Consider the following 56,441-nt stretch of genomic DNA (forward strand, 5'->3'; position numbering starts at 1 on the left):
CTACCGGCTCAACGGCTTCGTCGGCGGGGAGGCGATGACGGAGGGTCTGCGCGACTACCTCGAGCAGCGCTTCGACCGGGTCTACTCCGGCTACGGAGCCTCCGACCTGACGATCGGCATGGCCGGGGAGTCCGACCTCTCCGTCGTCATCCGCCGGGCGCTCGCTCATGATCTCGACTTCCGCGCCGAGGTGCTCGGACCCGACGAGTCCCGTGTGCCCATGGTCTTCCAGTACAACCCGCTCGAGACGTACCTCGAGACGACCGAGGACGGCGAGCTCGTCGCGACGATCAACTCGGCCGCGGTGATGAGCCCCCGGCTGCGCTACAACATCGGCGACGAGGCGAAGCTCATCGACTTCCCGACGATGGTCGGCCTCACCCGCCGGCATCCGGAGCTGGCCCGCGAGTGCTCCCGGGCGTTCGCCGGCAACGGGATGAAGCTGCCCTTCGTCCTCCTCTTCGGACGCGCCGATTCGACGATCTCGTACATGGGCGCGAACATCTACCCCCTCGACATCGAGAACGGCCTCTACCGGGACAACCCGCGCGCCCACCTCATCGAGTCCTTCCGGATCGAGCTGCGCGAACTCCCCGACCACGAGCACCGGCCGGCCCTGCACATCCAGCTGCGCGAGACCGCGCCGGCGCTCGACGACGCCGACCGGGCCGAGCTCGCCGAGACGATCCGGGCCGGGGTGCTCGGCCACCTCGCCTCGGTCTCGCGTGACTTCGCGCAGAGCATGAAGGAGGATCCGACGACCGCGGAACTCGAGATCGAAGTCCACGACTTCGGGACCGGGCCCTTCGCCGAGGCGTCGACGAAGATCAAGAACGTCTACCTCCAGACCAGACCCGCCGCACCGTCAGAGACCGCCGCACCGTCGGATCCCGCCGCATCGAAAGAGGAGACCCATGCGATCGAATGACTTCTCACTCGCCCCGCCGCAGGCTCAGGCCGGCGCGTACTTCCTCGGCGCCAACCGCTACCGGTCTCCCCTCCACATGCTCGGCCAGCTGCGCCGCTGGCCGCCGCTGGCCAAGGCGCTGCGCCGGGCACCCGGATACCTGTGGCATCGCAGCTACTTTGAGTTCCCCGACCGGATCGGCCTCTTCGTCGCCTTCGCCACCCGCGACGACCTCATGCGCTTCGCCCGCACCCCCGAACACGTGACGATCATGCGCTGGCTCATTGGTGACGGTGAGTCCTCCCCGGCCCGCGGCGGGTTCATCCGCATCCTCACCGCCGACGAGTGGGGATACACGAACGGCGAGTTCCGCGCCGAGGACGGCCGGCTGGGCATGATCGAGAACTTCACCCCGACGAGCGAGGAGTGAGCGGGCAGGAGGCGCGTCCCGAGGATCCGACCTCCCGGGCGCGCCTGAGGACTTACCGGGTCACGACGAAGCCCGAACTGCGTGACTTCATCCGCCTCACCGCCCGCATCGCAGACCTCCGCGGGGAGTCCGACCAGGTCGTTCCCCTCTTCGCCTCCGACATCGCCGACTGGTCCTCGGGGTCCGGCTGGTTCGCCGAGGAGGTCGAACTCTGGCTCCTCACCGACGACTCCGGTGCGGCCGTGGGCCGGGTGATGTGCCACCGTTCGCGTCTCCTCGCCGAGCGGCTGTGCGACGGTCCGGGAGCGCAGGCACCGCAGACTCTCTTCTTCGGTGCTCTCGAAGCCCTCGACGGCTCTGTGCTCGAGGAGATCATCGCCCTCATCCTCTCCCGGGCCCAAGCGCTCGGCGCCACCCGGGTCTTCGGTCCGGTCTCCCCTCTGCCCAATGTCACCGGCGGCCTCGTCACGGCGGGCTTCGAGCACCCCGGGTTCTTCGACACTGCGTGGAACCCGGCGTTCGTCGCCAGCGGCTTCGCCGACGCCGGCTTCTCACCGTGGGGTCCGGCGCAGACGTGGGAGGTGCGCGTCGACCGGATCCCCCACGCCCGCGCGACCGCGGTCAGCCCTGCCGAATGGGCCGAACGGGGTCTGCGCCGCCGTCCCGTGTCCCGGCTGCGCATGCGGGCCTTCGCCGCCCGTCTGCTGCCGACGCTCAACTCCTCCTTCGCCGCCCTGCCCTACTTCACGCAGATCTCCCCCGCGCAGCTGCACGCGCAGATGGCAGGACTCTCGGCACTGGCCGATCCGTCCCTCATCGTCGACGTCGTCGGCGCCGATGAGGACGACGACGCTCCCACCCGCTGCTTCGCCCTCGTCATCCCCGATCCCGTGCCGGTGCTGCGCCGTCACGGCGGCCGCCTCGGGCCTGCGGCGATCGGGGATCTCCTGCGCCACCGGTCACGGCTGCGCGACGCGGTGCTCATCATCCAGGGCACGGAGCCGCGCTTCCAAGGCCAGGGTCTGCTCTCGCTGGTCACCCGCGAGGTGTACTCGGCGCTCGCGGCGGGAGGCTACCGGCGGCTGCGGGTGACGTTCATCGCCGAGGACAACCCAGCCTCGGCTGCGGTCTTCTCAAAGGCCGGGGGCACACCGCTGCACGGATTGTGCTTCCTCGACCGCCGCCTCGGCGAGGACGAGCCCGCGCCCGCCCAGACGACGGCAGGTGCTCCGGTGGCGCGAACGACGGCAGGTGGTCCGGTGGCACAGGCCTCACCGGTGACCGTCGACACCGAGCGCCTCGCCTCCCTTTTCCGAACGGCTGGGCGGGCGCCCTCGGCCCACAACACTCAGCCGTGGGTGCCCACTGTCACCGTGATCGCCGAGGATGCCGCCCGCGCCGAGGTGGTCCTCACCGTCGACCCCGACCGCACCCTGCCCGTCGGCGACCCACGGTCCGAGGACCTCCACCTCTCGCTCGGCTGCTGGGTCGAGGCGCTCTCGATCGCCGCCGCCGAGGAGGGACTGACCGTCGAGGTCGCTGCCGTCGACGGCTGGGGGCCGGATCTCCGGGTCGGACTGCACGTGGGCCGACTGGAGGCGGGCCGAGGTTCACCCGGGCAGCCTCAGTTCACGGTCGCCGATCTCGAGCACCGGCAGGTCGACCGCGGGCCGCTGGCCCGAGACGAGACCGCGTTCGCCGACGCTCTGAAGACGGCGAACACGGCACTCGCGGCCTCCGGTGCCCGACTCGTCGAGATCCCCGACGGCAGGTGGACAGGGCTGCTCCGGGCGGCCGAGCACTGGTCGCTGTCGACCGCGCCGGTCTTCGCCGAGACTCTGGACTGGCTGCGCTTCGACCCGGCCGATCCTGCCTATCGGGAGGACGGCCTCAATGCCGAATGCCTGCGGATCCCTCCCGCGGCGGCTCGTGCTGCCGCCCTGCTCAACCGCAGACGTCTGCGACCCGGCATCGCCCGAGTGCTCTCGGCGGCACTGGCACCGGCAGGATGGCTGCACCGCATGCGACCGGGCCCCGACACTGCTGACGCGGACCTGCCCACCGGGGCGCCACACCATCTCGTCCTCGCCGTCACCGAGACCGGGGAGCCCGACGCCGCCCGTGAACTCGACCTCGGTCGCGCACTGCTGCGCACGTGGCTGCTGCTCGATCGGGCAGGTCTGCGTGTCGACGTCCATTCGGAGATCAAGGACTGCCCGGACACGCACGCGCTCCTCCGCGACCACCTCGGCGAGGGTGAGCATCGGCGTCCGCTTGCGACGTTCTCGGTGGGTCGGTCGACGACACGGGTGCCCCGCTCACCTCGGCGGAGGACCTGAGGCCGATCACCGGACCGAGGTCACCCGCTATACGGCACGATCGTGACTTCATTCCAGTGTTCTAACGGTTCTCCCAAGGTATTCACACCTTGCGCTTGCTTTACTGTAAAGTCTCCGGTGCTGATCAAAGGAGACGAAACATCATGTCGGAGACAACGTTCCGCACCATCGCCATCATCCTCTACTTCGCGGGGATGCTCGCGATCGGCTGGTTCGCGTACCGGAAGACCAAGGACAACCTCGACGATTACATGCTCGCGGGCCGCGGTCTGCGACCGAGCGTCGCAGCGCTGAGCGCCGGCGCCTCCGACATGTCGGGCTGGCTGCTCATGGGCCTGCCCGGCGCCATCTACCTCTCCGGCCTCGTCGAGGCGTGGATCGCGATCGGTCTGACCGTCGGGGCCTGGGTGAACTGGAAGTTCGTCGCCCCCCGGCTGCGCGCGTTCACGGAGACCGCGGGTGACTCGATCACCATCCCCAGCTTCTTCGAACAGCGTCTCCAGGACCGCACGCATCTGCTGCGCATCGTCTGCGGGCTCATCATCCTCGTGTTCTTCACCTTCTACGTCTCCTCCGGCATGGTCGCGGCCGGCAAGTTCTTCGAGTCGAGCTTCGGCCTCAACTACCTCGCGGGCATGCTCATCGTCGCAGCGATCACCATGGTCTACACGCTCTTCGGCGGCTTCCTCGGCGCGACCCTGACCGACGTCGCGCAGGGTCTGCTCATGTTCGCCGCCCTCATCGCTGTGCCCATCGTCGCCGTCATCAACGCCGGGGGCCCGGCCGAGGTCATCGCCAACGTCCGCGACATCGACCCGAGCCTGCTCAGCCTCTTCGGCTCCGGTCCGTTCTGGGCCGGCGGCACCTACCTCGCGGTCATCTCCTCGCTCGCGTGGGGGCTCGGCTACTTCGGTCAGCCCCACATCATCGTCCGCTTCATGGCGCTGCGCACCCCGGCCGACGCCACCGTCGCCAGGCGCATCGGCGTGGGCTGGATGGCGATCTCGGCGGCCGGCGCGATCGCCACGGCCATCGTCGGCATCTCGTACTTCTCCCAGCACAAGGATCAGGCGCCCACGGACCCGGAGACGGTCTTCCTCGACCTCGCGCAGATCCTCTTCCACCCCTTCATCGCCGGTCTCGTGCTCGCCGCGGTGCTCGCCGCGATCATGTCGACGATCTCCTCGCAGCTCGTCGTCACCTCCTCGGCGCTCGTCGAGGACCTCTTCAAGATCGTCGCGAAGCGGGCCGGGTCGACGCGGACGCTCGCGGACAAGACCTATGTGCTCCTCGGCCGCCTCGGCGTCCTCGTCGTCGCCGTCATCGCGGTGCTGCTCGCGGTCTCGCCGTCGAACAGCATCCTCGACCTCGTCGCCTTCGCGTGGGCGGGCTTCGGCGCCTCGTTCGGACCGATCGTCCTGCTCACCCTGTTCTGGAAGAAGCTGACGAACTGGGGCGCGCTCTTCGGGCTGATCTCCGGCGCCGTCGTCGCCTTCGTGTGGGGTCAGCTCAACACGCAGCTGACCGATTCGATCTACGAGATCATCCCCGGCTTCGCGATCAACCTCATCGTCGCGATCGTCGTCAGCCTCGCCACCTACAAGCCGAACCCGGAGATCGACGCCGAGTTCGACGAAGGCGTGGAGCTCTCGAAGGTCAGGTGATCACCTCGGCGCTCCCGAACTGATCGGCCCGCCTCCCCCTCACCGGGGTGGCGGGCCGCTTCTCTTCCCGACCCCGCGGAAACCGAGTACGGCGCGGTTCGGCGAACCCGCGGAAACCGGGCCACGCGTGGATCGAGTACGGTCTGGAGGAGCCCCTTTCGCTCGATCCACAGCTGCACGGAAATCCGCGTCCCGGGCGACGCGGAATTCAAGCCTCGCGTGGATCGAGTACAGCGCGGTTCGTCGAACCCGCGGAAACCCAGCCCCGCGTGGATCAAGCCCGGCCATGCGTGGAACGGACGACGTCTCGCCCTCCCCCTGCTCGATCCACAGTTGCGCGGAAATCCGCGTCGGGCGCGACGCGGAAATCGAGCCCCGCGTGGATCGAGTACGGCGCGGTTCGTCGAACCCGCGGAAACCCGGCCACGCGTGGATCGAGCACGGCCATGCGTGGAACGGACGAGGTCTCGCCCTCCCCCTGCTCGATCCACAGTTGCGCGGAGATCCGCGTCCCTGGCGACGCGGATTTCGTACCCCGCGTGGATCGAGAGAGGGCCGGTTCGTCGAACCCGCGGAAACCCAGCCAGGCGTGGATCGAGCACGGTCTGGCGGAGCCCCTTTCGCTCGATCCACACTTGCGCGGAAATCCGCGTCTTGGGCGACGCGGAAACCGAGCCACGCGTGGATCGAGCAGCCACGGGCGCGCAGCCCCGTGAATGCACCGCAGGCGGACACCCAGTGGGTGCCCGCCTGCGGTGTCGGAACAGTCCGACTCTAGATCAGAGTCACTTGTCCTTGCCGGCCTCGGGGTCGACGGTCTCGACGGTCTCGTCGACCTCGATGTTGCCTTCGGCGTCCTCGGTGACCTCGACCTCGTCGACGACGACGTCGCCGTCGGCATCCTCGGTGACGGTGACGTCATCGGAGACGACGGTCTCGTCGGCAGCGGCGGCGGTGGCCTGCTCGGCCTCCTTCACCGTGGCCTGCTTCGGCGAGTACGGCTCGAGGACGAGCTCGATGACGGCCATCGGCGCGTTGTCGCCGTTGCGGGGCCCGATCTTCGTGATGCGGGTGTAGCCGCCGGGACGCTCGGCCATGGTCTCGGCGATCGTCGTGAAGAGCTCGTGGACGATCGACTTGTCGTTGATCTGCGCGAGCACGCGACGACGGGCGGCGAGGTCGCCCTTCTTCGCAGCGGTGATGAGGCGCTCGGCCACCGGGCGGAGGCGCTTGGCCTTCGTCACGGTCGTCGTGATGCGCTTGTGCTCGAACAGCTGGGCTGCCAGGTTGTTGAGCATGAGACGCTCGTGGGTGGGCGATCCGCCGAGGCGGGGACCCTTCGTTGGGGTAGGCATAGTGGAAAACTCCTAGGTCTTGATCAGTACTGTTCGTCTTCGACGTAGGACTGGTCCTCTTCCGCGAGACCGGATTCGAACCCGGCAGGACTGTCCTTGAGGCTCAGACCCAGCTCGTTGAGCTTGGCCTTGACCTCGTCGATCGACTTCGAACCAAAGTTGCGGATATCCATGAGGTCGGCTTCGCTGCGGGCAACGAGCTCGCCGACGGTGTGGATGCCCTCACGCTTGAGGCAGTTGTAGGAGCGCACGGTCAGATCGAGGTCTTCGATCGCCAGAGCCAGATCGGCGGCGAGAGCGGCGTCGACCGGCGACGGGCCGATCTCGATGCCTTCGGCTTCGACGTTGAGCTCACGGGCGAGGCCGAAGAGCTCGACGAGCGTCTTGCCCGCGGACGCGATGGCGTCGCGCGGAGTCATCGACGGCTTGGTCTCGACATCGAGGACGAGACGATCGAAGTCGGTGCGCTGCTCGACACGAGTGGCCTCGACCTTGTAGGTGACCTTGAGAACGGGCGAGTAGATCGAGTCGACCGGGATCCGGCCGATCTCGGCATCGGCGTTCTTGTTCTGGGCGCTCGACACGTAGCCGCGTCCGCGTTCGATGGTGAGCTCCATGTCCAGACGGCCTTCGCCATTGAGCGTGGCGATGTGCAGGTCCGGGTTGTGGATCTCGACTCCGGCGGGAGCGGAGACATCGGCAGCGGTCACGGTGCCAGGGCCCTGCTTGCGCAGGTACGCAACGACAGGCTCGTCGAATTCAGACGACACGACCAGCGACTTGAGGTTGAGGATGAATTCGGTGACATCCTCCTTCACGCCGGGGACGGTGCTGAACTCGTGGAGGACGCCGTCGATCCGGATCGAGGTGACGGCGGCTCCCGGAATCGACGACAGCAGGGTGCGACGAAGCGAGTTGCCGAGGGTGTAGCCGAATCCGGGCTCGAGGGGCTCGATGGCGAACCTGGAGCGGTTGTCGGAGACGACTTCTTCCGTGAGTGTTGGGCGCTGTGCAATGAGCACGTGGGCTTCCTTTCAGCGAACATCCGCTATATGACGTTCGCACTGCACGTCATGGCCGCAGGCCATGAAGAACGGTTCGGTTTATGCGATGAATCCGTTCTGCCTCAGGCGGCGGGCACAAAACGGCCCGTCGCCTGCGGCAGTTCCACGGAAAGGGTCAGCCGCGGCGGCGCTTGGGCGGACGGCAGCCGTTGAACGGAACCGGGGTGACATCCTGGATGGTGCCCAGTTCCAGGCCGGCGGCCTGCAGGGAGCGGATCGCGGTCTCGCGGCCCGAGCCCGGTCCCTTGACGAAGACGTCGACCTTCTTCAGGCCGTGTTCCTGCGCGCGGCGGGCGGCGGATTCCGCAGCCATCTGAGCGGCGTAGGGCGTCGACTTGCGCGAGCCCTTGAAGCCGACCTCACCGGAGGAGGCCCAGGAGATGACAGCACCGGTCGGATCGGTGATCGACACGATGGTGTTGTTGAAGGTGGACTTGATGTGCGCCTGGCCGGCAACGATATTCTTCTTGATCTTGCGGCGAGGCTTGCGCGCTGAAGCGGCGCGTGACTTGGGAGGCATAGGTTTTACTCCTGATCGAGGTGGTTGACGCCGGTCAACCGGGTGAGCATGTTACTTCTTCTTACCGGCCACGGTGCGCTTCGGTCCCTTGCGGGTGCGCGCATTGGTCTTGGTCCGCTGTCCGCGAACCGGGAGACCGCGGCGGTGGCGCAGGCCTTCGTAGCTGCCGATCTCCACCTTGCGGCGGATGTCGGCGGCGACCTCACGGCGGAGGTCACCCTCGACCTGGAACGTGCCCTCGATGTAGTCACGCAGCTGAACGAGCTCGGCGTCGCTCAGGTCCTTCACACGGGTGTCGGGGTTGATCCCGGTTTCCGTCAGGGTCTGGCGCGCACGCGTGCGGCCCACACCATAGATGTATGTCAGGGCGACCTCCACGCGCTTTTCGCGCGGGATGTCGACTCCGGCAAGACGTGCCATAGGTTCTTACTCCTGTTGATGTTTCGGAGGTGCTGATGCAGACCTGTCCTCAGTGACCTGAGGTCCTCGGCCCCCGACCGAAGGTATCGTCCTGCTCATGCCGGTCCGGCATGCGCAGGGGGCGAGGTCTGCGTGGGTGTGGTGCTGCTGGCAGCCCCGTCTCGGGGCTCCCTCTGCTCGAAGAGCTGCTCAGCCCTGACGCTGCTTGTGGCGCGGGTTGGAGCAGATCACCATGACTCGACCGTGACGGCGGGTCACCTGGCACTTCTCGCAGATCTTCTTGACGCTGGGCTTAACCTTCATCGTTTTTCCTTCTCTCGGCCGGTCTCCCTTCCCAGGGAATCCGGCGCGAATGATCGAAGATCCTTACTTGTAGCGGTAAACGATTCGTCCACGCGAGAGATCGTAAGGAGACAGCTCCACGATGACTCGGTCCTCGGGCAGGATTCGGATGTAGTGCTGCCGCATCTTCCCTGAGATGTGCGCGAGCACCTTGTGCCCGTTGCTCAGCTCGACCCGGAACGATGCGTTCGGGAGAGCTTCGACAACGGTGCCCTCGATCTCAATGACCCCTTCTTTTTTGGCCATATCGTTCGCTAACCTCGTATTCCCGCGAAACCTTCGCGTTCGACGTAATCGTCGATCGTCGGTCGGCACCGACGATCCCCACAGACTGCTCCGGCCCTCCCCCACCACATGAAAGGCTGTGGATGGCGTGACGCCGCCCACAACCGTGAATGGATGAGTTGAGTGAGAACAGACCAATCATCTACTCTACACCACGATCCGAAGATCTTCCAGGCGGTCCTGGATTCCGCGCGTGACTTCCCCTACAATCCCGGCTCCCCTCGCCGAGGCGGCCCGCCGGATCGGCGTCACGTCCGTTCCTCACACCCCGTCACCCCGCCGAGGCGGTGCCCCGAAGCGATGCCCACGTCCGTTCCGCGCACCCCGCTCCCTCGCCGAGGCGGCGCTGCCCGACCATCGTCCGGCCCCGAGTCCCTCGCCGGGGCGGGGCACTCACCCGCGGGCGCGTGCCCCGTAGCCGGTGCGGATCCCCATGGCCACGGCGACGGCGAGGACGAGGAAGCCGAGCACGGTGACCCATGCGAAGCCGCCGAGTGAGAGCAGCGGACCGGCGAGTGCGGCGACCGCGGCCGCTCCGAGGTTCATCCCCGCATCCGAGAGTCCCTGCACGGGGATCCGATGCGCCGGGTCGATCTCCTGGGTGAGCAGGGTCGAGCCGGCGATGAGGCACGCCGACCACCCGAGTCCGAGGAGGAAGAGCGCGAGGGAGAGCCGGACGAAGGAGGACTCGCCTGCCGCGTCGATGAAGCCGAGGATGAGCGCGGCGGCGAAGAGCACCTGCCCGAGGAGGATGACGCGTCCGGGAGCGAACCGGTCGGTGAGGTAGCCGAAGACCGGAGAGAGTCCGTACATGCCGAAGATGTGCCCGGCGATCGTCACGCCGATGAGCCCGAGGCCGAACCCGTGATGGTCCATGTGGACCGGGGTCATCACCATCGTCACGACCATGATCATGTGCCCGCTGACGACGGAGAGGAGACCGAGGAGCGCACCCGGGGATCGGCGCACGGCCGCCCAGGTGCCGCCTCTGCGAGGGGCCGTCGGGGCGGCGACGATCCGGTCCGCCCCGACGCCGGGTCGATCGGAGCGCGGGGTCCGGAGGAAGAGGACGCAGACGAAGGAGAGGAGGTATCCGCCGACGGCGATGAGGAAGGGACCGGCGAAGGGGTCGATGCCGAGCGAGCGCCCGAGCCGGGAACCGGGTTCGGCGAGGTTGGGTCCGAGGACCGACCCGACGGTCGTCGCCCACACGACGATCGACATCGCTCGACCCTTGAGCTGCTCAGGCGCGGAGTCGGTGGCCGCGTACCGGCTCTGCAGGCCCGAGGCGGTCGCGGACCCGAAGAAGCCCATACCGACGAAGAAGAGCAGGGCGATGCCCGCGAGGATGGCCACGACGATGAGGAGCGCTCCGGTGAGGGCGAGTCCATAGCCGACGGCGAGCGCCCAGCGGCGATTGCGCACCTGCGCGAGACGCGCGAGCGGCAGAGCGAGCAGTCCTGCGCCGAGGATCGAGGCCGTCTGCGCGAACCCGGCGAGTTCGGTGCGACCGGTGAGCTGTTCGGCGAGGATGCCGCCGACGGCGAACCCGGTGGCCACGCCGATGCCGGCGAAGAGCTGCGCCAGACACAGCGCCCACTGATTGCGCACGAACGTGCTCGCCACGTTCCCCTCCTCATATCCTCGGTCCGCATCGATGCTAGCCGAGTACCGCAGACGCCGAGGCGGCCGGGAACGGTGGTGAGATCCGCTCCCGGCCGCCTGCAGTGCTCGACCGGTGGTGTCAGGCCCGACGGTCAGGGCCGCCGAGCCCGGCCCGAGCTCAGTGCTTCGCGCCCTTTCCGCGCGTCATCCGGTAGACGACTCCACCGGCGGTGAGCAGGGCGAGCGCTCCCGCGAGCAGGGGCCAGATGTCGGCACCGGTGCGCGGGAGGCTTCCGCCGGATCCGCTGCCGGATCCGCCGCTGCCCGCGCCGGGGGCGTCCCCGCCGCCCTTCGGGTTCTCGTCATCGCCGCCACCGGAGCCGTTGCCGCCGTCGGAGTCCTTGCCGCCGTCGGAGTCCTTGCCTCCGTCGGCGCCCTTGCCGCCCTTGCCGTCGTCGTCGCCGACGACGGTGAGCGTCGTGTTCGCCACGGTCTTGCCCTTCGCGTCGAGGAGCTGGACGACGTAGGTGCCCGGCTTCGCCTTCTTCGGGACGACGACCTTGCTCACGGCGTTGCCGCCGTTGTCGGTCGTCAGCGTGCCGAGCGTGCCTCCGGTCTCGAAGGCGACGGTGTAGTCGGCTTCCGAGGCCTGGTGCTTGACCGAGGCGATGACGCTCTCCCCTGCTGCGACCTTCTCCTTCTCGAGCGAGAAGTCATCGGCGCGGAACGTGTCCATCCGGCACCGGTTGGGCAGGGTGATCGTCTCCCCGCGGTCATCGACCGCGGTGTCCGGTGTCGGCAGCTTGGGTCCGAAGTCCCCGACCTTGGGCAATGTGCCTGCGGAGAGGAACTCGTTGACCGTCTGGTCCGTGCACGCCTTGTTCTCGTCCCGCGACATGTACGAGGTGTGCGAGGCACCGGAGACCGAGAGCAGGCTGCCGTCGATCGTGCGGGCGAGCTTGACGCCCGAGGCGTACGGGGTCGCCGAGTCGTGGGAGGTCGAGACGACGAGGATGTTCGGCACCGCGGTGAGCTTCTCCGGCTTGGGCAGGGTGCCCTTGAACTTCCAGAAATCGCAGTAGTCGTAGACGCCCGGCGAGACCGACGCCGCCTGGAACGGTCCGGCTTCGTCGTAGCGCTTGGCCAGGTCGCGCAGCTCCTCGATGTCCGGCTTGTTCCCGTAGCTGTTCTCATCCGTGCAGCGGATGTTCGTGAACGCCTGGAGCATCGGGTCGTAGTGGCCGGTCTCGTCGCGGGAGTTGTACGAATCGGCGAGCGTCATGAGCACCCCGGCGGTCTCTCCGGCCTTGAGTTCGGTGAGCCCGAGCGCGAGCTGCGCCCAGAGGTCCTCGGAGTAGAGGGCCTGGATGACGCCGGTGCGGGCATCGCCGAAGGTGACCTCGCGGTCATCGCCTTCGGATCCCGCCGGCAGCGGTTTGCCTTCGAGGGAGCGGAGGATCCCCTGCACGGCCGTGGTGAGTTCCGCCCTGTCGGTGATCCCGTCGCCGAGGGCGCAGGTGAACGGTGCGTTCTTGAGGTCGGCGAGCCGGTCAGGGTACTCGAGGTTCGGGTAGGTCTCGCCCCACGTCCTGCCCTCGGTGCCCTTGGCCGAGCAGTCGAGCGCGAACTGTTCGAAGGTGTCCTGGAAGCCGGCGATCTGCTTGACCGAGTCGTCGGCGTCCTCTTCGGCGTCGGCCTTGCTCACGAGCTTGCCGTCGGCGTCGAGGTAGGCCTGGGGGTCCTTGTTGATGTCCTTGAGAGCCTTGTACGCGGAGACGTTGCCGGGGTCGACGGCGCCGTCGAGGACGAGCCGGCCGACGCTGTCGCCGAACTTCTGCGCATAGACGTACCCGAGCCGGGTCCCGTAGGAGAAGCCGATGAAGTCGAGCTTGTCGTCGCCGCTCGTCGAACGGATGAGGTCGAGGTCGCCGACGGCGTCCCACGTCCCCAGGTGCTTCATGAGGTTCTCCTGGCCTCCCTCACCGAGGTCGAAGAGCTTGCCGGTGTTCTCGATGCAGTCACCGGCGAATCTCTCCGCCTGGTCGTTGAGGATGTCCTCGGCGTCCTCGCGGTCACCGGCCCACGCGTCCTCGGCGCGGTCGGCGTCGATCTGCTCATCGGTCGAGCACTGGGAGAAGGGCATCGAGCCGCCCGTGCCACGCGGGTCGAAGCCGACGAGGTCGAAGTTCGCTGCGAGGTCGGGTTCGAAGAGTGCACCGGCGACGCCGAGCGTCATGCCCGAACCGCCCGGTCCGCCCGGGTTCCAGGCGACGGTGCCCTGCGGGGTGGTCTTGACGAACTTCCCGTCGACCATCTTGCCGGAGGGGACCTTCATCATCGCGATGGCGACGTTGCCGGCGGCAGGATCCTTCGCGTCGATGGGAGCGATGAGGTAGCCGCAGACCGGGGTGCGTCCGATGCGCTCGGTGTAGTCGGGGTAGCCGAGCTTGCCGCAGTTCTCGGCGCTGAGGTCGACCTTCTGGTTGTAGTACTTCTTCAGGCCCGCGGGGATGTTGCCCGCGCCCTTGCCGCCGCCCTTCGGGTCGGGGATGCGGTAGGTGCCGTCGTCCTGGCGGAAGAGCTCCTTCGCCAGCTGCGGGTAGTACTCGTCGAGTTCACCGGCCTGATTCGCGTCCTCGCTGGGCTCTTCCGTCGGCTCGCCGCTCGGACTGGGCGACTCGGTCGGAGTCTGCGTCGGGTCGTCGGTCGGTGTCGGTGCTGCGGTCTCGTCAGCGACGACCGTGAAGTCCTCGCTCGTCTTCAGCCCGTCGTCCGACTTGACGATGTAGGTGCCGGGGGTCAGTCCCGATCCGTCGAGTTCGGTCTCGACGGTGCCGGATCCAGCGGGGACGACGGCGTCCGTGCCTGCGACGGCTTCGTTGTTCGCCGCGTGGACGATGCGCAGCGTCGTCGCTGCATCGGAGGCGCGGACGGTGACGGGGATGACGAGCGAGGTCGAGGCGGTCACCTCGGCGTCGGTGCCGAGGACGATCTCGAGCTCGTCGACGTCTGTCGCTTCGTCGGCTGCGGGCTTCTGGATGGACTCTGCGGGTGACTCCGCGGGACCGGCGGCCGCGGCGGGCAGAGCCCCCGCGAACAGCAGAGAAGCGCCGATGATCGACGCTCCCAGGACACGCGAAGACCCTCTCAATGTGATTCGGGTCATGCTCGTCATCGTAACGCACAGATAACGGTCAGGAACTTTTCAAGTTTTTCGTTATCGTTTCGTGACCGTGGTCACAGTTGCCGGGCTCTCGCCGAGGCGGTCGCGGCTGTGACGGAGCATGTCGGACGGACGATCGCGGCCGGTGGGTCGACTGCTAGCGTGAGTGAGGTGGCCATCATCGAGGGGAGAGCAGGGACCATGGACGATCTGGACGCCATCACCGAGGAATCGCTCGTCGCGAAGGGCGGGCGGAAGTGGTCGACCTACCCCGGCAGCCTCGGTGCGTTCATCGCGGAGATGGACTTCGGGGTCGCTCCCGTCGTCCGGGAGGCGCTGACGGAGATCGATGAGCGCGACCTCTTCGGCTATGCGCCGGCGCAGATCGTCGCCGATCTCCGAGAGGCGACGGCCGACTTCTGTGCCGAACGCTACGGCTGGCGGTTCCCCGCCGCGCACGTCGAACCGGCGAGCGACGTCATCGCCGCGTTCATCGCCGTCCTCGACCTCCTCACCCCCGCAGGGACGCCGATCGTCCTCCCCACCCCTGCGTACATGCCGTTCTTCGACGTCGCCAGGGTGACCGGTCGCGAGCTCATCGAAGTGCCGATGCTGCGCACCGAGACCGGATGGTCGGTCGACCTCGAGGCCATCGACGCCGCGCTGTGCCCCGGTGCCATCCTCGTCCTGTGCAACCCGCACAATCCCATCGGCAAGGTCTACACGGAGTCCGAACTCACGGCGCTGGCGGAGGTGGTCGAAGCCAACGGTGCCCGTGTGTTCTCCGACGAGATCCACGCTCCGCTCGTCTATGAACCGGCGCGCCACGTCCCCTACGCGAGTCTGAGCGAGACCACCGCCGCCCACACGGTCACGGCGACCGCCGCCTCGAAGGCCTTCAACATCCCCGGCCTCAAGTGCGCTCAGCTCATCCTCACCTCACCGGAGGACCGCGCGGAGTGGAAGCGACGCGGACTGTTCGTCTCCCAGGCGGCGTCGAATCCCGGGATTCTTGCGACGACGGCCGCCTACACCCGCGGCGGTGAGTGGCTCGCTGAGATCACCGCGTACCTGGCCGGCAACCGCGACCTCCTCACCGAACTCCTCTCGGCGGAGCTGCCGAACATCCCCTTCCTGCCCCCGGAGGGCACCTATCTCGCGTGGCTCGACATGCGCGGCTACGGTTTCGACGACCACCTCACGAAGCACTTCACCGAGACGGCGAAGGTCGCGCTCACCGAGGGCCGACTGTGCGGAGAGGTCGGGGCCGGACACGTGCGCCTCAACTTCGCCCTCCCCCGCCCCCTCCTGCGCGAGGCGGTCGAGCGCATCGCCGCCGCGACGAAGGGCTGAGGCGCAGACAGCTGAGGCCGCGGGGCGGGGTCAACAAGGGTCGAGGCACCGACGGCTGAGGGATCGGCCCGGATCAGCCCTCGGGCAGCCAGTCGACGAGGTCATAGGAGGGGCTCTCCGCCGCAGCCTCCCGGACCTGCTGGTCGTAGCGGAGGTAGTACTCGAGGTTGCAGCGGTCCATGACGGCCCGGAACCGCTGTGACGGCTGCTCCTCGCCGACGAGGTCGACAGGCAGCAGCGGATTCTCCATCACCGCGCGACCGACCCGGAAGTAGAGGTCGAAGAACCGGCCGATCGGCAGCTCCGGCAGCCCGGTGCCCGGTCTGCCCTGTTCTCCGGCGAGGAGCGCGAGTTCGGCCTCGAGGGTCTCGATCTCCGTGCGTGCACAGTCGAGGTCGAAGGCGATGGCCGTCAGCCGTTTCGCGGACTCGAGGTCGTCAGGGACGAGGCGCGTGAACTCGTACCAGCCGCCGTTCGTCATCTCCGGCAGCTGCGCGACGAGAGCACGGGCATGGTCGTGGAAGCCGATGAGCAGACCCGACCGCAGCTGCCGGTACCCGAGCATCCGCGCCGAGTACTGGAAGCGGTCGCGCAGCTGGCGGGAGGCCTCAGGGATCGTGTAGATCGCGGCGTGGAAATGCCCGTCGAACTCCGGCGCCGTCCGCTCTCCGCCGATGTCGTGGAACTGGGAGAGGATGCGTTCGCGCAGACGGTAGAGGGTCACCCGGCCTCGGCGCTCGGCGCTGACGAGTTCGCGCTGGACCATGCGGGTGAGCTGGTTGTGCACGCTTGAGGCCGAATACCCGTGGTCGGCGAGGATGCGCACGATGATCGGACCGGGCACGGCGCTGGCACGCAGACACCCGAAGACGGAGATCACGTCGAAGGTGATCCTGGTCAGCCGGTAGCGATCGCCCACATCTGAGCTCCGTTTCGTGACATCTTGGACTCGGCCCACAGCCTGATCGTACCTTGAGAGCAGGCAGTCAGCCCCCGCGGATCCGGGGATGTTCCCCCTGCTCGGAACGCTTCCCCACCTGCGCCGATGTGAAGAGAGGTCAGTCATGGACGATGAGAAGCACACCCAGACCCTGCGCACCTACCACCAGGCCCGCACGACCGCCGCAATCGCCGGAGGAATCGCGACGTTCCTCGCGTTCGCGATCTTCCAGATCGTCGGAGCCGGGATCCTCGACACCGCCGCGTGGATGTTCGCGCTCGGGGCGATGACGTTCTCCGGCGTCTTCGTCGCCAGCTACCTCGGCTACGCTGCCGCCGGCAAGCGGACCCGAGTCGACGCGGCCGCCTGATCCGGTCCTCGCCGACCTCCCCTCACCCTGCCCGGCACCGCGCCGTCACGGCGGCCGGCGGCCGGCGGCCGGCGGGCGTCAGTTGCCCTCGGGTGCCGGCCGCATGCGGTCGCTAGCAGTCGGCGGGCGTTAGCTGCCAGCCGGCGGCACCGGCACGATCCCGTACGGGGCGAGCCCGGCCGCGCCGCCGTCTTCCGCGGTGAGCACCCAGACCCCGTCTGCGTGCCGGGCGACACTGTGCTCCCAGTGGCTGGCCCGGGAACCGTCGGCCGTGACGACGGTCCAGTCATCGGCGAGCGTCACAGTCTCGGGGCTGCCGGCGGTGAGCATCGGCTCGATGGCCAGGCACATTCCGGGCCGGATCTTCGGGCCGTTCGACTTCGCCCGGTAGTTGAGCACCTCGGGTGCCATGTGCATGGCCGTGCCGATGCCGTGCCCGGTGAACTCCTCGACGAGGCCGAGCGCAGGCGCCGTCTCGGTGACGTAGTCGTCGATGGCGTCCCCGATGTCGCTCACCTTCGTCCCCGTCGCGAACGCCGCGATGCCCGCCCACATCGCGCCTTCAGTGGCACGGGAAAGTGCACGGTCCGCCTCGGTGCCGGCGTCGTCCCCGCCGACGACCATCGTGAACGCGGAATCGCCGTGGAATCCCTCGACGATCGCCCCGCCGTCGATGGAGACGAGGTCCCCGCGCTCAAGGACACGCTTCCCGGGGATCCCGTGGACGATCTCCTCGTTGACGGAGATGCAGAGGACCGCGGGGAACCCCTGATAGCCCTTGAAGTTCGACGTCGCTCCGGCGTCCGCGATCGCGCGTTCGGCTGCCGCGTCGACCTCCGCGGTCGTGGCCCCCGGCACCACGGCTGCACGGGCCGCATCGAGAGCCGCCCTGGTGACCAGGCCGGCCCGATGCATCCGCACGAGCTCGGCGGGGGACTTGAGCTCGATCCGCGGACCGAAGATCATCGCAGGGCGGCGAGGATGCGGTCGGTGATCTCGGCGACCTCGCCGAGGCCGTCGACCTCGCGCAGGAGACCGCGGTCGCGGTAGATGTCGGTCAGTGGCTGGGTCTGCTCGGCGTAGACGTCGAGGCGGTGGCGGATGACGTCCTCGTTGTCGTCGCTGCGGCCTTCCTTCTCGGCGCGCGCGAGCAGGCGGGCGACGACCTCGTCGGTGTCGGCGGTGAGCTCGACGACAGCGGAGAGCTCGGTTCCCGCCTCGGCGAGCATCCGGTCGAGTTCGGCGACCTGCGCAGCGGTGCGCGGGTAGCCGTCGAGGAGGAAGCCCTCACGGGCGTCGTCCTGGCTGAGACGATCGGCGACCATCTTGTTCGTCACCTCGTCGGGGACGTACTCCCCGGCATCCATGTAGCGCTTGGCGAGCTTGCCGAGCTCCGTCTCCCCCTTGACGTTGGCGCGGAAGATGTCACCGGTGGAGATCGCAGGGATGTTCAGGGCCTCGGCCAGCCGTGCCGCCTGGGTGCCCTTGCCCGCTCCGGGCGGGCCGATGAGGATGATGCGTGAACTCATATCTGTCCTTCCCAGACCGTGATCGGTCTGTGCTTCCAGGGCCGTGACCGACGCCGGTGCGGCGCCGCAGGCCCTCGTGGTGGCGCGGGATCAGCGCAGCAGGCCCTCGTAGTGGCGCTGCTGCATCTGGGCGTCGATCTGCTTGACCGTCTCGAGGCCGACTCCCACGATGATGAGCAGCGACGTGCCGCCGAACGGGAAGTTCTGGTTCGCGTTGATGAGGACCAGGGCGATGAGCGGGATGAGCGCGACGAACGCGAGGTAGAGCGATCCGGGGAAGTTGATCCGGCTGAGCACGAAGCTCAGGTAGTCGGCGGTGGGGCGGCCGGCGCGGATGCCGGGGATGAAGCCGCCGTACTTCTTCATGTTGTCCGCGACTTCCTCCGGGTTGAAGGTGATCGCGACGTAGAAGTAGGAGAAGAAGATGACGAGCACCGCGTAGGCGGCGATGTAGATCGGGTGGTCGCCGCGCGTGAAGTACGTGTTGATCCACTCGACCCAGCCCGTCTGCGGGTCGAAGAACTGAGCGATGAGGCTCGGCAGGTAGAGGACCGAGGAGGCGAAGATGACCGGGATGACGCCGGCCATGTTGACCTTGATCGGAATGTACGTCGACGTGCCGCCGAACATACGGCGCCCGACCATGCGCTTGGCGTACTGGACGGGGATGCGTCGCTGCGACTGCTCGACGAAGACGACGAGGGCGACGAGGACGAGTCCGACGGCGATGACGATGAGGAAGACGTCGATGCCCTGCTCGCTGAGGATCGCCCCGAGCGAGGAGGGGAACGCCGAGGCGACGGAGGTGAAGATGAGGATCGACATGCCGTTGCCGACGCCGTGCTCGGTGATCTGCTCGCCGAGCCACATGATCAGACCGGTGCCGGCCGTGAGCGTGAGGACGAGGATCGCCAGACCCCACCATTCGTTGTTGACGATGAGGTCGGTGCAGCCCTGGATGTTGCCGAAGAGCGCACCCGACTCCACGGTGGCGACCAGTGTCGTCGAGTTGAGGACCGCGAGACCGATCGTGAGGTAGCGCGTGTACTGGGTGAGCTTCGCCTGGCCGGAGGCGCCTTCCTTGTGGAGGGCCTCGAAGCGCGGGATGACGACGCGCAGCAGCTGGACGATGATGCTCGCCGTGATGTAGGGCATGATGCCGAGAGCGAAGATCGACAGTTGGAGCAGGGCGCCGCCGCTGAAGAGGTTGATCATCGCGAACCCGCCGGAGTTCAGCTGAGGGGAGGCCACGCACTCCTGGACCTTCGTGTAGTCGATGCCGGGCGAGGGGATGAACGAGCCCAGTCGGAAGATGACGATGATGCCCAGGGTGAAGAGGAGTTTGTTCCTCAGGTCAGGCGTGGTGAAGGCCCTCCGAATTGCGCCGATCAAGCGTCCTCCTCAGTGGGGGATGGAAGTCAGGGTCGCTGTCACGACCTGGCGAATGAGACAAATACCTGCAAAAGACTACCAGGGTCGAGGGTCCAGACCGAAACCGGACGGGCCCCTCTCCCCCGGTTTCTCGCCGTTTTCCCCGCCCCGCCGTGACCGGGGTCTCCGCGGGTGCCGGGTGCCGCCTCGGCGATGGTGTCCCCGCTCGCCCGCCGAGGCGGTGGCTGGGTGCGCAGGGACGACGAAGGGGACGGTCACCGAAGTGACCGTCCCCTCTCAGCCGTGGTCCGACTCAGCGCAGGGCGCCGAACGGATCAGGCCTCGGTGGCGTTGCCGCCCGCAGCCTTGATCTTCTCGAGCGCGGAGCCCGAGAACTTGTCTGCGGTGATGTTGATCGCCACAGTGATCTCGCCCGTGCCCAGAACCTTGACCGGCTGCTTCGGGCGCACAGCGCCCTTGGCGACCAGATCGGCGACGGTGACGTCGCCGCCTTCCGGGAACAGTGCCGACAGCTTGTCGAGGTTGACGACCTGGAAGGTCACCTTCGCGGGGTTCTTGAACCCACGCAGCTTCGGCAGACGCATGTGCATCGGCGTCTGGCCGCCCTCGAAGCCGTGCGGAACCTGGTAGCGGGCCTTCGTGCCCTTGGTTCCGCGTCCGGCGGTCTTGCCCTTCGAGCCCTCACCGCGACCCACACGGGTCTTCGCGGTCTTGGCGCCCGGGGCCGGACGGAGATCGTGGAGCTTGAGTGCGTCGTTGTTCGCCATATCAGTCCACCTCTTCCACAGTCACAAGGTGACGCACGACGTTGATCATTCCCCGGATCTCCGGACGATCCTCGTGCACCACCACATCGTTGATCCGCTTGAGGCCGAGCGAACGCAGCGAATCACGCTGGTTCTGCTTGCCGCCGATCTCGGACTTCTTCTGAGTAACCTTGAGCTTCGCCATCAGGACTTCGCCCCGCTTTCGGCGGCCGCACGCAGGAGAGCGTGCGGAGCGACCTCGTCGACGGGCAGGCCGCGGCGGGCCGCGACTTCCTCGGGACGCTCAAGGTTCTGCAGAGCCTTGATCGCAGCGTGGACGATGTTGATCGCGTTCGACGAACCCAGCGACTTGGACAGGATGTCCTGGACGCCGGCGGCATCGAGCACGGCGCGGACCGGACCACCGGCGATGACGCCGGTACCCGGAGCGGCCGGGCGGAGCAGGACGACGCCTGCCGCTTCCTCACCCTGGACGGGGTGAGGGATCGTCTTCTGGATGCGGGGGACGCGGAAGAAGTTCTTCTTCGCCTCCTCGACACCCTTCGCGATCGCGGCGGGCACTTCCTTCGCCTTGCCGTAGCCCATGCCGACCATGCCGTCTCCGTCACCGACGACGACGAGGGCGGTGAAGGAGAACCGACGTCCACCCTTGACGACCTTCGACACGCGGTTGATCGTGACGACGTGCTCGATGAACTGGCTCTTCTCCTCGCGGTCTCCGCGACCGCCGCGTCCACGGCCTTCGCCACGTCCGCGACCCTGGCCGCGTCCGCCGCGGTTGTCACCGCCGCGGCTGTCGCCGCCGCGGTTCTCCGCAGTCTCCTGCGATTCCTTGTTCTCTTCAGTGCTCATAGGGCCAATCCTCCTTCACGGGCACCTTCGGCGATGGCCTGCACTCGGCCGTGGTAGGCGTTGCCTCCACGGTCGAACACGACAGCCTCGACGCCGGCTTCCTTGGCGCGCTGAGCAACCAGCTCGCCGACCTTGCGGGCCTTGCCGGTCTTGTCTGCTTCGAGTGCGCGCAGCTCGGCTTCCATGGTGGACGCCGATGCCAGGGTCTTGCCGACGGTGTCGTCGATGACCTGGACGAAGACGTGGCGCGTGGAACGGGTCACTGAGAGACGCGGGCGCTCGGCCGTGCCGCTGACGTGCTTGCGCAGACGAGCGTGACGACGCTTGCGAGCAGCTGCCCTGCCCTTGCCGTAGCTTTCCTTCTTGCCAAAGGCCATCTCTACTTACCAGCCTTTCCGACCTTGCGACGGACGTTCTCGCCGGCGTAGCGCACACCCTTGCCCTTGTACGGCTCAGGCTTGCGCAGCTTCCGGATGTTCGCAGCGGTCTCGCCGACCAGCTGCTTGTCGATGCCGTGGACGGCCACCTTGTTCTGTCCTTCGACGGTGAACGAGATGCCCTCCGGCGGTTCGACGGTGATCGAATGGCTGTAGCCGAGAGCGAACTCGAGGTTCGATCCCTTCGCCTGCACACGGTAGCCGGTGCCGACGATCTCGAGGCCCTTCGAGTAGCCATCGGTGACACCGATGATCATGTTGTTGATCAGGGTGCGGGACAGTCCGTGGAGCGAACGCGATTCGCGCTCGTCGTCAGGACGGGCCACGGTCACGACGCCATCCTCGAGCGACACGGTGATCGGCTCGGCGATGGTCACGGACAGTTCGCCCTTGGGTCCCTTGACGGCGACATCCTGGCCGTCGATCTTCACCTCGACACCAGAGGGAACGGAGATCGGGTTCTTGCCAATGCGTGACATGCTCTTCTCTCCTCTCCTTACCAGACGTAGGCGAGGACTTCCCCACCCACACCCTTCTTGGCGGCCTGTCGATCGGTCAGGAGACCTGAGGACGTCGACAGGATGGCGATGCCGAGTCCACCGAGGACCTTCGGCAGGTTGGTCGACTTCGCGTAGACGCGCAGCCCGGGCTTCGACACACGGCGGAGGCCGGCGATCGAACGCTCACGGTTGGGGCCGAACTTGAGATCGAGGCGAAGGGTCTTCCCGACGGTCGCGTCTTCGACGCTCCACCCGGTGATGTAGCCTTCCTCCTTGAGGATCTCGGCGATGTTCGACTTCAGCTTCGAGAACGGCATGCTGACGTCCTCGTGGTAAGCCGAGTTGGCGTTGCGCAGACGCGTGAGCATGTCTGCGACTGGATCAGTCATTGTCATTGTGGGCTCATGCCCTTCCTCGTTACGGTTTCCGCCCGCGACGTGCGCGCTTGGACCTGCAACGTAGAGATCATTTGGTCTTGAACGGGAACCCGAGGTGACGCAGCAGAGCACGTCCCTCATCGTCGGTCTTGGCGGTCGTGACGACGGTGATGTCCATACCGCGGACGCGATCGATGCGATCCTGGTCGATCTCGTGGAACATCGACTGCTCCGTGAGACCGAAGGTGTAGTTGCCGTTGCCGTCGAACTGACGGTCCGAGAGTCCGCGGAAGTCGCGGATGCGCGGAAGCGCCAGGGAGATGACACGGTCGACGAACTCCCACATGCGGGCGCCGCGCATGGTCACGTGCGCACCGATGGGCTGGCCCTCGCGCAGCTTGAACTGGGCGATCGACTTCTTCGCCCGGGTCACGACCGGCTTCTGGCCGGTGATGAGGGTGAGGTCGTTGATCGCACCTTCGATGAGCTTCGAGTCACGCGCAGCGTCACCCACACCCATGTTCACGACGACCTTGGTCAGGCCGGGAACCTGCATCGGGTTCGCGTAGTCGAATTCGTCCTGGAGCTTACCGACGATCTCATCGCGGTAGACCTGCTTGAGGCGCGGCGCCGGACGGTTCGTGCTTGTCTCCGTCATCAGATCTCCTCCCCGGTGCGACGCGAGTAGCGGACGCGGACGGTCTTGGTGCGACCGTCCCGCTCGACCTTCTCCTCGCGGTATCCGACGCGGGTCGGCTTGTTGTCCTTGGGATCAACGAGCGCCACGTTGGACACATGGATGGGGGCTTCGTGAGTCTCACGGCCACCGGCGGTGCCGCCGGCCTGAGTCTGGGTTGCCTTCTTGTGCTTGATCACGCGGTTGACGCCCTCGACGAGGACGCGGTTGCGCTCGGGGTAGACGGCAAGGACCTTGCCCTGCTTCCCACGATCGCCGCCGCGCGACTGACGGGCACCTGCGATCACCTGGACGAGGTCGCCTTTCTTGATCTTGAGCTTGTTCGCCATGCTCACAACACCTCCGGTGCCAGGGAGACGATCTTCATGAACTTCTTGTCACGCAATTCGCGTCCCACGGGTCCGAAGATGCGGGTGCCGCGCGGTTCCCCATCGTTCTTGAGGATGACTGCTGCATTCTCGTCGAACTTGATGTAGGAGCCGTCCGGACGACGGCGTTCCTTGGCGGTGCGGACGATGACGGCCTTGACGACGTCACCCTTCTTCACATTGCCGCCGGGGATTGCGTCTTTGACGGTGGCCACGATGGTGTCACCGATCGAGGCGTAGCGCCGACCGGAACCGCCGAGGATCCTGATGGCCAGGATCTCCTTGGCTCCGGTGTTGTCGGCGACTTTGAGTCGCGACTCTTGCTGAATCACTGTTTTCTCCTGTCGTCGCGCTGGTTCTCACGATGGTGCTGCGAGCCTTGCGGAACGGATTCATTGACATACTCACCCCGTTCCCGGTAGCCGCCCATGGTCTCGCGGACGAGACCATGGGCGGGACCAGGAGGGAGGGGCGACGCCGGCTTTACTTGGCTCGTTCGACGATCTCGACGAGCCGCCAGCGCTTTGCGGCCGAGACCGGCCGCGTTTCGGCCACGACGACGAGGTCGCCGATACCGGCGGTGTTCTCCTCGTCATGAGCCTTGATCTTGACCGACTTGCGCATGACCTTGCCGTAGAGGCGGTGCTTCATGCGCTCCTCGATCTCGACGACGATGGTCTTGTCCATCTTGTCGGACACGACGTAGCCACGCGCAGTCTTGCGGGAGTTGCGCTCGGGGGTCGTCGCCTCGGGCTTGGTGGTCTCCGCCATCACTTGTCCTCTTCCTTCGCATCAGCGGGGTTCGGACGGATGTCCAGCTCCCGCTCGTTGAGCACGGTGTAGATACGAGCGATGTCGCGACGCACAGCCTTGAGGCGGCCGTGGCTCTCCAGCTGGCCGGTGGCCGACTGGAAACGCAGATTGAACAGCTCGGCCTTGGCCTTCTTGAGCTCCTCTGCCAGACGCTCGTTGTCGAAACCGTCAAGCGCGTCCATGGACAGGTTCTTCGAACCGATTGCCATGCTCACTCACCACCTTCGCGGGCCACGATGCGGGCCTTGAGCGGAAGCTTGTGGATCGCCAGGCGCAGGGCCTCGCGAGCAACTTCCTCGGACACGCCGGCGAGTTCGAACATGACCCGTCCCGGCTTGACATTGGCGACCCACCACTCGGGAGAGCCCTTACCGGAACCCATGCGGGTCTCGGCGGGCTTCTTCGTCAGCGGTCGGTCAGGGTAGATGTTGATCCACACCTTGCCACCGCGCTTGATGTAGCGCGTCATGGCAATACGTGCGGCTTCGATCTGCCTGTTGGTGACGTAGGCCGGCTCGAGGGCCTGGATGCCGTAGTCACCGAAGGCCACCGTCGTGCCACCCTTGGCGGCGCCGCCCCGCTTGGGGTGGTGCTGCTTGCGGTACTTCACTCGACGAGGGATCAACATGTCTCAGCCCTCCGTTCCGGCCTCAGCCGCGGGGGCCTCGGCGCTGTTCTCAGTGGTACGGGCCGAGTCGTTCCGGCGGGCTCCGCCTTCCTGACCGCGGCCACGGCCGCCACGACCGCGTCCACGACCACGGGGGCCGCGGGCAGCAGGAGCCTTCGCCTGCTCGGCGGCAAGCTCCTTGTCGGTCATGTCGCCCTTGTAGATCCACACCTTGACGCCGATGCGTCCGAAGGTGGTGTGCGCCTCGTGGAATCCGTAGTCGATGTTCGCGCGCAGGGTGTGCAGGGGCACACGGCCTTCGCGGTAGAACTCCGACCGGCTCATCTCGGCGCCGCCGAGACGACCCGAGCACTGCACGCGGATGCCCTTGGCACCGGCGCGCTGCGCCGACTGGATCGCCTTGCGCATCGCACGGCGGAACGCCACACGGCTCGCGAGCTGCTCGGCAACACCCTGAGCGACGAGCTGAGCGTCGATCTCGGGGTTCTTCACCTCGAGGATGTTGAGCTGGATCTGCTTGCCGGTGAGCTTCTCGAGCTGACCGCGGATGCGGTCGGCTTCGGCGCCGCGACGTCCGATGACGATGCCCGGACGGGCGGTGTGGATGTCGACGCGGACACGGTCACGGGTGCGCTCGATGTTGACCTTCGAGATGCCGGCCCGCTCGAGGCCCTTGGTCATCATCTGACGGATCTTGACGTCTTCGAGCACGTAGTCGCTGTAGCGCTGCCCCGGCTTGGTCGAGTCAGCGAACCACTTCGACTTGTGGTCCGTGGTGATTCCGAGTCGGAATCCGTTCGGATTGATCTTCTGGCCCATTAGCGGTTCCCCTTCCGGCTCTTGCGCTGAGGCAGGTCATCGCCGCTGGCCAGGACCACGGTGACGTGGCTGGTGCGCTTCTCGATGCGGAACGCACGTCCCTGAGCACGCGGGCGGAACCGCTTCATGGTCGGTCCTTCGTCCACGAACGCCTCCGAGATGACCAGGTCGTTCTCGTCGAACGCAAGGCCCTCCTCGTCGGCCTTGACACGCGCATTGGCGATGCCCGAGGCGACGAGCTTGTAGATCGGATCGGATGCGGACTGTTCTGCAAACTTCAACACTGCAAGTGCTTCGGTCGCCTGCTGACCACGAATGAGGTCGATGACGCGCCGAGCCTTGCGAGGCGTGACGCGCAGGTAACGCGCCTTAGCCTTGGCTTCCATCGCTTCCTTCTCTCTTGTCTAAGATCGAGAGTCCCCCGCCTCAGCGGCGGCGACCCTTGCGATCGTCCTTTTCGTGGCCACGGAACGTCCGTGTGGGTGCGAACTCGCCGAGCTTGTGCCCGACCATCGCTTCAGTGATGAAGACCGGCACGTGCTTGCGTCCGTCGTGAACGGCGATGGTGTGTCCCAGGAAGTCCGGGATGATCATCGAGCGACGCGACCATGTCTTGATTACGTTCTTGGTGCCCTTTTCGTTCTGACGAGCGACCTTCTGGTACAGGTGCTCATCGACGAAAGGACCCTTCTTGAGGCTACGAGGCATAAGTCAGTACTCCAATCAGCGCTTCTTGCCGGTCCGGCGACGGCGCACGATGTACTTGTCGCTCTCTTTCTTCGGCCGGCGAGTGCGGCCTTCTGGCTGACCCCAAGGGCTGACCGGATGACGACCACCGGAGGTCTTGCCCTCGCCACCGCCGTGCGGGTGGTCGACCGGGTTCATCACAACACCGCGGACGGTCGGGCGCTTGCCCTTCCAGCGCATGCGGCCTGCCTTGCCCCAGTTGATGTTCGACTGCTCGGCGTTGCCGACCTCGCCGACCGTGGCACGGCAGCGGGCGTCGACGTTGCGGATCTCGCCCGAAGGCATCCGCAGCTGAGCGAAACGGCCGTACTTCGCGACGAGCTGCACGGACGAACCGGCAGAGCGGGCGATCTTCGCGCCGCCACCGGGGCGGAGCTCGACGGCGTGGACGACGGTGCCGACCGGGATGTTGCGCAGGGCGAGGTTGTTGCCCGGCTTGATGTCGGCGCCCGGTCCCGCTTCCACCTGTGCGCCCTGCTTGAGGTTGTGCGGGGCGATGATGTAGCGCTTCTCACCGTCTGCGTAGTGCAGGAGGGCGATGCGCGCGGTGCGGTTCGGGTCGTATTCGATGTGTGCGACCTTGGCGGGCACGCCGTCCTTGTCATGGCGACGGAAGTCGATGACACGGTACTGGCGCTTGTGTCCGCCGCCCTGGTGGCGGGTGGTCACGCGTCCCTGGTTGTTGCGGCCGCCGCGCTTGGGCAGCGGGCGCAGAAGCGACTTCTCCGGCGTCGACCGGGTCACTTCGACGAAGTCGGCGACCGAAGAGCCACGGCGGCCCGGGGTCGTCGGCTTGTGCTTGCGGATTCCCATGAGTCTTGTCCTTCTCTGGCGAAGGATCGCTTAGAGCGATCCACCGAAGATGTCGATCGATCCGTCCTTGAGGGCGACGATGGCACGCTTGGTGTCCTTGCGCTTCCCCCAGCCGGTGCGGGTGCGACGGCGCTTGCCCTGACGGTTCAGGGTGTTCACCTTGGCGACCTGCACATCGAAGATCGATTCAATGGCGTTCTTGATCTCGGTCTTGTTCGAGCGCTGATCGACGATGAAGGTGTACTTGCCTTCGTCCATCAGGCTGTAGGTCTTTTCCGAGACGACCGGCGCGATGATGATGTCGCGCGGATCCTTGAAGTTGAGACTCATGATGCGTCCTCCGAATTGCGGTTTCCGCCCAGGAACGCGGCAAGAGCTGCCTCGGTGAACACGATGTCATCGGCGATCAGCACATCGTAGGTGTTGAGCTGATCGGAGGTGAGCACGTGGACGTGGGGCAGGTTGCGCACGCTGAGGTAGGTGACCTCGTCGTCGCGGTCGAGCACCACGAGGGTGTTCTTCCGGTCGGAGAGGCCGGCGAGCGCGAGCTTCGCCTGCTTGGTCGACGGGGCGTCGCCGGTGATGAGGTTCTTCACGACGAAGACCTGATCGAGGCGTGCGCGGTCGGAGAGGGCACCGCGCAGGGCGGCGGCCTTCATCTTCTTCGGCGTCCGCTGCGAGTAGTCGCGCGGCACCGGACCGTGCACGATTCCACCGCCGTTGTACTGGGGAGCGCGGATCGAACCCTGACGGGCGTTGCCGGTTCCCTTCTGACGGTAGGGCTTGCGACCGCCGCCGCGAACTTCGGAGCGGGTCTTGGTCTTGTGCGTGCCCTGACGGGCAGCAGCGAGCTGCGCGACGACGACCTGGTGGATGAGCGGCACGTTCGTCTGCACGCCGAAGACCTCGGCAGGCAGGTCGACCGAGCCGGTCTTCGCACCGGTGGCATCGACGACGTCGACTGTCTTGACATCAGACATATCGTTCAGGCCTCCTTCGCGGCCGAGCGAACGAGAACGACGGCGCCCTTGGGGCCGGGAACGGCGCCCTTGATGAGCAGGAAGTTGTTCTCGGGGTCCACGGCGTGGATCGTGAGGTTCTGGGTGGTGTGCTTGACGGCACCCATGCGGCCGGCCATGCGCATGCCCTTGAACACGCGACCCGGCGTAGCCGCTCCACCGATCGAACCGGGCTTGCGGTGGTTGCGGTGAGCACCGTGCGAGGCGCCGACACCGGCGAAGCCGTGGCGCTTCATGACACCGGCGGTGCCCTTGCCCTTGGTCTTCGCGGTGACGTCGACCTTGACTCCGGCCTCGAACGTGTCGACACCGAGCTCCTGGCCGAGCGAGTACTCGCCGGCGTCAGCGGTGCGCAGCTCGACGAGGTGGCGACGCGGGGTCACGCCGGCCTTCTCGAAGTGACCTGCGGTCGGCTTGTTGACCTTGCGCGGGTCGATCTCGCCGAATGCGATCTGCACGGCGGGGTAACCATCGGTCTCCTCGTCGCGGATCTGGGTGACAACGTTGTTTCCGGTGGCCACAACGGTCACCGGCACGAGCTTGTTCTGCTCATCCCACACCTGGGTCATGCCCAGCTTGGTACCCAGAAGGCCCTTGACCTTGCGGGTGGTCGGGAGAGCTGAGGAACGAGTGTTCGCCATTTTTCCCTCCCTTAGAGCTTGATCTCGATGTTGACGTCGTCAGCGAGGTCGAGACGCATGAGCGAATCGACTGCCTTCGGCGTCGGATCGACGATGTCGATCAGACGCTTGTGCGTGCGCATCTCGAAGTGCTCACGGCTGTCCTTGTACTTGTGCGGCGAACGGATGACGCAGTACACGTTCTTCTCCGTCGGCAACGGCACGGGGCCCACAACAGTCGCACCAGCGCGAGTGACGGTGTCCACGATCTTGCGTGCAGCACTGTCGATCACAGCGTGGTCGTACGACTTGAGCCGGATGCGGATCTTCTGTCCCGCCATGGCGTCGTCTCTTTCTTCAGTTCCTTCCGGCCATCAACCATCACCCGAGAATGCTCGGGCGTGGTCTGTGCCGGCTGACTATGACCGGCCCCCGCGGTCGGGCGTGTCGGCTGTTCCTTGCGGAGAAATCCTTCGATTTCCTCGCGCGGTCCGACGGCGCTTCTACTCATTGGCTGCTCGGTCCGAACCCGCAGTGAAGCAGATTCATCGATCCGATAGTGTTCCGGGCTGTTCGCGGCCGAAGGCCGCAGTGCAGGGGTCAACACCCGAAACGCAACCTGACCATCTTGTCACAGTCCCGGTATCCCGCGCAATTCCGGGCTTCTCGCTTGTGAGAGAAGTCTCAGCGAACCACTCCGGCTCCCCGCCGCCGACCCCTCACGAGTGAGAAGGGTCTCAGCCCCGAACTTCTTCCGTCCCGAAGAGCGCAGCTCGCGCCCGACTGACTCACCAGTCCGCGATGCCTCCGTCGGGGTTCTTTCGGCCCGAAGTCGCGTCTGTGGTCGAAGAACCGTGGACTCGCAAGCTCACCGTCCCGTTAGTGGTCGAAGAACCGAGGACTCACAAGCTCACCGTCCCGTTAGTGGTCGAAGAACCGAGGACTCACAAGCTCACCGTCCCGTGAGTGGTCGCAAAACCGAGGTAAATACGCCGAAATCGCCGATTCTCCTCGGTTTAACGACCACAAACGGGGTGGTTCGGCGGCTGCCCCTGCTCGAGGCGCTCGTCTTCCACCCGTCATGTCCGCCCCGCCGAGGTGGTCGTCCTCCACCGCACGAGCCGCCCCGCCGAGGCGGCCTCGACCTCTAACCGCAGCGATGACGACGCTTCTCAGGGCGGCAACAGCGCGTTAGTGGTCGAAGAACCGTGGACCCGCAAGCTCACCGTCCCGTTAGTGGTCGCAGAACCGTGGAAAATGCGCCCAGATCGCCGATTCGCCTCGGTTTATCGACCACACACGGGTTGGTTCGGCGGCTGCACCTGCTCGAAGCGGTCGTCCTCCACCCGTACAAGCCGCCCCGCCGAGGCGGCCTTCCCTCACGCAACCGGAGTCGTTCTCATGCTTCGGCGGCGGTGGTGAACTGAGTGGGGCTATGCCTCGGTGGCGGACTGAGTCTGACCGTTCTGCTGAACCTCGCCGTCGGCCCGGATCCCGCCGTTGCGCTGCGACTGCCCGTTCCCGTTCTGCTGGGCCTTGGCACGGTCGAGCGCGCGCTTCCGGGCGGCCTCCGATTCGGCTGCCAGACGCTTCGCGTTCTCCGGGTCGCGGGTGAGGTTCTCCCCCGTCTCGGGGTCGAAGACCATGACCTTGGCCGGGTCGAACCAGAGGTCGACGGTGTCACCCTCCTGGACATTCGTCGCCGGATCGAGGACGGCGACGACCTGAGTGCGCGCGCCTTCGCCGTCGAGGTCCCGGTCGAGCTCTTCGAGGGCCTCGCGCACGGCGGGCGCCGCTTCGAAGGGCAGGTAGGCGTAGACCTCGTTGCCCAGCCATTCGGTGACGTCGACCTCGGCGCTGAGCAGGGCGCCGCGTCCGCGGCGCTCCTCGTCGATCGTCGCCGCATCGTGGAAGTCCTCGGGTCGGATGCCGGCGACGAGGTACTGGGGTGCGTCGCGCAGCTTCTCCCGCTCGCCCTCGGGCAGGGTGAAGACGCCGAAGGGCGAGCGCAGCTCACCGTCGACGTTCTCCACCGGCAGGAAGTTCATCGGCGGGGAGCCGATGAAGCCGGCGACGAAGAGGTTGACCGGCTCGTCGTAGAGCTCCTGCGGACTGGCGTACTGCTGGAGGACGCCCTTCTTGAGCACGGCGACCTTGTCCCCGAGCGTCATCGCCTCGGTCTGGTCGTGGGTGACGTAGACGGTCGTCACCGCGAGGTTGCGCTGCATCCGCGCGATCTCCGTGCGCATCTGGATCCGCAGCTTCGCATCGAGGTTCGACAGCGGCTCGTCGAAGAGGAAGGCCTTCGCATCGCGGACGATCGCCCGCCCCATCGCCACGCGCTGACGCTGACCGCCGGAGAGGTTTGCAGGCTTGCGGTCGAGGTGGTCGCCGAGTTCGAGGAGCTTCGCCGCCCGCGACACCCGCTCGTCGATCTCCTGCCTGCTGTACTGGCCCTTGGCGAGGATGAGCGGGAACGCGATGTTCTCGGCCACGGTGAGGTGCGGATAGAGGGCGTAGTTCTGGAACACCATCGCCAGGTCCCGCTCCCGGGGTGCGGAGTCGTTGACCCGTTCGGAGTCGATGCGGAGGTCCCCCTCGGTGATGTCCTCGAGGCCGACGATCATCCGCAGAAGCGTCGACTTGCCCGAACCGGAGGGCCCGACAAGGATGACGAACTCGCCCTCGGCGATGTCGAGGCTGACGTCGTTGATCGCCGGGAATCCGTCGCCGTAGCGCTTGACGATGTTGCGCAGTTCGATCACTGACATGGTCGTGTGCTCCGTATCTGTGCGGTCACGATCCGCGGGTCCGCAGAGTGCTGCTCTGCGCTCCCGCGACCGGTGGCTGTGGCTGCTGGGCTGATCATCCCTTCACCGCTCCCGAGGTCAGGCCGGAGACGATCTGGCGCTGGAAGAGGAGGACGATGATGATGATCGGAATGGTGACGATGATGGCGGCCGCGGAGATCGCCCCCGCCGGCTCTTCGAACTGGCTGGCTCCGGTGAAGAACGAGAGTGCCGCCGGCACCGGGCGCGCCGCCGAGGTGGAGGTCAGGGAGATGCCGTAGACGAAGTCGTTCCAGGCGATGAAGAAGGCGATGATCGCGGTGGTGAACACGCCGGGCGCGGCCAAGGGCACGATGACCTTGCGGAACGCCTGGAAGCTCGTCGCCCCGTCGACCTGTGCCGCCTGCTCGAGCTCCCACGGGATCTGCCGGAAGAACGCCGCAAGCGTCCAGATCGAGATCGGAAGGGTGAGCGAGAGGTAGGGGATGATCAGGCCCGCCCACGTGTCGTAGAGCCCGATCGCCGACCAGATCCGGAACAGCGGGGTGACGAGGGAGATGACGGGGAAGATCGAGACCGCGAGCGCCATGGTGAGGATGAACTTCTTGCCGGGGAAGTCGAGCCGGGCAACCGCGTATGCCGTCAGGGTGGCGAGCACCACGGCGATGACGGTGGCGATGAGGCAGATGCCGATCGAATTCACGAGCGCCGGGAGGAAGAGGTCCTTGGCCGCACCCGTGAAGATGAGCTCGTAGTTCGACCAGTCGATCGCCGTGGGCCAGAACCGCTTGTTCGCGATGTCCCCGGGCGACTTGAGCGACAGGGAGACGATCCACAGCACCGGGAACAGTGCGTAGACGGCGACGATGAGGCTGATGACGATCCACCAGACTGTGTGCTTGCGACCCGACATCGTCACTCTCCCCTCGCCTGGGCCAAGTCGACCTTGAAGACCTTGATGAAGATGAAGCAGATGAGGGCGACGCTGAGGAAGAGGAGGACCGAGAGCGCCGAACCCATTCCCAGCTGGAGCTGGCCGATCGACTGGTTGTACGTGAGGAAGGAGACCGTCGCCGTGTTCTGGGCGCCGGCGGTCATGACGAAGACCGAGTCGAAGACGCGGAAGGCGTCGAGGGTGCGGAAGAGGAGGGCGACCATGATCGCAGCCTTCATGTTCGGGATGATCACCTTCGACATCCGCTGCCACCAGGAGGCGCCGTCGACGGTCGCCGCCTCGAGCATGTCGCCGGGGATCTGCGCGAGGCCGGAGAGCAGGAGGAGCGAGATGAACGGCGTCGTCTTCCAGATCTCGGCCGCGCAGATGACGAGGAACGCCGACCAGAAGTCGCCGAACCAGTCGAACTCGGGCATCGAGAGCCACGTCCCGACGAAGCCTGTGCCGAGGTCGAAGGCGTACTTCCACGAGAAGGCGGCGACGACGGTGATGATGCCGTAGGGAATGAGGATCGCGGTGCGCACCCACGGGCGCACTGCTTTGAGTGCATTGAGCATGACGAGGGCGAGTGCGAACCCGAGGACGAGTTCGACGGCGACCGTGACCACGGTGAGCAGCAGAGTCACCCCGACCGTCTGCCACCACAGCGGATCGGTGAGGATGACGATGTAGTTCTGCCCCCAGTTGACGAAGCGGTTGTCCGGGTCCGTCATCCGGTAGTTGAAGAACGAGAAGTAGACGGCCTGGAGGATGGGATAACCGGTGACGGCGAGGAGGATGATGACCGCGGGGGCCGAGAGCATCCAGCCCAGCCGCGTCTCCCCTCGCTGCCGGTTCGACACACGTGCCTTCACAGCAGCCTCTCCCCTCGGAGGATCTCGAGGATGAACTCCTGAGATCGTGCCGGCGTCGACTCGGGGTCGACGCTGCCCGGCGGATGCCAGGACTTCTGGATGCCGCCTGTCACCTCGTTGTAGTACGGGGTGAGCGGGCGGGCTGCCGAGATCTTCAACGACTCGGCGACGGTGTCGGCGACGGGGAACTCCTTCTGGACCTCAGGGTCGTCGAAGGCGGCGAGGTTCGAGGGAGCATTGCCGTCGGTGAGGAAGTACTCCGCCTGCTTCTCCGGCTGCCTGATGCACGCGACGGCCTCGTAGGCGAGGTCGGGGTTCTCGGAGAACGCGCCGACGCCGAGGTTGATCCCACCCAACGGCGGTCGCGCCTCCTGGGATTCGTCGACCCGGGGGTAGATCGTCCAGCCGATGTCGTCGAGCACCGCCTGGTCGAGGCTTCCCTCGTCGACGGCGGCCTTCGTCGCCGGGTAGATGAAGGGCCAGTTGACCATGAACCCGCCGTCGTCGGACTGGAACTCGAGCATCGAGGCATTCTCGTCGAGGTTGGACAGCTGAGGTCCGCCGACACCGGTGGAGCCGATCTTGGACATGATCTCCGCGGCGCTCCTGCCCGCCTCGGAGTCGATGCCGAGCTTGACCTCGTCGGCGCCGTCGGAGTCGGGGTTCGTCACGATCGATCCGCCGGCGGATTCGATCATCGCATTGATCCACACGGTCAGGGACTCGGCCCGAATGCCCTGGACGCCGACGCGCTTGTCCTGCTCCGCGGCGGCGTCGATGATCTGGTCCCAGGTGACCGGCTGGGACATGTCGAGGCCCGCCGCCTCGGCGACGGACTTCCGATACCACAGCAGCTGCGTGTTCGCCCAGAACGGGGTCGCGACGAGTTCGTCCTGGCGAGTCGAGGACTCGACGGAGGACGGGATGACGCCTTCGGTGAACTCGTTCACGTACTTCTCGGGAACCGGGGTGAGGTAGTCGGCGTTGGCCATCTCGGCGACGTAGACCGGGTCGAGGCTCATGATGTCGATCGAGGAGTCCTGCGAGGCGAGGCGGCGGATGAGCTGCTCTCGCTGGCTGGGAGCGTCGTTGGGCAGCAGGCTCGTCGAGATCCGGTACTTCCCGTCCGCCTCTGCAGTGCACTGTTCGGCGATCTTCGCCTGTCCCCCGTTGTCGGGGTTGATGTACCACGTCAGCGTCGGTGTCGATGTTCCGCTCGCACAGCCGGTGATCCCGACGAGTCCGAGCAGGGCGAACGCGGCCAGGCCCGTTCGCCAGGGCCGGAGCTTCCTTGCCGTATGCCTCATTGCCTACCTGCCAGTCTGCGACGTTGCCGGTGGCACTGCCACCTGGATCACACATTACCTCAAGTCGGCACTCATGCCAGTGGCACCCACACTGCGCTCTCGCCCGACAGCGTCCCCTCGTCCCATGCGGCAGGTCCGCTTGCGGCCAGGGTCGGCCGCCCGACCGCCTCGGGCAGGGCGATCGGCACCTCCGAGAGGTTCGCGGCCACGAGCACCACGGCGGTCTCCGTCGTCACGGTGAAGGCGAGGAGTCCCCGCCGCGGATCGTGGAGGGGGTGCCACGCGAACGCTCCCCGACCCATCCCGAGCTCCCGGCGGGTCCGGAGCAGTCCCCGGTAGAGGTGGAGCTGGGACTCGGGGTCGTCGTTCTGGATGTCATGGGCGAGGACGGAGTGGCCCTCGGGCTGGGGAAGCCACGTCTCCTCCCCCGCCGGCGTGCCGAAACCCAGATGCGGCGCCGAGGCGGACCACGGGTACGGGGTGCGGGCCCCGTCACGGCCGAGTTCGGCTCCGCGGCTGCGCGCATAGACCGGGTCGCGCCGCGCCGAGGCGGGCAGATGCGTGTGCTCGGGCAGCCCGAGTTCGTCACCCTGGTAGATGTAGGCCGATCCCGGCAGTCCCAGTTCGATGAGCGCCATCGCCGAGGCGCGACGACGTCCCAGCGTGAGATCCGGCTGCGGGTCGTCGGGTCCGATGCCCCGCTGGTGGGGCGGAGGTTCGGCGACCCCGAAGCGGCTGGGGTGGCGGACGGTGTCGTGGTTCGAGAGCACCCAGGTCGGTGCCGCGCCGACCTCAGCGGCCGCGGCGAAGGTGTCCTCGATCGCACGGGCGAGACCGGGAGCATCCCAGCCGGCCATGAGGAACGTGAAGTTGAAGGCCTGATCCATCTCATCGGCGCGGACGTAGCGGAAGAGACGCTCGAGGGGTTCGACCCACGCCTCGGCGACGAGGATCCTCTCCCCCGGGTACGCGTCGAGGATCCTCCTCCACTCACGGTAGATCTCGTGCACCCCGTCCTGGTCGAAGAACGGCGAGGCGGCCGTCGGCGAGGACGCGGGCACCGGCTCGCCCGAGGCTCCGAGCGCGGGGACATGGTCGGGCAGCCCCACGGCCTTGACGAGTCCGTGGGCGACGTCGACGCGGAAGCCGTCGACGCCGCGGTCGAGCCAGAAGCGCAGGATATCGGTGAACTCCTCGTGCACGGCCGGGTTCGACCAGTCGAGGTCGGGCTGGGTCGGGTCGAAGATGTGGAGGTACCAGTCGTCGCTGCCGGGCAGGCGGGTCCAGGCGGGGCCACCGAAGACCGAGGTCCAGTTGTTCGGCGGGGCGTCCCCACCCTCTCGGCCGGGACGGATGACGTAGAGATCGCGGGCGGGGTCCCCCGCCTCGGCGGTCAGGGCCGCTTGGAACCACGGATGCGTCGACGAGGTGTGGTTGGGCACGAGGTCGACGATGACGCGGATGCCTGCGCCGTGGGCGCGAACGACGAGCTCGTCGAAGTCCTCAAGGCTGCCGAAGAGCGGGTCGACGTCGACGTAGTCGGCGACGTCGTAGCCGGCGTCGTTCTGCGGTGAGGGGTAGAAGGGCGAGAGCCAGATCGCGTCGACCCCGAGGTCGACGATGTGCGAGAGACGATCGAGAATGCCCCGCAGATCCCCGACTCCGTCGCCGTCTCCGTCGGCGAACGACCGGGGGTAGATCTGGTAGATGACGGCGTCGTCGGACCACCTCGGCGAGGGCGGGACCGAAGGCTGGGGCCTGCCGTGCTCCTGCGGCCTCGCTGCATCTGTCGTCATGGGTCTCCTCACGGGATCGAAGTCCGACGTCTCCAGGATAGACGCGACAGGGGCCGCAATCCCTGTACGGGATTGCGGCCCCTGAACTGCTTCAGACCGGGGTCCGAAGGCTGAGTTCACTCAGACGAGTCAGATCACTCGATGATCTTGGTGACTCGACCGGCGCCGACGGTGCGTCCACCTTCGCGGATGGCGAAGCGGAGGCCCTCCTCCATGGCGATCGGCTGGATGAGCTCGACCGACATGTCGGTGTTGTCGCCGGGCATGACCATCTCGGTGCCCTCGGGCAGCGTGATGACGCCGGTGACGTCCGTGGTCCGGAAGTAGAACTGCGGACGGTAGTTCGAGTAGAACGGGTTGTGACGGCCGCCCTCGTCCTTGCTCAGGATGTAGACCTGGGCCTCGAACTTGGTGTGCGGGGTGATCGAACCCGGCTTGACGATGACCTGACCGCGCTCGACGTCTTCGCGCTTGGTGCCGCGGAGAAGCAGACCGACGTTCTCACCTGCACGGGCGTCCGGCAGGGTCTTGCGGAACATCTCGATGGCCGTGACCGTGGTCTTCGAGGACTTCGGCTTGATGCCGACGATCTCGATCTCCTCGTTGGGGAGGAGGACGCCGCGCTCGACACGACCGGTGACGACGGTTCCACGACCGGTGATCGTGAAGACGTCCTCGACGGGCATGAGGAACGGCTTGTCGACGTCGCGCTCCGGCTCGGGAACGAAGTCGTCGACCTGGTCCATGAGCTCTTCGACGGTCTTGACCCACTTCTCGTCGCCCTCGAGGGCCTTGAGAGCGGAGACCTGGACGACGGGAGCGTTGTCCCCGTCGAACTCCTGGCTGGAGAGGAGGTCGCGGACCTCGAACTCGACGAGCTCGAGGAGCTCTTCGTCTTCGACCATGTCGGACTTGTTGAGAGCCACGACGATGTAGGGCACACCCACCTGACGCGCGAGCAGGACGTGCTCACGGGTCTGCGGCATCGGACCGTCGGTGGCGGCGACGACGAGGATCGCGCCGTCCATCTGAGCAGCACCGGTGATCATGTTCTTGATGTAGTCGGCGTGACCCGGGGCATCGACGTGAGCGTAGTGACGCTTCTCGGTCTGGTACTCAACGTGCGAGACGTTGATGGTGATGCCGCGCTCCTTCTCCTCAGGTGCGTTGTCCACCTGGTCGAAGGCACGTGCCTCGTTGAGATCGGGGTACTTGTCCGCCAGGACCTTGGTGATCGCAGCGGTCAAGGTGGTCTTTCCGTGGTCAACGTGGCCGATGGTGCCGATGTTGACGTGCGGCTTAGTCCTATCGAAACTAGCCTTTGCCACTGGGTTCCTCCTCGTGGTTGGCAAAAGATATGCGGTTCATATCTTAGACCTTTGTTGGTTATCTTTCATTCCGGTGATGTTGTTCTACATCACCTTGGCGATGAGCCTTAGGAGATCACTCTCCGCCGCGCACCTTCTGGATGATCTCGTCGGCAACAGCCTTCGGGACCTCCGCGTAGCTGGAGAACTGCATCGAGTACACCGCACGGCCCTGGGTCTTCGACCGCAGGTCGCCGATGTAGCCGAACATCTCCGAGAGCGGGACCATCGCGCGGACGACCTTCACGCCGGAAGCGTCGTCCATCGACTGGATCTGGCCACGCCGAGAGTTGAGGTCGCCGATGACGTCACCCATGTACTCCTCAGGGGTGCGCACCTCGACTTCCATGACCGGCTCGAGCAGAACCGGGTTCGCCTTCCGGACGGCCTCCTTGAGGACCATCGAACCGGCGATCTTGAACGCCATCTCCGAGGAGTCGACGTCGTGGTAGGCACCATCGACCAGGGTGGCCTTGATGCCGACCAGCGGGTAGCCGGCGAGGACACCGAGCTGCATGGCGTCCTGGATGCCCGCGTCGACGCTCGGAATGTACTCGCGCGGCACGCGGCCGCCCGTGATGGCATTCTCGAACTCGTAGATCGTGTCGCCGTCGACCTCGAGAGGCTCGAAGGTGACCTGGACCTTCGCGAACTGTCCCGATCCACCCGTCTGCTTCTTGTGGGTGTAGTCGTACTTCTCGACGGCCCGACGGATCGTCTCGCGGTACGCGACCTGCGGCTTGCCGACGTTCGCCTCGACCTTGAACTCGCGACGCATGCGGTCGACGAGGATGTCGAGGTGGAGTTCGCCCATACCGCGGATGACGGTCTGACCGGTCTCCGCGTCGAGCTCGACCTGGTAGGTCGGGTCTTCCTTGACGAACTTCTGGATGGCAGCCGAGAGCTTCTCCTGGTCGCCCTTCGTCTTGGGCTCGATGGCCACGGAGATGACGGGCTCGGGGAAGGTCATCGACTCGAGCGCGATCGGGTGTGCCGGATCGCACAGGGTGTCACCGGTGGTGGTGTCCTTGAGGCCGATGAACGCGTAGATGTGACCCGCGATCGCCTCTTCGACCGGGTTCTCCTTGTTGGAGTGCATCTGGAAGAGCTTTCCGACGCGCTCCTTCTTCCCGCTCGTGGCGTTGAGGACCTGCTCACCCGACTTCACCTGTCCCGAGTACACGCGGACGTAGGTCAGCGCACCGAAGAACGGGTGCGTGGCGACCTTGAACGCGAGCGCCGAGAACGGCTCCTTGACGTCGGGCTTGCGGACGATCTCCTCTTCCTCGTTGCTCGGGTTGTGTCCGATCATCGGAGGCACGTCGAGCGGCGAGGGGAGGTAGTCGAGGACCGCGTTGAGCATGGGCTGGACGCCCTTGTTCTTGTACGCGGAACCGCACATGACCGGGAAGGCCTCGGAGTTGATGACGAGAGAGCGGATGCCGGCCTTGATCTCCTCGATGGAGACCTCTTCGCCCTCGAGGTACTTCTCCATGAGCTCCTCAGAGCTCTCGGCGACGTCCTCGACGAGCTGGGCGCGGTATTCCTCGGCCTTGTCCTTGAGATCCGCGGGGATCTCGATCTCGGTCATGTCCTGACCCTTCTTGGACTCGTCAGGCCAGATGTAGGCCTTCATCTCAAGGAGGTCGACGATGCCCTCGAACTCGGACTCGGCGCCGATCGGCAGCTGGATGACGAGCGGCTTCGCACCGAGGCGGTCCTTGATGGTCTGCACGGTGAAGTAGAAGTCCGCACCGAGCTTGTCCATCTTGTTGACGAAGCACACGCGCGGAACGTTGTACTTGTCGGCCTGACGCCACACGGTCTCGGACTGCGGCTCAACGCCTTCCTTGCCGTCGAACACGGCGACGGCGCCGTCGAGGACGCGGAGCGAGCGCTCCACCTCGACGGTGAAGTCGACGTGCCCGGGGGTGTCGATGATGTTGATCTGGTAGTCGTGCCAGTAGCAGGTCGTCGCGGCCGACGTGATCGTGATGCCGCGCTCCTGCTCCTGCTCCATCCAGTCCATCGTCGAGGCTCCGTCGTGGGTCTCGCCGATCTTGTAGTTCACACCGGTGTAGAACAGGATGCGTTCGGTCGTGGTGGTCTTACCGGCATCGATGTGGGCCATGATGCCGATGTTGCGGACCTTGTTCAGGTCGGTGAGCACGTCAAGTGCCACGGTGTCTCTCTCTCAATCGATGACTTGATCGACTCCCCCGTCCCCGGTCGGTCCGGAGCGGACCGACCGGGGACGGGGGCGACGATTACCAGCGGTAGTGGGCGAAGGCCTTGTTGGACTCGGCCATCTTGTGGGTGTCCTCACGGCGCTTGACTGCGGCACCGAGGCCGTTGCCGGCGTCGAGGATCTCATTCATGAGGCGCTCGGTCATCGTCTTCTCGCGACGCTGGCGGGCGTAGCCGACGAGCCAGCGCAACGCGAGGGTGGTCGAACGAGCAGGACGGACATCGACCGGAACCTGGTAGGTCGCACCGCCGACACGGCGGGAGCGGACCTCGAGGGACGGACGGATGTTGTCGAGGGCCTTCTTGAGGTTGGCGACGGGGTCGTTGCCGTTCTTCTCACGAGTTCCCTCGAGGGCACCGTAGACGATGCGCTCGGCCGTCGACCGCTTGCCGTCGAGCAGGATCTTGTTGATCAGCTGCGTGACGAGCGGCGAGTTGAAGACCGGGTCGATGACGATCGGTCGCTTGGGTGCGGGACCTTTGCGCGGCATTACTTCTTCTCCCTCTTCGCTCCGTACTTGCTGCGGGCCTGCTGACGGCCCTTGACACCCTGGGTGTCGAGGGAACCGCGCACGATCCGGTAGCGCACACCCGGGAGGTCCTTGACACGGCCGCCGCGGACGAGCACGATCGAGTGCTCCTGCAGGTTGTGTCCCTCGCCGGGGATGTACGCGGTCACTTCGATCTGGCTCGAGAGCTTGACACGAGCGACCTTGCGAAGAGCCGAGTTCGGCTTCTTGGGGGTCGTGGTGTACACACGGGTGCACACGCCGCGACGCTGAGGGCTGCCCTTGAGGGCAGGGGCGTCGGACCCTGCGGACTTGTTATGCCGTCCTTTGCGGACGAGCTGCTGGATTGTCGGCACTAAGCGTTCTCCATTGCTTCTCGATGAACCTAATTCCCACATCGGTCGCGCATGCGCGTCTGTGAACCGTGGGACATATCCGACTGAACACCGGGTGAAGCTTGACTCCCGATGCCAGTATCCGCGCGATGCCACGCACCCTGCGGTCGGGAGTGTCGCAAGGACACGCACGCGCAGAGGCCCGCGGTTTCGGCGGCCTGCGCCGGTCGCACTCACACTGGTCCCAGGCCTCACAGAACACCTGGCATGATCGTCCGACGACGCAGATAACACAATCAGTCGCATCCCAGAATATCGCGTGCGCGAGCCTCTGGTCAAAACCACCGGCACCCTGCCGGAACGGGAGCGCGAGGGCCTCCGCCCCGGCGAGACCGGGGTCACACGGCCCTCCGGCCCGGCAACCACCTCGGCGAGGAGGCACGGCTGAGGACCCGCTTCCTTGACTCATTCAAGAAAACGGGGCAGGGTGAAGGTGTGTCAGAGGAAGAACGCGTGCACGCCGAGGACTATTCCGCGACCCTGCGGAGCAGTTCCCTGCGCGTGACGAAGCAGAGGGTCGCGGTGCTGGCGGCGGTGGACACCCACCCCCATGCCGACACCGAGACCGTCATCCGATCCGTCAGGGAGAGCCTGCCGGACGTCTCCCATCAGGCCGTCTACGATTCGCTGCACACGCTCACCGCGGTCGGCCTCGTCCGGAGCATCCAGCCGTCCGGGTCCGTGGCCAGGTACGAGCGGCGCATCGGCGACAACCACCATCACCTCGTCTGCCGGTCGTGCGGTCTCATCGTCGATGTCGACTGCACAGTCGGCCGGGCGCCCTGTCTGAGTCCGTCGCACGATCACGGATTCGCAGTCGACCAGGCCGAGGTGACGTTCTGGGGACTCTGCCCCGACTGCCGCAGCGGCAGTGAGGGACCGAGCGACCAGGGAGACTGAGCAACGCACCTCTGTCGCGTGAACCGGCGCAGACGCCTGCGGGCAACCGCTGCCGAGGACCACAGCTGAGCCGCGCTGCGGCTCGAACCCGAAAGGAACCCCATGTCCGAAACCTCCACCACGGGCGGCTGCCCGGTCGTCCACGGCGACTCGACGGCAACCGCGACCACCGAGCCCGGGTCCCTGACCTCTCCGATGCAGGGCGACGCCAACTCCCACTGGTGGCCCAACCGCCTCAACCTCAAGATCCTCGCGAAGAACCAGCCGGCCCGCGACCCGATGGATGAGGACTTCGACTACGCGGCCGAGTTCAACAGCCTCGACTACTTCGCTCTCAAGGCCGACCTCGCGGAGATGCAGCGCACGAGCGAGGATTGGTGGCCCGCCGACTTCGGCAACTACGGCCCGTTCATGATCCGCATGGCCTGGCACTCGGCGGGCACCTACCGCGTCCAGGACGGTCGCGGCGGCGGCGGTGAGGGCCAGCAGCGCTTCGCCCCGCTCAACTCGTGGCCCGACAACGTCGGACTCGACAAGGCCCGGCGTCTGCTGTGGCCGCTGAAGAAGAAGTACGGCAAGAAGATCTCCTGGGCCGACCTCTTCATCCTCGCGGGCAACGTCGCCCTCGAGCAGATGGGCTTCAAGACCTTCGGCTTCGCCGGCGGACGCAAGGACGTCTGGGAGCCGGACAACGACGTCTACTGGGGCTCGGAGACCGAATGGCTGGGCACCGACAAGCGCTACGCGGGCAACCGCGAGCTGCAGAAGCCGCTGGCGGCGACGACGATGGGCCTCATCTACGTCAACCCGGAAGGCCCTGAGGGCGAGCCCGACCCGCTCAAGGCCGCTGCCGACATCCGCGACACCTTCGGTCGGATGGCGATGAACGACGAGGAGACCGTCGCCCTCATCGCCGGCGGTCACACCTTCGGCAAGACCCACGGCGCCGGCCCCGAGAGCCACAAGGGCGCCGACCCCGAGGGCGCCCCGCTCGAGCAGCAGGGTCTGGGCTGGAAGTCCGACTTCGGCACCGGGCACGGCAATGACTCGATCGGCAGCGGCATCGAGGTCACGTGGACCTACCATCCGACCCGCTGGGACAACGAGTTCTTCCACATCCTCTTCGCCTACGAGTGGGAGAAGTTCGAGAACGAGGGCGGCCACATCCAGTGGCGTCCGATCGACGGCGGCGGCGACGACATGGTCCCGATGGCCCAGGGTGAGGGACGCCGGGAGCCGCGCATGCTCACCACCGACCTCTCCCTGCGCTTCGACCCCGCCTACGAGAAGATCTCGCGCCGCTTCAAGGACGACCAGGCCGCCTTCGAGGACGCGTTCGCCCGGGCCTGGTTCAAGCTCACCCACCGTGACATGGGCCCGGCCACCCGGTACCTCGGACCCGAGGTTCCCACCGAGGAGCTCATCTGGCAGGACCCGATCCCGGCCGGCACCCCTCTCAACGACGGTGAGCTCGAGCTCGTCAAGGCCTCGATCCGCAACTCGGGTCTGAGCGTGTCCCAGCTCGTCTCGACGACGTGGGCCGCCGCCTCCTCGCACCGCGTCTCCGACATGCGCGGCGGCGTCAACGGCGGGCGCCTGCGCCTCGAACCGCAGCGTGACTGGACCGCGAACGAGCCCGCGAAGCTCGCCGAGGTGATCGGCGTCCTCGAGGGCATCGCCGACCAGACCGGCGCCTCCTTCGCCGACGTCGTCGCGATCGCCGGTGCCGTGGGCGTCGAGACCGCCGCCGCCGCGGCCGGCCACGACATCACCGTCCCGGTCTCGACCGGTCGCGGGGACGCCTCGCAGGAGCAGACCGACATCGAGTCGTTCTCCTACCTCGAGCCCACCCACGACGGCTTCCGCAACTACCTCACCCCGGATCTGCCCCTGGCCGCGGAGTTCCTCCTGCTCGACCAGGCGAGCCTGCTCGGGCTCACCCCGTCCGAGCTCACCGTCCTCATCGGCGGCCTGCGCGTCCTCGGGGCGAACTACGAGGACTCCGAGCTCGGCGTCTTCACCGACCGCAAGGAGCAGCTGACGAACGACTTCTTCGTCAACCTCCTCGAGCTCGGCAACACGTGGAAGGCCGTCGGCGATTCGGCGACGACGAACCTCTACGAGAACTACTCCCCCGATGGTGAGAAGCTGTGGTCGGGCAGCCGCGTCGACCTGCTCTTCGGTGCGAACTCCGAGCTGCGTGCGATCGCCGAGGTCTACGCCTCCGACGATGCGCAGGAGAAGTTCGTCACCGACTTCGTCCGTGCCTGGACGAAGGTCGTCGAAGCCGACCGCTACGACCTGAAGCGCTGAGCCGACCCCTCGCCGAGGCGGTGGCACGGACCCCGCGCCACCGCCTCGGCGAGGGCACGGTTCCGCACCGCACGGGCGGTGCCCCAACCAAGGGCACCGCCCGTGTGCTGTCCCCGGTCGACGGGTGTGGTCCCCGCTACACTGGTGACCATGTCCGACGAACAGCCAGAGCTCCCCTCCCGTCCGCGGATCCGCGCCTCTGACAAGGACCGCGACGCCGTGCTCGCCGTCATCACCGACGCCGTCTCGAACGGTCGCCTCGACCCCGAGGAGACCGCTGAGCGGCAGGACGAGGCGATCGCGGCGAAGTACCTCGACGAACTCATGCCGCTCATCGTCGACCTTCCCGAGGGCAACGACCTCCACCGATCGCTCGAGGCGCAGACGGGCGGAACGTCCCCCGGATCGCAGATCGTCCCCGGCAACCGACCCGCACCGCTGTCGCCGCTCGCCGCACCCGGCACCTCGGCGCCGGTGAACTCCGTGGCGATCATGTCCGGGCGCGAGATCGACGTGCCCGCCGGCACCGCCGAGGTGACGACGTACGCGCTCATGGGCGGGGACAACATCGACCTCTGCGAGGTGATGGGCCCCGGCGTCACCGTCGAGCTCCACTCCTTCGCGATGTGGGGCGGCAACGACATCTACGTCCCGCCGGGTGTGCGGATCAAGGACGAGACGATCAACATCATGGCCGGCAACGAGGTCCGCCAGTCGGCCCGCGGAGACGGATCGAACGGAACGCTCGTGCTCAAGGGCATGTCGCTCATGGCCGGCCACGACATCCACCTGGCGAAGGGCTACCGAGGAAAGGACCAGGGACAGCTGACATGAGAATCGGGATCCTCACCTCCGGCGGCGACAGCCCCGGACTCAACGCCGTCATCCGCGGCATCGTCCGCAAGGGCATCCGCTCCCACGGCTCCTCGTTCGTCGGGATCAGGGACGGCTGGCGGGGACTCCTCGAGGACGACGTGTTCGAGATGTCGATGCTCGATGTCCGCGGCCTGTCCGGACGCGGCGGCACGATCCTCGGCACCTCCCGCACTCACCCCTACGAGGACGGCGGTCCGGCACGGATGCGCGAGGTGATGGCCGCCCACGACATCGATGCGATCGTCGCGATCGGCGGCGAGGGGACGCTTTCGGGTGCCTCGCGACTCGTCGAGGAGGAGGGGCTCAACATCGTCGGGGTGCCGAAGACGATCGACAACGACCTCGACAACACCGACTACACGTTCGGCTTCGACACCGCCCAGTCGATTGCCACCGAGGCGATCGACCGGCTGCGCACGACCGCTGAGTCGCACCACCGGTGCATGGTCATCGAGGTGATGGGCCGCAACGTCGGCTGGATCGCGCTGCACTCGGGTATGGCCGGCGGCGCGCACGCGATCCTCATGCCCGAGTTCCCCGTCTCGATGGACCAGATCGGGCAGTGGGTAACCTCGGCGAGGGACCGCGGTCGCGCCCCGATCGTCGTCGTCGCCGAAGGCTTCGTGCCCGAGGGCCTCGACGAGCAGATCGCCGACCGCGGTCTCGACAGCAGGGGCCGGGCCCGGCTCGGCGGCATCGCGAACTACCTCGCACCCCTCATCGAGGAGACCACGGGCATCGAGACCCGCGCGACGATCCTCGGACACCTGCAGCGCGGCGGCTCCCCCACCGCGTATGACCGGGTGCTCTCGACCCGGCTCGGCATGGCCGCAGCCGACCTCGCCCACGACGAGCAGTGGGGGAAGATGGCGAGCCTCAAGGGCACCGACATCGTCGCCGTCGAGATGGCCTCGGCCGTCGACAGCCTCAAGACGGTGCCGCTCGACCGCTGGGAAGAGGCGCAGGTTCTCTTCGGGTAGCCGCGATCCGCGCGGAAGGCGTCGCAACCGCGCGAGCGGCGGCCCAAGCGCTGAATGCACGAGGGGCACCCACCGTGTCGGTGGGTGCCCCTCTGCCGTTCAGACCTCAGGCGGTCTGGAACTCAGACTCAGCTGAAGGCGCCGTAGTCGTAGTCCTCGAGCGGGATCGCGGAGCCGGAGTCGGCGCCGATGCCCGCGTAGAAGTCACCGTAGCTGTTGGTGAACATCTCGGCCTTCGCCTCCTCCGTCGGCTCCACAACGATGTTGCGGTGCGTCTGGAGGCCGGTGCCGGCCGGGATGAGCTTACCGAGGATGACGTTCTCCTTGAGCCCCATGAGCGTGTCCGACTTGCCTTCCATCGCGGCCTCGGTGAGGACGCGCGTGGTCTCCTGGAAGGACGCAGCCGAGAGCCACGACTCGGTGGCCAGCGAGGCCTTCGTGATGCCCATGAGCTCGTCACGGGCCGAAGCCGGCTGTCCGCCTTCGGCGACGACGCGACGGTTCTCCGCCTGGTAGCGGCCGCGGTCGACGAGCTCGCCGGGCAGCAGGTTGGTGTCGCCCGACTCGATGACGGTCACGCGACGCAGCATCTGCCGCACGATGACCTCGATGTGCTTGTCGTGAATCCCCACGCCCTGCGAGCGGTACACCTTCTGCACCTGCTCGACGAGGAAGCGCTCGGCCTCACGGCGACCGCGGATGCGCAGCACCTGCTTCGGATCGACAGCACCGACGACGAGCTGCTCGCCCGCCTTGACGTGCTGGCCGTCCTCGACGAGGAGGCGGGCGCGCTTGGAGACTGCGTGCTCGATCTCCTCGCCGCCGTCATCGGGGGTGATGACGACGAAGCGGGTCTTGCGGCTGTCGTCGATCTTCGCCCGACCGGTCGCCTCGGCGATGGGGGCGAAGCCCTTCGGGGTGCGGGCCTCGAAGAGCTCGGTGACACGGGGCAGACCCTGGGTGATGTCACCCGAGGACGCCGCCACACCACCGGTGTGGAAGGTGCGCATCGTCAGCTGCGTGCCGGGCTCGCCGATCGACTGGGCAGCGACCGTGCCGATCGCCTCGCCGATGTCGACGAGCTTGCCGGTGGCCATCGAACGACCGTAGTGCATCGCCGAGATCTGCGTGTCCGAATCCGCGGTGAGCACGGAGTAGACCTTGAGCTCTTCGATGCCGGCGGCCACGAGGGTGTCGACGACCTCAGCGGTGACGTCCGTCTTCGCCGGGACGATGACATTGCCGTCGGCGTCGGTGACGTCGGAGACCGTGAGACGGCCGTAGACGCTGGTCTCGACGAACTCGTGCGGAACGAGGTTGCCGTCGTGGTCGCGCTCGGCCACGGGCAGGGTGATGCCCTTGGTCGAATCGGTCTCCGCGGTGCGGATGATGACGTCCTGCGAGACGTCGACGAGTCGACGCGTGAGGTAACCGGAGTCGGCGGTACGCAGCGCCGTGTCCGCGAGGCCCTTGCGGGCGCCGTGGGAGGCGATGAAGTACTCGAGCACCGAGAGTCCCTCACGGTAGTTCGACGTGATCGGACGCGGGATGATCTCACCCTTCGGGTTCGTCACCAGACCGCGCATACCGGCGAGCTGACGGACCTGCATCCAGTTGCCGGACGCACCCGAGTCGACAAGGCGGAGCACGGAGTTCTCCTCCGGGAAGTTCGTCCGCATCACCTGGTCGACCTTCTCGGTGGTCTCGGTCCACAGCTTGACGAGCTCGTTGCGGCGCTCGTCGTCGGTGAGCGCACCGAGTTCGTACTGCTGCTGGACCTTCGTGTCGAGCGCCTCGGCGTTGTCGAGGATCTCCGTCTTCGCCTCGGGCGAGACGATGTCCGACATCGCCACGGTGATGCCCGAACGAGTCGCCCAGTGGAAGCCGCCGGACTTGAAGTTGTCGAGCGTGTGCGCGACCTCGACCTTCGGGTACTCCTCGGCGAGGTGGTTGACGATCCGGCTCAGCGCCTTCTTGTCGATCGTCGAGTTGACGAACGTGTAGTCGGCGGGCAGGTACTCGTTGAACAGCGCACGGCCCAGCGTCGTGGTGACGTCGAGCGGCATGCCCGGCTCCCAGCCCTCGGGAACCTCGAGGTCCGCACCCGGAACGACGTTCTCGAGGCGGATGGTCACGACCGAACCGAGGTCGAGCTCGCCGTGGTCGAAGGCCATGATGGCCTCGCCGAGGCTGGAGAACGACCGGCCCTCGCCGGCGAGTCCCTTGCGCTCCGAGGTGAGGTGGTAGAGGCCGATGATCATGTCCTGCGAGGGCATGGTCACGGGCTTGCCGTCGGAGGGCTTGAGGATGTTGTTCGCCGAGAGCATGAGGATGCGGGCCTCAGCCTGCGCCTCGGGGCTCAGCGGCAGGTGGACAGCCATCTGGTCACCGTCGAAGTCGGCGTTGAAGGCCGAGCACACGAGGGGGTGGAGCTGGATGGCCTTACCCTCGATGAGCTGCGGTTCGAACGCCTGGATGCCGAGGCGGTGCAGCGTCGGTGCACGGTTGAGCAGCACCGGGTGCTCGGTGATGACCTCTTCGAGGACGTCCCACACCTGCGGGTGCTGACGCTCGACCATCCGCTTGGCCGACTTGATGTTCTGCGCATGGTTGAGATCGACCAGGCGCTTCATCACGAACGGCTTGAACAGCTCCAGGGCCATGGTCTTGGGCAGACCGGCCTGGTGGAGGCTGAGCTGCGGACCGACGACGATGACCGAACGGCCCGAGTAGTCGACGCGCTTGCCGAGCAGGTTCTGACGGAACCGGCCCTGCTTGCCCTTGAGCATGTCGGAGAGCGACTTGAGCGGGCGGTTGCCCGGTCCGGTCACAGGACGTCCGCGACGGCCGTTGTCGAACAGCGAGTCGACGGCCTCCTGGAGCATCCGCTTCTCGTTGTTGACGATGATCTCGGGGGCACCGAGGTCGAGGAGCCGCTTGAGGCGGTTGTTGCGGTTGATCACACGACGGTAGAGGTCATTGAGATCCGAGGTCGCGAAGCGACCGCCGTCGAGCTGGACCATCGGGCGCAGCTCGGGCGGGATCACCGGGACGACGTCGAGGACCATGCCCTCGGGGTTGTTGTCCGTGGTGAGGAACGCGTTGACGACCTTGAGGCGCTTGAGCGCGCGGGTCTTGCGCTGTCCCTTGCCGGTGTTGATCAGCTCGCGCAGCTTCTCGGCTTCGGCCTCGAGGTCGAAGTCGAGGAGGCGCTTCTGGATCGCCTCGGCGCCCATGGCACCGGTGAAGTAGAGGCCGAAGCGGGCGAACATCTCGCGGTAGAGGCTCTCATCGCCCTCGAGGTCGTTGACCTTGAGGTTCTTGAACCTGTCCCACACCTGCTCAAGACGGTCGATCTCGCGATCGGCGTTCTTGCGCAGCTTGTCCATCTCCTTGTCGGCGACATCGCGCAGCTTCTTCTTCGCCTGGGCGGAGCCGCCCTCGGCCTCGAGCGCTGCGAGATCCTCTTCGAGCTTCTTGGCGCGACGGTCGATGTCAGCGTCGCGGCGGTCGCCGATCTGCTGCTTCTCGACGTCGATCTTGTTCTGCAGGCTCGGCAGATCCCGGTGACGGGACTCCTCGTCGACAGAGGTGATCATGTACGCGGCGAAGTAGATGACCTTTTCGAGGTCCTTCGGCGCGAGGTCGAGCAGGTAGCCCAAGCGCGAGGGGACGCCCTTGAAGTACCAGATGTGGGTCACGGGAGCGGCGAGCTCGATGTGGCCCATGCGCTCACGGCGCACCTTGGCACGGGTCACCTCGACGCCGCAGCGTTCGCAGATGATGCCCTTGAAGCGGACGCGCTTGTACTTTCCGCAGGCGCACTCCCAGTCACGGGTGGGACCGAAGATCTTCTCGCAGAAGAGTCCGTCCTTCTCCGGCTTGAGGGTGCGGTAGTTGATGGTCTCAGGCTTCTTCACCTCGCCGTGGGACCAGCCGCGGATGTCATCCGCGGTGGCGAGACCGATCCTCAGCTCATCAAAGAAATTGACGTCAGGCACGTAAATCCTCTTTCCTGGCGATGGACTCGTGGTCCATCAGAAATTCTTGTGTCGGTTGGAGTGGAAGTGCTCAGACTTCTTCGACGGTCTGGGCTTCGCGGTAGGACAGGTCGATGCCGAGCTCTTCGGCTGCGCGGTAGACCTCGTCCTCCGAGTCGCGCATCTCGACCTGGCCACCGTCGGAAGACAGGACTTCGACGTTGAGGCACAGGGACTGCATCTCCTTGATGAGGACCTTGAACGACTCGGGGATTCCCGGGTCGGGCAGGTTCTCACCCTTGACGATGGCTTCGTAGACCTTGACGCGGCCCGGGATGTCATCGGACTTGATCGTCAGCAGCTCCTGGAGCGTGTACGCAGCGCCGTAGGCCTCGAGGGCCCAGACTTCCATCTCACCGAAGCGCTGACCGCCGAACTGCGCCTTACCACCGAGCGGCTGCTGGGTGATCATCGAGTACGGGCCGGTCGACCGCGCGTGGATCTTGTCGTCGACGAGGTGGTGGAGCTTGAGCATGTACATGTAGCCGACCGAGATCGGGTACGGGAACGGCTCACCAGAGCGACCGTCGAACAGCTGGGCCTTGCCCGAGGAGTCGATGAGTCGGTCTCCGTCGCGGTTCGGGGTCGTGGCGTCGAGCAGTCCGCGCAGCTCCTGCTCGTGGGCACCGTCGAAGACCGGGGTGGCCAGGTTGGTGCCGGCCTCGGCTTCGCGGGCGAGCTGCGGAAGCTCCTCGGCCCACTCGGGGTTGCCCTCGATCTTCCAGCCCTGCTTCGAGATCCAACCGAGGTGGATCTCGAAGACCTGGCCGATGTTCATACGGCGGGGCACACCGTGCGGGTTGAGGATGACGTCGACGGGGGTGCCGTCGGCGAGGAACGGCATGTCCTCGACCGGCAGGATCGTCGAGATGACGCCCTTGTTGCCGTGACGGCCGGCCATCTTGTCACCGATCGTGATCTTGCGTCGCTGGGCGACGTAGACGCGGACCATCTGGTTGACGCCCGGCGAGAGCTCGTCGTCGTCCTCACGGTCGAAGACGCGCACGCCGATGACGGTGCCGATCTCGCCGTGGGGCACGCGCAGCGAGGTGTCGCGGACCTCACGGGACTTCTCACCGAAGATCGCCCGGAGCAGACGCTCCTCCGGGGTCAGCTCGGTCTCACCCTTCGGGGTGACCTTGCCGACGAGGATGTCGCCGTCGGTGACCTCGGCGCCGATGCGGATGATGCCGCGATCGTCGAGGTCGGCCAGGGCGTCGGGCGAGATGTTCGGGATGTCCCGGGTGATCTCCTCGGCACCGAGCTTCGTGTCGCGGGCGTCGACCTCGTGCTCCTCGATGTGGATCGAGGAGAGGACGTCGTCCTGGACGAGGCGCTGCGAGAGGATGATCGCGTCCTCGAAGTTGTAGCCCTCCCACGACATGAACGCGACGAGGAGGTTCTTGCCGAGAGCCATCTCGCCGTTCTCCGTCGACGGTCCGTCGGCGAGCACAGCACCGGCCTCGACGCGGTCGCCCTCGTCGACGATGATGCGCTGGTTGTAGGACGTGCCGTGGTTCGAGCGCTTGAACTTCGCTGCCCGGTAGGTCTGCATCGTGCCGTCGTCGGCGAGGACGGTGACGAAGTCAGCCGAGACCTCGGTGACGACGCCCGCCTTCTCCGCGACGATGACGTCGCCGGCGTCGACGGCCGCACGGTACTCCATGCCGGTGCCCACGACGGGGGCCTCGGACATGACCAGCGGCACAGCCTGACGCTGCATGTTCGCACCCATGAGGGCGCGGTTCGCGTCGTCGTGCTCGAGGAACGGGATGAGCGCCGAGGCGACGGACACCATCTGACGTGCGGAGACGTCCATGAAGTCGATCTGGTCGCGGAGCACCAGCTCGGCTTCGCCGCCGCCGCCCTTCGGGCGGGCGAGGACCTCTTCCTCGGCGAAGCGCTGATCGTCGGTCAGCGGGGCGTTCGCCTGCGCGATGTTGTAGTCGAGCTCGTCATCCGCGGTGAGGTACTCGGTCTCGTCCGTGACGACGCCGTCGACGACCTTGCGGTACGGGGTCTCGATGAAGCCGAACGGGTTGATCCGGGCGTAGGACGCGAGCGAACCGATGAGACCGATGTTCGGACCCTCGGGGGTCTCGATCGGGCACATGCGGCCGTAGTGCGACGGGTGGACGTCTCGGACCTCCATCGCCGCGCGGTCGCGCGAGAGGCCGCCGGGTCCCAGCGCCGAGAGGCGGCGCTTGTGGGTCAGACCCGCGAGCGGGTTGTTCTGATCCATGAACTGCGACAGCTGCGAGGTTCCGAAGAACTCCTTGATCGCGGCGACGACGGGACGGATGTTGATGAGCGTCTGCGGCGTGATCGCCTCGACGTCCTGGGTGGTCATGCGCTCGCGCACGACGCGCTCCATGCGGGAGAGGCCCGTGCGGACCTGGTTCTCGATGAGCTCGCCGACGGCGCGGATGCGGCGGTTGCCGAAGTGATCGATGTCGTCGAGCTTGACGCGCACCTCGATCTCCTCGCCGTCGCGCTCACCCTTCGTCGTCTCGACTCCGGCGTGGAGGGAGACGAGGTAGCGGATGGTCGCGGCGATGTCGTCGACCGAGAGCACCGAGTCCGACAGCGGGGCGTCGACGCCGAGCTTCCGGTTGACCTTGTAGCGGCCGACCTTGGCCAGGTCGTAGCGCTTGGGGTTGAAGTAGAGGTTGTTGAGCAGATTGCGCGCAGCCTCGGCGGTCGCGGGCTCGGCCGGACGCAGCTTCTTGTAGATGTCGAGCAGCGCCTCCTCCTGCGTGGAGACGGTGTCCTTCGCGAGCGTCTCGCGGATGGACTCGAACTCGCCGAACTCCTCGAGGATCTTCGACTCGGTCCAGCCGAGGGCCTTGAGCAGGACGGTGACGGACTGCTTGCGCTTGCGGTCGAGGCGGACGCCGACCTGGTCGCGCTTGTCGACCTCGAACTCGAGCCAGGCGCCGCGGGAGGGGATGATCTTCGCTGAGAAGATGTCCTTGTCCGTGGTCTTGTCGACGCTCGACTCGAAGTAGGCGCCGGGCGAGCGGACGAGCTGGGAGACGACGACGCGCTCTGTGCCGTTGACGATGAACGTGCCCTTGTCGGTCATGAGCGGGAAGTCGCCCATGAAGACCGTCTGGGACTTGATCTCACCGGTGTTGTTGTTCATGAACTCGGCGGTGACGTAGAGCGGCGCCGAGTAGGTCATGTCGCGTTCCTTGCACTCGTCGATCGAGTACTTGGGAGCTTCGAACCTGTGCTCGCGGAACGACAGCGACATCGATCCGCCGAAGTCCTCGATCGGCGAGATCTCTTCGAAGATGTCCTCGAGACCTGAGGTGGTCGCGACGGAGTCGTCTCCGATCTCGATGGCTTCGGCGACGCGGTCCTGCCACGCTTCCGAGCCGATGAGCCAGTCGAAGCTGTCGGTCTGGAGGCCGAGCAGGTCGGGAACCTCGAGGGGTTCGCGGATCTTCGCGAACGAGATTCTCTTGGGGGGGTTAGCGGTCCTGGTGTTGTCGTTGGCGGCGGCCAATGGGATCCTTCCGAGTGCTTCACCAATTGATGCGTCGCGACCCCACCCTCACACCGGTCGTCTGGCTCCGGGAGTGTCGATTTCGACACCGGGCGACAACGTGGTTGACTGGAGTGGAACTGACCTGCCCCCCGCTATATGAAGGCACGCCACAGGCACGGCAACGCAAATATCAAGCTTATAGCATTCGGTCAAGTCCCGCAAGGTCAGGTTGTGATCTTCTTCCACACGCTCGTCCACGCGTAGGTCTCGAACCCGGCGAGGTCGTTGATCGCGAGCATCCACGAGTTCTCCGCCGCATTCCAGGTGTAGACCCGCTCGACCTCTGACTCCTGCAGCAACGTTGCGTGGTTGGCCCTCTTCAGCCGGGCGCCGAGGCCGTGTCCGCGGTGCTCAGCGATGACGAGCGTCCCGCCCTGGTCGCCGACGGCGGGCCGCTCGGCGAAGTGGGCGGCCTGGGTGTAGCCGGCGACCTCGTCGCCCTTCATCGCCAGCGCCGTCATCAGCCGTTTGCCGGAGGCCTCCCGGTCGGCGTCGTTCGCGCGGACCCGGTCGGCGTCCCAGAACTCCTCCTCCTCGAGGTCAGCGGCCCCGGGCGTGTCCGTCGACATCCTCCGCTGGAGGAGGGCGAGCGCCTCGAGGTGCTCCTCGGGGGTGGGTCCGGCCCACGTGAGGATCGCATAGCCGTCGGCGGCGACCTCTCCCCCGCCGACCAGGTCGTCCCCGACCTCGCGGATCCGCGCGACCGAGCAGCGTTCGAGCTGGCGCAGAGAGTACCCGTGGGCCCGGGCGAAGGCGACCTCCGGCAGGGCCGAGGGCAGCGCCCCCGTCCCCGAGGCGGCCGCGATCCGCGCGGTGCGCGGCTCCCGGTCGACGACACCGGCCGGGGTTTCGGCGAAGCTCGTCAGCGTCCGTCGCCCCTCGCCGGCCAGCTGCTCCTCCATGACGGCGAGCAGCTCGGATCCCAGCCCCTGCCGGCGGTGCTCGGGGTGGACTGCGACGTGGATCTCCGCGGCATTCTGATTGTCCTGGAGGTCGAGGTAGGCGATGCCCTTGGCGACGATGTCTCCGCCGAGTCGGCCGAGCCACAGCGCGTGCGTCGTATAGTCGTTCGTCCGCTGCAGCTGCCTGCGCACCTCCGCGGAGCGGGGGTCGAAGTCGGGACCGAGACCCGAGGCTGAGTTGACGACGCGGTCGAAGGCGACCACCTCGGCGACGGTGTCCTCGATCTCGGACTCCGGGAGCGTTCCGGCGGGAATGTGCGTGATCTCCATCGATCTCCTTGTCCTCGTGTGCCAGCGCCAGCCGCGGTGCGGGGCGCTCCGTGAGCGAGTCTACGGTGTCGACCGGAGCGCGTGCCGCCGGACCCGAGATCGGGCCGGTGCCCGCCCGTACACTGGGGCCATGACGACCATCACCGTGCTCACGTTCGATCCTGCCGCCGTCAACTGCGCCCTCATCACCGGCTCCGATCGCAGCCTCATCGTCGACGCCGGTCCCGGCCCCGCCTCGGCGGCCGCCCTCGCCGCGCGCGCCGCCGAACTCAGCCGCGCGGCCAACGAGATCGTCACCCCCATCGATCTCGTCATCACCCACGACCACTGGGACCACCACCTCGGTGCGGCCGCCCTCGTCGCCGCCGGCATCGACCGGGTCTTCGCCTCCCCCGCCTTCGCCGCCGATCAGGCCGCGAGCACGTGGATCGCCCTCGACGCGCTGCGCACCAATCCCGACACCGCCGCGTTCGCACGCGAGCTGCCTGCGGATCCGGGTGACCTCCTCGTCGAGGTCACCCCCATCGCCGAGGCGGGTGCGGGGCCAACGGTGGTCGACCTCGGCGACTTCCCCATCGAGCTCTCCGTGCTCGGCGGACACTCCACGGCCGATGTCATCGTCAGTCTCCCCGAGGCCGGCATCGTCTTCACCGGTGACCTCGTCGAGGAGGGCGCGGCCCCGCAGGCTGGCGCCGACGCGTCCCTGAGCCACTGGGTCGAGAGCCTCCACGCGCTGCTCGCCCTCCCCGGGGCCGAGGTCTTCGTCCCCGGGCACGGCGTCCCGGTCGACCGGGCGTTCGCCGAACGGCAGCTTGCTGACATCGACGGATTCCGGCTCGCCTCCGTGCCCGAACAGCGCTCGGGCGCCGATCTGTCGACCGGGGGCTTCGGTGCCGACAGTGAGGACGTGTGGGAGGACGCGCAGGAACATGAGCACGGTCCCGACGCCGAGGTGACCCTGCCCTCCCGGGTCATGCCCGGCGAGTTCGACCGGGTGGTCCCGCGGGAGATCACGCTGCCGGTGGAGTGAGGCGGCCTCGACTTTCGGACGCCCAGTGTCGATCCGAGAGCCCGGAATCGACACTCAAGGTCCGGGAAACGCCGCTGGAAGCCGGTGGCTCGCAGCGGATGGACCCGTGGTCAGACCTCGCGGTCGAACTCGGGACGCTCGCGATGGAGGGCGGTGACGAGAT

The 56,441-nt window shown here is 66.7% G+C and carries 56 protein-coding genes (2 of these 56 only partly in view); 11 read left to right on the forward strand and 45 right to left on the reverse strand.

What is annotated here, in order from left to right; genetic code table 11:
* The 4 genes from AAHA49_RS08035 to putP form a co-directional block, all read left to right on the forward strand.
* Positions 1-928, forward strand: partial view of a phenylacetate--CoA ligase family protein gene (locus AAHA49_RS08035; protein ID WP_339393186.1) — the 3' portion only. The gene continues 734 nt to the left of window position 1, outside the view; 928 of the gene's 1,662 nt are visible here — the last part of the coding sequence; its start codon lies beyond the left edge, outside the window; the stop codon is at positions 926-928.
* Positions 915-1,337 carry a hypothetical protein gene (locus tag AAHA49_RS08040; RefSeq protein ID WP_339393187.1) on the forward strand — a complete coding sequence of 141 codons (423 nt, stop codon included), beginning with the start codon at positions 915-917 and terminating at the stop codon, positions 1,335-1,337. The genes AAHA49_RS08035 and AAHA49_RS08040 overlap by 14 nt, the downstream gene beginning before the upstream one ends.
* A complete protein-coding gene (locus AAHA49_RS08045; protein ID WP_339393188.1) occupies positions 1,334-3,676 on the forward strand; it encodes a nitroreductase family protein in 2,343 nt (780 codons plus the stop codon). Before AAHA49_RS08040 ends, AAHA49_RS08045 begins: the two co-directional genes overlap by 4 nt.
* A gap of 143 nt (positions 3,677-3,819) precedes the next feature.
* Complete coding sequence (gene putP / locus AAHA49_RS08050; RefSeq protein WP_339393189.1) at positions 3,820-5,340, forward strand: sodium/proline symporter PutP; 1,521 nt, start codon at positions 3,820-3,822, stop codon at positions 5,338-5,340.
* Between the two features lie 785 nt (positions 5,341-6,125).
* On the opposite strand, the gene rplQ is transcribed toward putP, so the two are convergent.
* The 8 genes from rplQ to AAHA49_RS08090 all read right to left on the reverse strand — a co-directional run bounded on the left by rplQ (position 6,126) and on the right by AAHA49_RS08090 (position 14,097).
* Complete coding sequence (gene rplQ / locus AAHA49_RS08055; protein ID WP_339393190.1) at positions 6,126-6,695, reverse strand: 50S ribosomal protein L17; 570 nt, start codon at positions 6,693-6,695, stop codon at positions 6,126-6,128.
* Positions 6,696-6,718: 23 nt separating this feature from the next.
* Positions 6,719-7,717 carry a DNA-directed RNA polymerase subunit alpha gene (locus tag AAHA49_RS08060; RefSeq protein WP_009379253.1) on the reverse strand — a complete coding sequence of 333 codons (999 nt, stop codon included), beginning with the start codon at positions 7,715-7,717 and terminating at the stop codon, positions 6,719-6,721.
* A gap of 157 nt (positions 7,718-7,874) precedes the next feature.
* A complete protein-coding gene (rpsK, locus tag AAHA49_RS08065; protein WP_009379251.1) occupies positions 7,875-8,279 on the reverse strand; it encodes a 30S ribosomal protein S11 in 405 nt (134 codons plus the stop codon).
* A 51-nt stretch (positions 8,280-8,330) separates the two neighbouring features.
* Positions 8,331-8,699, reverse strand: coding sequence for a 30S ribosomal protein S13 (rpsM, locus tag AAHA49_RS08070; protein ID WP_009379249.1), 369 nt, complete (start codon positions 8,697-8,699; stop codon positions 8,331-8,333).
* Between the two features lie 189 nt (positions 8,700-8,888).
* Positions 8,889-9,002, reverse strand: a complete 114-nt coding sequence (gene rpmJ, locus AAHA49_RS08075; protein ID WP_009379247.1) for a 50S ribosomal protein L36 — start codon at positions 9,000-9,002, stop codon at positions 8,889-8,891.
* Positions 9,003-9,065: 63 nt separating this feature from the next.
* Positions 9,066-9,287 (reverse strand): translation initiation factor IF-1, encoded by a 222-nt coding sequence (gene infA, locus AAHA49_RS08080; protein ID WP_009379245.1) that lies wholly within the window; start codon positions 9,285-9,287, stop codon positions 9,066-9,068.
* A gap of 432 nt (positions 9,288-9,719) precedes the next feature.
* Complete coding sequence (locus AAHA49_RS08085; protein WP_063249162.1) at positions 9,720-10,952, reverse strand: MFS transporter; 1,233 nt, start codon at positions 10,950-10,952, stop codon at positions 9,720-9,722.
* Between the two features lie 157 nt (positions 10,953-11,109).
* Positions 11,110-14,097, reverse strand: a complete 2,988-nt coding sequence (locus tag AAHA49_RS08090) for an alpha/beta fold hydrolase (RefSeq protein WP_063249163.1) — start codon at positions 14,095-14,097, stop codon at positions 11,110-11,112.
* A 198-nt stretch (positions 14,098-14,295) separates the two neighbouring features.
* Between AAHA49_RS08090 and AAHA49_RS08095 the strand changes: the two genes are divergently transcribed.
* The gene (locus tag AAHA49_RS08095) at positions 14,296-15,447 is read left to right on the forward strand and encodes a MalY/PatB family protein (protein ID WP_095376704.1); all 1,152 of its coding nucleotides are present in this window, start codon (positions 14,296-14,298) and stop codon (positions 15,445-15,447) included.
* 73 nt (positions 15,448-15,520) lie between these two features.
* Here AAHA49_RS08095 and AAHA49_RS08100 read toward each other — a convergent pair whose 3' ends face one another.
* Complete coding sequence (locus tag AAHA49_RS08100; protein WP_095376705.1) at positions 15,521-16,366, reverse strand: PaaX family transcriptional regulator; 846 nt, start codon at positions 16,364-16,366, stop codon at positions 15,521-15,523.
* Positions 16,367-16,511: 145 nt separating this feature from the next.
* Here AAHA49_RS08100 and AAHA49_RS08105 point away from each other — a divergent pair, with 145 nt between their 5' ends.
* Complete coding sequence (locus tag AAHA49_RS08105; RefSeq protein ID WP_009379229.1) at positions 16,512-16,757, forward strand: hypothetical protein; 246 nt, start codon at positions 16,512-16,514, stop codon at positions 16,755-16,757.
* A gap of 129 nt (positions 16,758-16,886) precedes the next feature.
* Here the strand turns inward: AAHA49_RS08105 and map are convergent, their stop codons facing one another.
* The 32 genes from map to rpsL form a co-directional block, all read right to left on the reverse strand.
* The gene (map, locus tag AAHA49_RS08110) at positions 16,887-17,723 is read right to left on the reverse strand and encodes a type I methionyl aminopeptidase (protein ID WP_095376706.1); all 837 of its coding nucleotides are present in this window, start codon (positions 17,721-17,723) and stop codon (positions 16,887-16,889) included.
* Positions 17,720-18,286 carry an adenylate kinase gene (locus AAHA49_RS08115; RefSeq protein ID WP_095376707.1) on the reverse strand — a complete coding sequence of 189 codons (567 nt, stop codon included), beginning with the start codon at positions 18,284-18,286 and terminating at the stop codon, positions 17,720-17,722. The genes map and AAHA49_RS08115 overlap by 4 nt, the downstream gene beginning before the upstream one ends.
* A gap of 90 nt (positions 18,287-18,376) precedes the next feature.
* On the reverse strand, positions 18,377-19,678 hold the full coding sequence (secY, locus tag AAHA49_RS08120; RefSeq protein WP_009379221.1) for a preprotein translocase subunit SecY: 1,302 nt from the start codon (positions 19,676-19,678) through the stop codon (positions 18,377-18,379).
* A gap of 314 nt (positions 19,679-19,992) precedes the next feature.
* The gene (gene rplO / locus AAHA49_RS08125) at positions 19,993-20,445 is read right to left on the reverse strand and encodes a 50S ribosomal protein L15 (RefSeq protein ID WP_009379220.1); all 453 of its coding nucleotides are present in this window, start codon (positions 20,443-20,445) and stop codon (positions 19,993-19,995) included.
* A 1-nt stretch (position 20,446) separates the two neighbouring features.
* Complete coding sequence (gene rpmD, locus AAHA49_RS08130; RefSeq protein WP_009379218.1) at positions 20,447-20,629, reverse strand: 50S ribosomal protein L30; 183 nt, start codon at positions 20,627-20,629, stop codon at positions 20,447-20,449.
* Positions 20,629-21,297, reverse strand: coding sequence for a 30S ribosomal protein S5 (gene rpsE, locus AAHA49_RS08135; RefSeq protein ID WP_063249168.1), 669 nt, complete (start codon positions 21,295-21,297; stop codon positions 20,629-20,631). Before rpsE ends, rpmD begins: the two co-directional genes overlap by 1 nt.
* On the reverse strand, positions 21,294-21,674 hold the full coding sequence (rplR, locus tag AAHA49_RS08140; protein WP_009379213.1) for a 50S ribosomal protein L18: 381 nt from the start codon (positions 21,672-21,674) through the stop codon (positions 21,294-21,296). The genes rpsE and rplR overlap by 4 nt, the downstream gene beginning before the upstream one ends.
* A 2-nt stretch (positions 21,675-21,676) precedes the next feature.
* Positions 21,677-22,213 (reverse strand): 50S ribosomal protein L6, encoded by a 537-nt coding sequence (gene rplF, locus AAHA49_RS08145; RefSeq protein ID WP_009379212.1) that lies wholly within the window; start codon positions 22,211-22,213, stop codon positions 21,677-21,679.
* A 17-nt stretch (positions 22,214-22,230) separates the two neighbouring features.
* Positions 22,231-22,629, reverse strand: coding sequence for a 30S ribosomal protein S8 (rpsH, locus tag AAHA49_RS08150; RefSeq protein WP_009379210.1), 399 nt, complete (start codon positions 22,627-22,629; stop codon positions 22,231-22,233).
* A gap of 70 nt (positions 22,630-22,699) precedes the next feature.
* Positions 22,700-23,269, reverse strand: coding sequence for a 50S ribosomal protein L5 (gene rplE, locus AAHA49_RS08155; protein ID WP_009379209.1), 570 nt, complete (start codon positions 23,267-23,269; stop codon positions 22,700-22,702).
* Complete coding sequence (gene rplX, locus AAHA49_RS08160; RefSeq protein WP_009379207.1) at positions 23,269-23,637, reverse strand: 50S ribosomal protein L24; 369 nt, start codon at positions 23,635-23,637, stop codon at positions 23,269-23,271. The genes rplE and rplX overlap by 1 nt, the downstream gene beginning before the upstream one ends.
* 2 nt (positions 23,638-23,639) lie before the next feature.
* A complete protein-coding gene (gene rplN / locus AAHA49_RS08165; RefSeq protein WP_009379205.1) occupies positions 23,640-24,008 on the reverse strand; it encodes a 50S ribosomal protein L14 in 369 nt (122 codons plus the stop codon).
* 151 nt (positions 24,009-24,159) lie between these two features.
* On the reverse strand, positions 24,160-24,447 hold the full coding sequence (rpsQ, locus tag AAHA49_RS08170; protein WP_063249169.1) for a 30S ribosomal protein S17: 288 nt from the start codon (positions 24,445-24,447) through the stop codon (positions 24,160-24,162).
* Positions 24,447-24,698, reverse strand: a complete 252-nt coding sequence (gene rpmC, locus AAHA49_RS08175) for a 50S ribosomal protein L29 (protein ID WP_009379201.1) — start codon at positions 24,696-24,698, stop codon at positions 24,447-24,449. Before rpmC ends, rpsQ begins: the two co-directional genes overlap by 1 nt.
* 2 nt (positions 24,699-24,700) lie before the next feature.
* Positions 24,701-25,117, reverse strand: coding sequence for a 50S ribosomal protein L16 (gene rplP, locus AAHA49_RS08180; RefSeq protein ID WP_009379199.1), 417 nt, complete (start codon positions 25,115-25,117; stop codon positions 24,701-24,703).
* Positions 25,118-25,120: 3 nt separating this feature from the next.
* A complete protein-coding gene (gene rpsC, locus AAHA49_RS08185) occupies positions 25,121-25,936 on the reverse strand; it encodes a 30S ribosomal protein S3 (RefSeq protein ID WP_009379198.1) in 816 nt (271 codons plus the stop codon).
* The gene (rplV, locus tag AAHA49_RS08190; RefSeq protein ID WP_009379197.1) at positions 25,936-26,322 is read right to left on the reverse strand and encodes a 50S ribosomal protein L22; all 387 of its coding nucleotides are present in this window, start codon (positions 26,320-26,322) and stop codon (positions 25,936-25,938) included. The genes rpsC and rplV overlap by 1 nt, the downstream gene beginning before the upstream one ends.
* A 40-nt stretch (positions 26,323-26,362) precedes the next feature.
* Entirely contained in the window at positions 26,363-26,644 is a 282-nt protein-coding gene (rpsS, locus tag AAHA49_RS08195) for a 30S ribosomal protein S19 (RefSeq protein WP_009379196.1), read from the reverse strand.
* A gap of 15 nt (positions 26,645-26,659) precedes the next feature.
* Complete coding sequence (gene rplB, locus AAHA49_RS08200) at positions 26,660-27,496, reverse strand: 50S ribosomal protein L2 (protein ID WP_009379195.1); 837 nt, start codon at positions 27,494-27,496, stop codon at positions 26,660-26,662.
* A gap of 30 nt (positions 27,497-27,526) precedes the next feature.
* Positions 27,527-27,826: a 50S ribosomal protein L23 gene (rplW, locus tag AAHA49_RS08205; protein WP_009379194.1), complete on the reverse strand. Its 300-nt coding sequence runs from the start codon at positions 27,824-27,826 to the stop codon at positions 27,527-27,529.
* Entirely contained in the window at positions 27,823-28,476 is a 654-nt protein-coding gene (gene rplD, locus AAHA49_RS08210) for a 50S ribosomal protein L4 (RefSeq protein WP_009379193.1), read from the reverse strand. Before rplD ends, rplW begins: the two co-directional genes overlap by 4 nt.
* Positions 28,477-28,481: 5 nt before the next feature.
* Positions 28,482-29,156 (reverse strand): 50S ribosomal protein L3, encoded by a 675-nt coding sequence (gene rplC / locus AAHA49_RS08215; RefSeq protein WP_009379192.1) that lies wholly within the window; start codon positions 29,154-29,156, stop codon positions 28,482-28,484.
* A gap of 11 nt (positions 29,157-29,167) precedes the next feature.
* A complete protein-coding gene (rpsJ, locus tag AAHA49_RS08220; protein WP_009379191.1) occupies positions 29,168-29,476 on the reverse strand; it encodes a 30S ribosomal protein S10 in 309 nt (102 codons plus the stop codon).
* A gap of 1,092 nt (positions 29,477-30,568) precedes the next feature.
* Positions 30,569-31,906 (reverse strand): ABC transporter ATP-binding protein, encoded by a 1,338-nt coding sequence (locus AAHA49_RS08225; RefSeq protein WP_063249170.1) that lies wholly within the window; start codon positions 31,904-31,906, stop codon positions 30,569-30,571.
* Between the two features lie 94 nt (positions 31,907-32,000).
* Complete coding sequence (locus AAHA49_RS08230; protein WP_009379189.1) at positions 32,001-32,837, reverse strand: carbohydrate ABC transporter permease; 837 nt, start codon at positions 32,835-32,837, stop codon at positions 32,001-32,003.
* Positions 32,838-32,839: 2 nt separating this feature from the next.
* Positions 32,840-33,721, reverse strand: a complete 882-nt coding sequence (locus tag AAHA49_RS08235) for a carbohydrate ABC transporter permease (protein ID WP_376783115.1) — start codon at positions 33,719-33,721, stop codon at positions 32,840-32,842.
* Positions 33,722-33,729: 8 nt separating this feature from the next.
* Positions 33,730-35,040, reverse strand: coding sequence for an extracellular solute-binding protein (locus AAHA49_RS08240; protein WP_009379185.1), 1,311 nt, complete (start codon positions 35,038-35,040; stop codon positions 33,730-33,732).
* 71 nt (positions 35,041-35,111) lie between these two features.
* Positions 35,112-36,836: a glycoside hydrolase family 13 protein gene (locus tag AAHA49_RS08245; RefSeq protein ID WP_063249171.1), complete on the reverse strand. Its 1,725-nt coding sequence runs from the start codon at positions 36,834-36,836 to the stop codon at positions 35,112-35,114.
* A 134-nt stretch (positions 36,837-36,970) separates the two neighbouring features.
* Positions 36,971-38,164 (reverse strand): elongation factor Tu, encoded by a 1,194-nt coding sequence (tuf, locus tag AAHA49_RS08250; protein WP_009379181.1) that lies wholly within the window; start codon positions 38,162-38,164, stop codon positions 36,971-36,973.
* Between the two features lie 115 nt (positions 38,165-38,279).
* A complete protein-coding gene (gene fusA, locus AAHA49_RS08255) occupies positions 38,280-40,385 on the reverse strand; it encodes an elongation factor G (RefSeq protein WP_009379179.1) in 2,106 nt (701 codons plus the stop codon).
* Positions 40,386-40,470: 85 nt separating this feature from the next.
* Positions 40,471-40,941, reverse strand: coding sequence for a 30S ribosomal protein S7 (gene rpsG / locus AAHA49_RS08260; RefSeq protein ID WP_009379177.1), 471 nt, complete (start codon positions 40,939-40,941; stop codon positions 40,471-40,473).
* Complete coding sequence (gene rpsL, locus AAHA49_RS08265) at positions 40,941-41,315, reverse strand: 30S ribosomal protein S12 (protein ID WP_009379175.1); 375 nt, start codon at positions 41,313-41,315, stop codon at positions 40,941-40,943. The genes rpsG and rpsL overlap by 1 nt, the downstream gene beginning before the upstream one ends.
* A 474-nt stretch (positions 41,316-41,789) precedes the next feature.
* Between rpsL and AAHA49_RS08270 the strand changes: the two genes are divergently transcribed.
* From AAHA49_RS08270 to AAHA49_RS08285, 4 genes are all read left to right on the forward strand, one after another.
* Positions 41,790-42,254 (forward strand): Fur family transcriptional regulator, encoded by a 465-nt coding sequence (locus tag AAHA49_RS08270; protein WP_269447351.1) that lies wholly within the window; start codon positions 41,790-41,792, stop codon positions 42,252-42,254.
* Positions 42,255-42,356: 102 nt separating this feature from the next.
* Positions 42,357-44,567 carry a catalase/peroxidase HPI gene (katG, locus tag AAHA49_RS08275; protein ID WP_063249173.1) on the forward strand — a complete coding sequence of 737 codons (2,211 nt, stop codon included), beginning with the start codon at positions 42,357-42,359 and terminating at the stop codon, positions 44,565-44,567.
* Between the two features lie 150 nt (positions 44,568-44,717).
* Positions 44,718-45,401, forward strand: coding sequence for a DUF1707 SHOCT-like domain-containing protein (locus tag AAHA49_RS08280; RefSeq protein WP_063249174.1), 684 nt, complete (start codon positions 44,718-44,720; stop codon positions 45,399-45,401).
* Positions 45,398-46,423: a 6-phosphofructokinase gene (locus tag AAHA49_RS08285; protein ID WP_009379164.1), complete on the forward strand. Its 1,026-nt coding sequence runs from the start codon at positions 45,398-45,400 to the stop codon at positions 46,421-46,423. The genes AAHA49_RS08280 and AAHA49_RS08285 overlap by 4 nt, the downstream gene beginning before the upstream one ends.
* Positions 46,424-46,551: 128 nt before the next feature.
* On the opposite strand, the gene AAHA49_RS08290 is transcribed toward AAHA49_RS08285, so the two are convergent.
* The 3 genes from AAHA49_RS08290 to AAHA49_RS08300 form a co-directional block, all read right to left on the reverse strand.
* On the reverse strand, positions 46,552-50,424 hold the full coding sequence (locus tag AAHA49_RS08290; protein ID WP_063249175.1) for a DNA-directed RNA polymerase subunit beta': 3,873 nt from the start codon (positions 50,422-50,424) through the stop codon (positions 46,552-46,554).
* 70 nt (positions 50,425-50,494) lie between these two features.
* The gene (rpoB, locus tag AAHA49_RS08295; RefSeq protein WP_009379160.1) at positions 50,495-53,974 is read right to left on the reverse strand and encodes a DNA-directed RNA polymerase subunit beta; all 3,480 of its coding nucleotides are present in this window, start codon (positions 53,972-53,974) and stop codon (positions 50,495-50,497) included.
* Positions 53,975-54,180: 206 nt separating this feature from the next.
* Positions 54,181-55,248, reverse strand: coding sequence for a GNAT family N-acetyltransferase (locus AAHA49_RS08300; protein WP_259821081.1), 1,068 nt, complete (start codon positions 55,246-55,248; stop codon positions 54,181-54,183).
* Positions 55,249-55,378: 130 nt separating this feature from the next.
* Here AAHA49_RS08300 and AAHA49_RS08305 point away from each other — a divergent pair, with 130 nt between their 5' ends.
* Positions 55,379-56,278 carry an MBL fold metallo-hydrolase gene (locus AAHA49_RS08305; protein WP_259821084.1) on the forward strand — a complete coding sequence of 300 codons (900 nt, stop codon included), beginning with the start codon at positions 55,379-55,381 and terminating at the stop codon, positions 56,276-56,278.
* Positions 56,279-56,388: 110 nt separating this feature from the next.
* Here the strand turns inward: AAHA49_RS08305 and AAHA49_RS08310 are convergent, their stop codons facing one another.
* Positions 56,389-56,441 carry the end of a hypothetical protein gene (locus tag AAHA49_RS08310; RefSeq protein WP_259786978.1) on the reverse strand. 1,117 nt of this gene lie beyond the right edge of the window, so the window shows 53 of its 1,170 coding nt (coding positions 1,118-1,170); its start codon lies off the right edge, out of view; it ends in the stop codon at positions 56,389-56,391.

This window comes from Brevibacterium ammoniilyticum (genome assembly GCF_038429965.1).
Taxonomy (GTDB): domain Bacteria; phylum Actinomycetota; class Actinomycetes; order Actinomycetales; family Brevibacteriaceae; genus Brevibacterium; species Brevibacterium ammoniilyticum.

What these genes read in the sequence shown, in the direction of transcription:
- rplQ (WP_339393190.1), bottom strand. Translation starts at nt 6,695, where the DNA reads ATGCCTACCCCAACGAAGGGTCCCCGCCTCGGCGGATCGCCCACCCAC.
- rpsG (WP_009379177.1), bottom strand. Translation starts at nt 40,941, where the DNA reads ATGCCGCGCAAAGGTCCCGCACCCAAGCGACCGATCGTCATCGACCCG.
- AAHA49_RS08245 (WP_063249171.1), bottom strand. Translation starts at nt 36,836, where the DNA reads ATGACGACAGATGCAGCGAGGCCGCAGGAGCACGGCAGGCCCCAGCCT.
- AAHA49_RS08040 (WP_339393187.1), top strand. Translation starts at nt 915, where the DNA reads ATGCGATCGAATGACTTCTCACTCGCCCCGCCGCAGGCTCAGGCCGGC.
- AAHA49_RS08230 (WP_009379189.1), bottom strand. Translation starts at nt 32,837, where the DNA reads ATGTCGGGTCGCAAGCACACAGTCTGGTGGATCGTCATCAGCCTCATC.
- AAHA49_RS08280 (WP_063249174.1), top strand. Translation starts at nt 44,718, where the DNA reads ATGTCCGACGAACAGCCAGAGCTCCCCTCCCGTCCGCGGATCCGCGCC.
- rpsH (WP_009379210.1), bottom strand. Translation starts at nt 22,629, where the DNA reads ATGACAATGACTGATCCAGTCGCAGACATGCTCACGCGTCTGCGCAAC.
- rpsC (WP_009379198.1), bottom strand. Translation starts at nt 25,936, where the DNA reads ATGGGCCAGAAGATCAATCCGAACGGATTCCGACTCGGAATCACCACG.
- putP (WP_339393189.1), top strand. Translation starts at nt 3,820, where the DNA reads ATGTCGGAGACAACGTTCCGCACCATCGCCATCATCCTCTACTTCGCG.
- rpsJ (WP_009379191.1), bottom strand. Translation starts at nt 29,476, where the DNA reads ATGGCGGGACAGAAGATCCGCATCCGGCTCAAGTCGTACGACCACGCT.
- map (WP_095376706.1), bottom strand. Translation starts at nt 17,723, where the DNA reads ATGATCTTCGGTCCGCGGATCGAGCTCAAGTCCCCCGCCGAGCTCGTG.
- infA (WP_009379245.1), bottom strand. Translation starts at nt 9,287, where the DNA reads ATGGCCAAAAAAGAAGGGGTCATTGAGATCGAGGGCACCGTTGTCGAA.
- AAHA49_RS08115 (WP_095376707.1), bottom strand. Translation starts at nt 18,286, where the DNA reads ATGAGTTCACGCATCATCCTCATCGGCCCGCCCGGAGCGGGCAAGGGC.
- AAHA49_RS08285 (WP_009379164.1), top strand. Translation starts at nt 45,398, where the DNA reads ATGAGAATCGGGATCCTCACCTCCGGCGGCGACAGCCCCGGACTCAAC.
- rpsK (WP_009379251.1), bottom strand. Translation starts at nt 8,279, where the DNA reads ATGCCTCCCAAGTCACGCGCCGCTTCAGCGCGCAAGCCTCGCCGCAAG.
- katG (WP_063249173.1), top strand. Translation starts at nt 42,357, where the DNA reads ATGTCCGAAACCTCCACCACGGGCGGCTGCCCGGTCGTCCACGGCGAC.
- AAHA49_RS08090 (WP_063249163.1), bottom strand. Translation starts at nt 14,097, where the DNA reads ATGACCCGAATCACATTGAGAGGGTCTTCGCGTGTCCTGGGAGCGTCG.
- rplV (WP_009379197.1), bottom strand. Translation starts at nt 26,322, where the DNA reads ATGGAAGCCAAGGCTAAGGCGCGTTACCTGCGCGTCACGCCTCGCAAG.
- AAHA49_RS08095 (WP_095376704.1), top strand. Translation starts at nt 14,296, where the DNA reads ATGGACGATCTGGACGCCATCACCGAGGAATCGCTCGTCGCGAAGGGC.
- rpmJ (WP_009379247.1), bottom strand. Translation starts at nt 9,002, where the DNA reads ATGAAGGTTAAGCCCAGCGTCAAGAAGATCTGCGAGAAGTGCCAGGTG.
- rplX (WP_009379207.1), bottom strand. Translation starts at nt 23,637, where the DNA reads ATGGCGAACAAGCTCAAGATCAAGAAAGGCGACCTCGTCCAGGTGATC.
- rpsE (WP_063249168.1), bottom strand. Translation starts at nt 21,297, where the DNA reads ATGAGCACTGAAGAGAACAAGGAATCGCAGGAGACTGCGGAGAACCGC.
- AAHA49_RS08225 (WP_063249170.1), bottom strand. Translation starts at nt 31,906, where the DNA reads ATGTCAGTGATCGAACTGCGCAACATCGTCAAGCGCTACGGCGACGGA.
- rplW (WP_009379194.1), bottom strand. Translation starts at nt 27,826, where the DNA reads ATGAGTCTCAACTTCAAGGATCCGCGCGACATCATCATCGCGCCGGTC.
- rplR (WP_009379213.1), bottom strand. Translation starts at nt 21,674, where the DNA reads ATGGCCTTTGGCAAGAAGGAAAGCTACGGCAAGGGCAGGGCAGCTGCT.
- rplC (WP_009379192.1), bottom strand. Translation starts at nt 29,156, where the DNA reads ATGGCGAACACTCGTTCCTCAGCTCTCCCGACCACCCGCAAGGTCAAG.
- rpmC (WP_009379201.1), bottom strand. Translation starts at nt 24,698, where the DNA reads ATGGCAATCGGTTCGAAGAACCTGTCCATGGACGCGCTTGACGGTTTC.
- rplP (WP_009379199.1), bottom strand. Translation starts at nt 25,117, where the DNA reads ATGTTGATCCCTCGTCGAGTGAAGTACCGCAAGCAGCACCACCCCAAG.
- rplE (WP_009379209.1), bottom strand. Translation starts at nt 23,269, where the DNA reads ATGACGGAGACAAGCACGAACCGTCCGGCGCCGCGCCTCAAGCAGGTC.
- AAHA49_RS08240 (WP_009379185.1), bottom strand. Translation starts at nt 35,040, where the DNA reads ATGAGGCATACGGCAAGGAAGCTCCGGCCCTGGCGAACGGGCCTGGCC.
- rpsM (WP_009379249.1), bottom strand. Translation starts at nt 8,699, where the DNA reads ATGGCACGTCTTGCCGGAGTCGACATCCCGCGCGAAAAGCGCGTGGAG.
- rplD (WP_009379193.1), bottom strand. Translation starts at nt 28,476, where the DNA reads ATGTCTGATGTCAAGACAGTCGACGTCGTCGATGCCACCGGTGCGAAG.
- rpsQ (WP_063249169.1), bottom strand. Translation starts at nt 24,447, where the DNA reads ATGGCGGAGACCACCAAGCCCGAGGCGACGACCCCCGAGCGCAACTCC.
- rplB (WP_009379195.1), bottom strand. Translation starts at nt 27,496, where the DNA reads ATGGGAATCCGCAAGCACAAGCCGACGACCCCGGGCCGCCGTGGCTCT.
- rpsS (WP_009379196.1), bottom strand. Translation starts at nt 26,644, where the DNA reads ATGCCTCGTAGCCTCAAGAAGGGTCCTTTCGTCGATGAGCACCTGTAC.
- AAHA49_RS08305 (WP_259821084.1), top strand. Translation starts at nt 55,379, where the DNA reads ATGACGACCATCACCGTGCTCACGTTCGATCCTGCCGCCGTCAACTGC.
- rplF (WP_009379212.1), bottom strand. Translation starts at nt 22,213, where the DNA reads ATGTCACGCATTGGCAAGAACCCGATCTCCGTTCCCTCTGGTGTCGAG.
- AAHA49_RS08300 (WP_259821081.1), bottom strand. Translation starts at nt 55,248, where the DNA reads ATGGAGATCACGCACATTCCCGCCGGAACGCTCCCGGAGTCCGAGATC.
- AAHA49_RS08105 (WP_009379229.1), top strand. Translation starts at nt 16,512, where the DNA reads ATGGACGATGAGAAGCACACCCAGACCCTGCGCACCTACCACCAGGCC.
- rpmD (WP_009379218.1), bottom strand. Translation starts at nt 20,629, where the DNA reads ATGGCGAAGCTCAAGGTTACTCAGAAGAAGTCCGAGATCGGCGGCAAG.
- rplO (WP_009379220.1), bottom strand. Translation starts at nt 20,445, where the DNA reads ATGGCGAACAACGACGCACTCAAGCTCCACGATCTCCGTCCGGCCCCG.